Raw genomic sequence first — 57671 nt, 5'->3', positions numbered from 1 at the left:
TGGGTGCGCAAGATCCAGATGGAATGGGTGCACCGGCTGCTACAGGAACCGCGACGGCTCGCAAAACGCTATCTCATCGGCAATCCCGTATTTCTGTGGCGCGTTGCCAAAGGCTGGATGAAGGGAGAACCCCGGTGAAAACCGCAATCGTCACAGCCAGTTGGGATCAGGATTTCGAGCGCTGCAAGCTGCTTTGTGAAACCATAGACAAATATGTCAGCGGTTTCACGAAGCACTATATCCTTGTCGACAGCAAGGACGTTGCCCTGTTCCGCAAACTCGAAAGCACTCAACGCGTCATCATCGATGAACGCGATCTGCTGCCCTCATGGCTCCACGCCTTCTGGGACCCAACCTATCTGTGGCGCAGGCGCGTTTGGCTCTCACTCAGAACCAAGCCGCTGCGCGGCTGGCATGTGCAACAGCTGCGCCGCATCGCACTTGCCGGTGCCGTGGAGGAAGATGGATTTCTCTATACGGATTCCGACACGGCTTTTCTGCGTCCCTTCGATTGCGGCACACTCTGGCACCACGAAAAGCTCCGGCTTTTCGTGCGCCCCAATGCGCTTGCAAACCCGGAATGGCCGGAGCATCCAGTCTGGGCGGCCAATGCGGCAAAGCTGCTCGGCATCAGGAAAGGAAAAAGCGGGCTGAACGACTATATCGGCCAGCTCGTCTCATGGCGGCGCGATAGCGTGATTTCCATGTGCGAAAGGATCGAAGCCCATACCGGACAACATTGGGTGGCAGCCCTTGGCAATATACGTCGTTTCTCCGAGTGCTTCATCTATGGTCGCTATGTCGATGACGTCCTGCACGGCTCCGGTCACTACAGCGACACCCATGATCTGTGCCGGATGCAATGGTTCGCACCACCACCGAGCGAAGAGGAATTTCGCACCTTCATCGCGGAAATGGAACCGCATCAGGTCGCCATAGGCATGCAGTCCTTCCTCGGCCTTTCGGTCGATGAGATTCGGCGGATTATCGGAGCCTAAATCTCAAACACGTTTTGCCGGCAAACGAATGCTCGTATAGGTGAAAACCAGCGACAGCAGATAGAGCCCGGCGAATACGACGTTGAGGCCGAGAATCCAGTCGTGATTATCGGCATAATTCACGAGCAGAAGCCAGACGAAGAATGCCTTGGCAGCGGTCATCAGCACCATGCTCAATGTCCTCAGACCGGACTGGCCGCGCGCATAGAGAATTTCGGTCTGATACTCGATGAGGTTGCGAAAACCCGGTACGAGCAACACCAGCGGCAGCAGCCCGACAATCGGGGCAACGCTTGAACCGAGTGCGTTCGGGAAGATTTGCAGGAACACGACCATAGCGCCAAGACCTGCCACCGAGACGGCAAAGACTGCAAATTCCAGCCCGGCGCGGATGCGCAAAGAGGACAACATGTCCGGCGTACGCATAAGCTTTTGCACCAGCATCATGTTGAAGGACCGCACAGGCAAAGCTGTCAGATCGACAAGCCGCATGATGATCGCATAAAGACCCGCCGTCGCAGGCCCGCCAACGGTCAGCACAAGAAGCTTGTCGAGCTCGGCCTGAATATAGAACAGCAGTTCGGCCCCCATGACTGCAATCGCATCCGAAAGCCGCCGCATATAGAGAACCGGTTTGAAGCGGAGCCGGATAGACGGATAGAATTTCAGCGCCGTCAGCAGCGCAACGCCATTGGCCGCCGCATACCACCACGCCCAATGGGCGATGTCATGAACACTCGCCAGCCACATGAACAGGACAGCCGCCACAGCGCGCGTGGCTGTTCCGAAAATCACCAGCCCCGCCGATATGCCGAACCGGCGCAGGCCATTGTTGACGATGATGATGATTTCCGTCGAACGCCAGAGCAAGGCTTCCGCAAATACCACCACGGCAAAAGGCAGAAATGAAATGTCGCGGCTGAAAAAGACGAAATAGACCAGCCAGGACGCCAGTGCGAACAGTGGCAGGGAAACCAGAAGAGCGACAAGAAAACCCGCCGTATAGATGCCGAGCAGGCGCGGCTTCACTGTCGATATGCGATAAAGCGGCGAACTGAAGCCCAGAGAAACGATGCGTGACAGAACCACGCCTGTGCCCGACGCAGTGGCAAATATGCCGAAATCACCGGTCGGCAGTGTGTTTGCAAGCGCAATGAAATAGACAAGCGAGACGACCAGCCTGCCAGCGGATCCGGAAAACAGGGACAGGTAATCGCGCACCATTCCGGCGTTATTGCCTGACAGTTTCCGGAGCGCTTTCGCTATCAACAGGGAGCCTCGCCTATCATAGTCTGGTGCATGTGCCTGTTCGTTGGAACGGAGGCATAATCGGGGTTTAGCTAAAAAGACTTAAACTCTTCTTTGCAAGCTCAAAGAGTAAACAAGCAAAAGCTAAAGTTGCAGATTCAAGGAATTGGCACTTCACCTCGACATTATTTTAACGTTTTGTTTTCTATAAAAAATTACATTCGGCCTTGAGGTGCGAGCCAATCGGATTCCCGTTTGGCATGCGGAAGCCTTGGCTTATGGATTTCAAAGCAGCCGTTGGCGCCGGAAACGGTTGAGACGGCTTACAGACACGGACGATTTCGGCAATGAGCGATCACGAGGAGCGCAGAAAGGCGGGAGTTGAGAAACCTCTTCTCGCATTCTCCGACGCTCGCCCCGCTGGTCGTTTTGACAGCGAAACCGCACCACCCTGGACACCACCGGCGACGCCGGATGAACGCGCCGCGTTCTTTCGCCAGCACGATCATGCTGCGCAGGAAACACCAGAACCGGCGGAACCTGTTCTCGAAGAGGAACTGGATGATGCCGATGTCGCCGAGCTGCAAAAGCGCGTCGCGCTGATCGAGGCGGAACTGGAACGCAAGGTTCAGGAACGCGAGCGCCGCAAAGTCACAGTCGAAACTCCCGTTCCAACGCCAGAGCCGACCCGCGCGCCGGCCCCGGAGCCGATCAAGCGCCAGCGCCCTGTCATTGACGGACCGGCACCTGATGCGGAATGGAAACCACTGATCGATCCGCGCATCGCTATCGACGTGCTGCGGGGATCGCGCAAGCTACTGCTTGTCAGCACACTACTGGGTGGTGTGGTCGCCGCGCTCTATGCATTGTCCTTGCCGCAGATGTATGTCGCATCGACGGATATTCTGGTCGATCCGCGCAATATCAAGACCGTTGGAGACGAACTGACGCCAGGTCAGCTCCCGACCGATGCGTCACTTGCCGTTGCGGAAAGCCAGGCACGCATCATCGATTCCAGCAGTGTGCTGCTGAAAGTGATCGACAGGACCGAACTGACAAAAGACCCCGAATTCAACGGCACTCTGGTTCCGACCGGCATTGCCGGGCTGTTTGCACAGATCAGGGATATGCTGTCGCCCAAAAAGGCAAGCGACAGCCAGACACTGCAAACCCGCGTCCTGTACAATCTGCACAAGAGCATCGCCATCGGTCGCGACGCCAAGACCTTCATCTATTCAATCTCGGTGAAAACGCGTGATCCGCAGAAATCGGCATCGCTTGCGAACACGATCAGTTCCGTGTTCCAGAGCGAGCTTGCATCCGTGCAATCCGATGCTGCACGGCGCACCTCGGACGAACTGTCGAACCGTCTTGCCGATATGCGCGCCAATGTCGAACAGGCGGAGCGCGCAGCAGCTGATTTCCGCGCCTCACGCGATCTCGTCAATGTCGACGGCAAGCTGATCAGCGATAACGACCTGACCCGGCTCAACGACCAGTTGACCAACCAGCGCGCTGAAACAATGCGGCTTCAGGCCCGTGTGCAGGTACTGAACAGCGCCACATCCGACAGTGTTGTATCCGGTACCTTGCCGGAAGATCTGCGTTCCAACACGCTGACCGCGCTGCGCGCGCAATATGCGCAGGCGCGCCAGACGGCAAGCGGCCTGTCCACCCAGCTTGGGCCGCGCCATCCGGCACTCATTCAGGCACAGTCGCAGGCAGGCACGGTCCTGAACGACATCGATGCCGAATTGCGACGCATCCGCTCCTCGTTGCAGGTCGAGGTCGCCCGGTCCACGCTGCAGGAAAAGGACCTCACTGCCCGCCTGGCGCAGCTAAAATCGCAACAGGCGAACAATAGCGGCGATCTGGTGAAGTTGCGTGAGCTTGAGCGCGAAGCCACAGCACGGCGCTCGGTCTACGAAGCCTTCCTCCTGCGCTCGCGCGAGACGAACGAACAGGAAGGTCTGAATACGGCCAATGTCAGGGTTTTGTCGGAAGCTCGCCCGCCGCTCGATCCCGCAGGCACATCGCGCAAGCTGATCGTCATTGCCGGGCTGATTGCAGGCTTCCTTGCAGGCCTTGCAATCACAGCCGTCCGCAACTTCGGACGGCTGCTGCGTCTATCTTAGAGCGCGTTTCGATCTGATTGGATCAGATCGGCGCTCTATCTCTTTGTTTTGACGCGCATCTTTTCCGAAAACCGTTTCACACTTTTCGGGATGCGCCCTAATTCACGCGGACTGCCGCAAAGAGGTCTCAACGCGCGGCACCTTGCGCCCGCTGGCACGCAGAATGCCGTGCGCCCCGTCAAGATGGCCGGGCTTCAGCTCCAACGCCAGAAAGCGACGCTTTTCATAAGGGCCGGGCATGGCAAGCTCGCCGGTCTTTTCAGCGGTGAAGCCGAAACGCTCGTAGTATTCCGGATCGCCGACAAGGATGATCGCGCCATGGCCGCGGTCTTTTGCTTCATCGATCGCACGACGCATCAACGCCGAACCGATACCGCAACCGGCAGCGAACGGATCGACCGCCAGCGGGCCGAGCAGCAAGGCAGGCACCGGAAAGCCGAAAACATCGAGACCGGCATGGACATTCCATAGCCGCACAGTACCTGCAAGCAATCCGTCTTCGCCAAGCGCGGCAAAAGCCAGACCGTCCGCAGGCAGGCGACCGCGACGCAGCTTTTCCGATGACTTCCGGCGACGGCCTTCACCCATCGCGCGATCCAGCAGCGATTCACGCGCAAGCACGTGCTCCAGCGTTTCGCCCGCTATTGTGAAAGCCGGAGCGACGATGGTTGCAGTATGTTCCTGAATTTCCAGAGTTACATTCATGACATCTATCCCCGCAAAGCGGCAGCAGCACACCCCACCCAGCGCCTTGCAGCACTGGGCGGATTGAGAGGATCATTCGGGACTTTTGAAGATATGATCTAATCCGAAAATCGGTTCCCACTTTTCGGGATCATACCAAGTCTGAATGATCAGATGACGTAGGATCGGAGCGGTTCGAAGCCGTTGAACGCCACCGCCGAATAGGTGGTGGTGTATGCGCCCGTGCCTTCGATGAGGATTTCATCACCGATGGTCAGCGAGACCGGCAGCGGGTACGGCGTCTTTTCATAAAGTACGTCCGCGCTGTCGCAGGTCGGGCCAGCCAGCACGCATGGTTCGGTTTCGCTGCCGTCATGCGGGGTCACGATCTGATAGCGGATCGCCTCGTCCATGGTTTCGGCGAGACCGCCGAACTTGCCGATGTCGAGATAGACCCAGCGCACATTGTCGTTGTCTGCCTTGCGCGAGACCAGAACCACTTCGGTCTTGATCACGCCTGCATTGCCGACCATGCCGCGACCCGGTTCGATGATGGTTTCCGGGATACGGTTGCCGAAATGCTTGGACAGCGCATCGAAGATCGCCATGCCGTAGGCCTGAGCAGTCGGCACGTCCTTGAGGTAACGGGTCGGGAACCCGCCGCCCATATTGACCATGCGCAGGACAATGCCTTCGTCAGCCAGGGTGCGGAACACCGATGCTGCATCGCCAAGCGCGCGGTCCCATGCAGAGAGGTCCGTCTGCTGCGAGCCGACGTGGAACGATACACCGTAGGAATCGAGACCGAGCGACTTTGCATGGCGCAGAACGTCGATGGCCATCGCAGGCACGCAACCGAACTTGCGCGACAGCGGCCACTCAGCACCTTCACCATCCGTCAGCACGCGGCAGAACACGCGGCTGCCGGGAGCGGCGCGAGCAACCTTCTCGACTTCTTCAACGCAGTCGACCGCATAAAGGCGAATGCCCAGCTCGAAGGCGCGCGCAATATCGCGCTCCTTCTTGATGGTGTTGCCATAGGAGATGCGGGTTGGCGTTGCGCCGGCTTCCAGAGCCATTTCGATTTCAGCAACCGACGCAGTATCGAAGCACGAGCCGAGCGAAGCGAGCAGGCGCAGGATTTCCGGCGCAGGATTTGCCTTCACCGCGTAGAAGATGCGCGAATAGGGCAAAGCCTTCTCGAAGCTCTGATAGTTGTCGCGCACGACGTCGGTGTCGACGACGAGGCAAGGACCGTCCGGACGGCGGGTGTTGAGGAAGTCGATGATACGCTGCGTTGCCATGGTCGTTCTCCCGCACGGCTTGATCTTGCCGTATTCTGGTGCGTAACCCCGAAAAGTTTCAGACTTTTCGGAAAGGATTACGCAGAAAAGGACTTAGAGAATTTCGCAGGTCCTCTTTGGACCAAGAGAAACTCTAAGGACAAAGTGTGCATGAACGCATCCGCCGTGAGGCCAGCCTTTGGAGGTGCTGATGTCACGCGAAAACTCATGCGGCGATGGAACAACGCTAAACCCGCGTTACTCCGCTTTGTCTGCCTTGGATTGGAATTGGAGAACCGCATCCGCACTTCTGGCAATGAAGGTGTGCCTCTTCAGTAATTTCGGCTTTTGGACAGCCGAAAGACACTAGAAAGGCCCGCACCGTCGTTGCTTCAAGATGTCCTCGATCTGGCGGTTGGCCAACAGATCGACTGGAGCGGTTAGGTCCAGGTACCGTACCGAATTCCTCACCATTCGAGGATCGGCGGACACCCACAGGCACGTGCGACTTTGGGCAAGCGCGATATAAGCGCAAAGTCGTGTCCATTCAATGACAAAAATTCCTCCGGACGAATTTATTTTGGCAGGATCGCGTTGAACGGCACGCTTGCCATTGTTCAATATAAGTGAAACATTCGCAGCTCAGACCTGCCTCGAAAGAGCGTAAATAGACCGTTAATTGCTGCATGTTGTGAACAATGGCCAGTTTCGATCCCTTCAACGCCATCATTGCAAAACCCGAAAAGTCACCCGTTCACACAACGGACGGACCGCTTAAAGGTGAACGGCTGGCCGTAAAAGACATTTATGACGTCGCCGGAATGGCGACCGGATGCGGGAATCCGCAGATCGAGGCCGAATCACCTCGCGCCGAAAGATCGGCTCCGGTGGTGGAGAAGCTCCTCGCCGCCGGTGCCGAATTTGTCGGCAAGGCGCAGACCGACGAGCTTGCCTTCTCCCTGATGGGCCAGAATTCGCATTTCCCCTATCCGATCAATCCGGCAGCACCGGACCGCGTTACCGGCGGCTCATCATCCGGTTCGGCAGCAGCAGTGGCGGGCAAACTCGCCGATATTGCGCTCGGCTCCGATACGGGCGGCTCCATTCGGGCACCTGCAAGCTTTTGCGGTCTCGTCGGCCTGCGCACCACCCATGGCCGCATTCCGCTCGAAGGCATCATGCCGCTTGCGCCTTCGCTCGATACGATTGGATGGTTTGCACGCGATATCGACCTTTACGACCGGGTTGGCGATATCCTGCTTGGCGACGATACTGAAGAATTCAGGCTGACGCAGCTTCTCTATATGCCGGTTCTGGAACAGCTTCTGCTCGGTCAGCAGGAAACAGACGCCTATCGCACCATGTTCGCCCAAGTGCGACCGCACTTCTCGGGTCTCAAGGCGGCGAGCCAGCCGACGCTCTCGATAGACGAACTCTATCTGGTCTTCCGCCACATACAAGGCGCGGAAGCCTGGGCGACACACGGCGGCTGGATTTCCTCCGGCGATCGCAAGCTCGGCCCCGGCGTCGCGGACCGTTTTGCCTTCGGTGCGGAAATCGCCGCTGATCTCGTTGCCAGCCAGCGTATGCGCCGGGCACAATTCACGCAGGAACTCGAACAGATCGTCGGCAATGATGCCGTGCTGGCGCTACCGACCGTACCGGGTGCAGCTCCGCTGGCAAAAGAGCCTTTCGAGACATTGCAGGCCTATCGCGAACAGGCTTTGCGCCTGCTTTGCCTTTCGGTACTTTCCGGCCTGCCGCAGATCACATTACCTTTGGGACAGGTGCAGGGCGCACCTTTCGGGATTTCCTTCATCGGACCACGCGGCAGCGACCGGGCGCTGATCGGGCTGGCCAAAAACATCATCGGGAAGCGGGGCTAGACCATGGACACACTCACACGTATGCGCGCCTTCATCGACGTGGTCGAGGCGGAAGGCTTTTCCGCCGCTGCGCGAAAAATCGGACGTTCCAAGGCGCTTCTTTCCAAATATGTGCGGGAATTGGAGGACGAACTCGGCGCACGCCTTCTCAACCGTACCACGCGGCAATTTTCGCTGACCGAAGCCGGTCACACCTATTATCACCGAGCGGTGGAGATCATTCGCGAGATCGACGCGCTGCAGGATGCTGTCAGCGAAACCAGTTCTGACGCGCGCGGGCGTATCAAACTGTCGGCCCCGCGCACTTTTGCCGATGCCGTCATTGGGCAGTCGCTGATCGACTTTTGCCTCGCCCATCCGGACATTGTGCTCGATGTGCGGCTGGATGACCGTTTTGTCGATCTTGTGGAGGAAGGCTTCGATCTTGCGATCCGCATCACGCGTTTGCAGGATTCTTCCCTCATTGCCAAGCGCCTGTCGCCATTCCATTCCATCCTGTGCGGCGCGCCCGAACTCATCTCCCGCGTCGGCAAGCCCGAACGTCCGGAAGATCTGGCCGATCGGCCTTGCATCATCGACACCAATGCACGCTCGCGCAACAATTGGCATTTCCGCAATACGGATGGCTCGATGATGACAGTTCCCGTCAACGGTCCCATCGAGGTGAACAGCCCCGTCGCCACCAAGAATGCAGCACTCGCCGGGCTTGGCTTCTGCATGCTGCCCGCCTTCATCGCCGAAGAAGAAATCGAGCGCGGCAGGCTGGTTGCGTGTCTGGATGAATTCATCGTGAAGGATGGCGGCATCTATGCCGTCTATCCACATCGGCGCTATCTGCCGGCAAAAATCCGGGCATTGGTCGATTTTCTGACCCAATGGTTCAAGGAGCGGGAATAGAATGCATCCTGAAAAGTGTGAAACGGTTTTCGGGACTAAGATATACGATAAAGCAAATAGAACGTCGCACTTTCGCCGCCTTCGGGCATAAGCGTGGGAAAACTCTAACGGAAAGTTTTATGCTGGTTTCGTCGTCTTGGCTCAAAAGCAGGTTCGTTCGGTCTGCCGCAGCTGCACTGCTGGCCGGTCTCGTGCCGACGGCTGCGCTCGCTCACCCGCATGTCTTTGCCGACGCACGACTGGAACTGACCATAGCCCCCGATGGCACAGTGCAACAGCTTGCGCATGTCTGGCGTTTCGATGACGTTTTCTCCTCCACCGTCCTGATGGAATTCGACAAGAATGGCGATCTGCAGCTCGACAAGAATGAATTGATCGACCTCGGCCATGTCATCAACGGCTCGATTGCCGAGTTCAAATATTTCCAGACTGTTCTGGACGATGGCAAGGACGTGAAAATGGCGAGGCCGACCGACCTCGCAGCAGATTTCACCGACAATCGCCTGCTCATCATCTTTACGAGCAAGCCTGAAAAGCCGTTGAAACTCGCCCCCGGCCACAAGGTCAGCTTCGGCGTCTACGACCCGACTTTCTATACTGCCATCGATTACATGAACGACAGCGATCTGGTTGTGAAAGGCCTGCCCGCAGGCTGCACCTCCAAGGTCGTGCGCCCCAATCCGGATGAAGCGCTCGCCCAGAATCAGGCGACACTGACCGATGCCTTCTTCAACGATCCGGCAGGCACGGACATGTCGAAAATATTCGCGACCCGTCTTGAGATAGACTGCGAACCGAAAGGGAAAACAGGCTGATGAGAAAACCGGCTACCTTCATTCTAACTCTTTGCCTTACGATGATCGTTGCGCAGGCCTATGCGCAGTCATCGCTCGGTATCGGTGCGAATGAGGTGGCGATGAAGCCAACCGGGCCTTTCGCGCACATCATTCTCTGGATGAACGAACAGCAGCGCTCGTTTTATCTCGCCATGACCAATGCGTTGAAAGCCATGCGTGAAGATCCTTGGCAGGCTTCGGTTCTGGTCGGACTTTCCTTCGTCTATGGCATTTTTCATGCGGCAGGGCCCGGCCACGGCAAGGCAGTCATCTCGTCCTACATGATCGCCAACGAAACGGCGCTGCGGCGCGGCATCTTCCTGTCGTTCATTTCGTCGCTTTTGCAGGCGATTATGGCCATCGCCGTGGTCGGTCTGGCATGGTTCCTGCTGCGTGGCACCGGCATTTCCATGAATCAGACCGCGCGCTACATGGAAATTGCAAGTTTTGCGCTGGTCCTGTTTTTCGGCCTTTGGCTTCTGGCGCGCAAACTACCGCTACTTTTCAAGAAGCAAGACGATGCAAGCCCCAGCCCGGCCTCGTCGCTTTTTGCCGCAGCACCCGAACCGGCAATGGCTTCCGGTCCGGCATGGCAGGGCAGTATTTCGCAGACCACGCGCGCGGCGGCTGCCACCAGCACAGTAAAGCTCAATTACAAACCCGCAACCGCTGCTGCATCGGATCATATCTTCATTGGCGAGGGCGATGTGTGCGCCGCGTGCGGCAACGCCCATATTGCCGATCCGTCGACGCTCGGCGACGACTTCAACTGGAAAACGGCGTGGTCGGCGATTTTCTCGGTGGGCCTGCGTCCCTGTTCGGGTGCGCTGATCGTGCTGACGTTTGCGCTTTTGAATGGCCTGATGGTCGGCGGACTGCTTTCAGTCTTCGCCATGGCGTTCGGCACATTCATCACCGTGGCTGTTCTTGCCACGCTGGCTGTCACAGCAAAAAACACGGCCTTGCGATTTGCAGGCAGCAATGCCATGTCCGGACGGCTGAAGGCGGCAATCGAAGTTGCCGCCGCCCTGTTCATCGCGCTGACAGGTGCGCTTTTGCTCAGCGCTTCGCTGGTTGGTTAATCCTTGTTCTGGCGGCGCGAGCGCAGCCAAAAAATGGCGAAGAAGCCCAGAACGAAAACTATCGGGAAGATAATCGCCGCGATTTGCGAGCGCTCGCCCAGCGCCAGCATGATGCTGGGCACGAAATAGGCAAGCACCCCGAAGCCGATCAGGATGATGGCGGCAGCAATTGCCGGATTACTCTTCTTGCGCTCAGCCAAGATCACGAAACTCCTCCAGCTTCTTCTTCTGCTGACCGTCACTATCAAAGTTTTCCGGCGCAAGCCATGCCTGATAGGCTTTCTTCAAGGCAGGCCATTCGCTGTCGAGAATGGAAAACCATGCCGTATCGCGGTTCTTGCCTTTCGCCACCATATGCTGGCGGAAGATTCCCTCGAACGAAAAGCCGAAGCGCTCCGCAGCCCGCTTGGACGGCAGATTGTCGTTGTTGCACTTCCATTCGTAGCGACGATAGCCAAGCTCGTCGAAAATATACTGCATGAACAGAAATTGTGCTTCGGTGGCGGCAGGCTTGCGCGAAATCAGTGGTCCCCAATAGATGTTGCCGATTTCAATCGCGCCGTGAGCGGAATCGATGCGCATCAGGGTCTGGCGTCCGGCAACCTTGCCGCTTGCCTTGTCGATGACGGCGAAAAACTGCGGGTCTTCGCTTTTCGCCACCTTTTCCAGCCAGGGCTCGAATTCCTCGCGGGTTGCGGGCGGAAACTCGAACAGCCACGTAAAGCGCTGATCCGCATCGGTGACCGAAGAAGCGGCGAAAAGTTCGTCCCCATGCTTCTTCGGGTCCAGCGGCTCCAGCCGCACATAACGACCTTCAAGCACTTTGCGTTCCGGCTTGGGGCGCGGCGTCCAGTTCTGCAAATCAGTCATGCCTATTCTCCCATTCGGCCGAGACAGGAGCATAAAACAAGCGGGGCGAAAACCGGATTATTGTCCCCGCGTCATTTTTCCCGAATAGCCGCCCGATCAACGGAAACCGCCTTCACCAGCGCAACCACATGGTCACCTGTTTGAAGGGCCAGTTCATCTACAGAACGCCGCGTCAGCCGCGCACCAAGACGACGTCCCTGAAAGTCCAGCGAAACATAGGCATTCGGGCCATCATCCGCCGTAACGGCAGTGACGGTCACCGGCAGCACATTGCGGATGCTGATCGCTTCCGGCACCTTACGTGCGATGGAGACGTCGCGCGCACGCACGCGCAGCCGCACACGCATATTCTGTTCCAGCCCCGCATCGCTGAGCTGGAACGACGCGCCGCCGAGATCGATTTCCGCCAATTTGTAGCGCTCGTCATAAGACGAAACCATCCCTTCCAGCAACACGCCGCCGCCCTCGCCCTCGGCGTCGATCAGCGGAAACACATCCGCCGCCGCACCACTTGCCGTCACCCGGCCAGCGGAAAGAAGCACGATTTCGTCGGCAAGCCGCGCAACCTCATCGATTTCATGGCTCACATAGACAATCGGCACATGGCTTTCATCGCGAAGACGCTCGATAAAGGGCAGAATTTCCTGCCGGCGCGCATGGTCGAGTGAAGAAAGCGGCTCGTCCAGCAAAAGAAGTGCGGGATCAGACAACAGCGCGCGACCGATAGCGACACGCTGGCGTTCGCCGCCGGAAAGCGTCGATGGCCGCCTGTCGAGAAGATCATCAATGCCGAGCAGCGCCACCACCTCGTCAAAGCTCCGTGTCGCCTGCCTGTGCCCGGCCCAACGCGCATAAGTCAGGTTCCGCTTCACGCTCATATGCGGAAACAACCGCGCTTCCTGAAACACATAGCCGATGCGGCGCTTTTCCGGTGGTAGATTTACGCCCTTTTCGGCATCGAACAGCGTGAAGTCACCCACGGCAATGCGTCCGCTCTCCGGACGGAGTGTTCCGGCAATCATTTTCAGAAGCGTCGTCTTGCCGGCGCCCGAATGGCCAAACAATGCAGTCACGCCCCAGTCGGCGGCGAAATCGGCCTCGACAGGAAACCTGCCATTGCGCCCTTTGATCGAGACAGCAAGCCCGCTCATTTTGTCGCTCCCGCAAGCCTGCGCTGCAACCACTCGGAAAGGACCACGGCGGCAATTGAGATAGCTGCAGATATGGCAATCAGACGGAATGCTTCGGCATCACCCGTTGGCGTCTGCATCAGGGCATAGATGGCAAGCGAAAGGGTCTGCGTTTCGCCGGGAATGTTGGATACGAATGTGATCGTAGCACCGAATTCACCCAGCGCCTTGGCAAAACCAAGCACTGCGCCTGCAAGCACACCGGGTAGCAAGGGCGGCAGAATGACCGTGAAGAAAGCCGTGAAGCGGCTGGCGCCAAGCGTGCGCGCCGCTTCCTCAAGTCCGCGATCCAGCCCCTCTATCGAAAGCCGGATCGGCCGGACGAGCAACGGAAACGCCATGACACCGGCGGCAAGGGCGGCGCCCGTCCAGCGAAAGGCAAAGGAAAGACCGAACAATTCCTGCAAAGGCGCTCCCAGAGCACCCCGCGCGCCAAACAGGATCAAAAGCAGATAGCCCGTCACCACCGGCGGCAGGACCAGCGGCATGGTGACGATAGCCTGCGCCAGAGACTTGCCCGGAAAATTGAACCGGGCAAGAATCCAGGCGACGATAAAGGCAACTGGCAGCGCAACAATGATGGCTATTCCGGCAACCCGGAGCGACAGAGACACAATCTGCCAGACATTACTCTCAATCATCTTTGGCCATCATTATTCAGCAGCCTCCGCAGCTCCCACGAAGCCCTTGTCCTTGATGATCGCCTGACCGGCATCGCTTTCAAGGAAAGCCAAGAAAGCCTTGGCGGCATCGGTTTCGTTCTTCGCAACAAGTGCCGCCGGGTAAAGGATCGGGGCGTGGCTGCTAGCAGGGAAGCGATAGGCTTCGACCAGTTCCGGTGCCGCGGCACGGTCCGACGCGTAGACGATGGCCGCCTTCACTTCCGCGCGGCTGACATATTGCAGCGCAACGCGAACATTCTCGGCAAATACGCCATTCTTCTCGACGTCTTTCCAAATGTTGAGCTTTTCAAGCGCTGCCTTGCCGTATTTGCCCGCCGGGACATTTGACGGATCACCCATGGCAAAACGACCGGCGCTCAAAAGCTCCTTGGCGTCACCCTTCGGCGTGTCTTTCTGCGTTGCAATCACCAGCGCATTGCCGGCGATCACCTTGCGTGAAGCCTTGTCGATGGCATCGGCCTTTTCGACATAATCCATCCAGTCGAGATCGGCGGAAATAAAAATCTGCGCCGGAGCGCCCTGCTCGATCTGCTTGGCCAGAACCGACGAAGATGCAAACGACGCGACCACTTCGGTACCGTCCTTGGCCTTCATCTGTTTGGCTGCTTCTTCGATAACGTCTTTCATGCTGGCGGCAGCGAAAACAGTCACCTTCTCGGCAGCATGGGCAACCGAGGCGGCACCCGCAGCAACGGTGATGAGAAATGCGGCGATCAGTTTCTTCATGAGTATCCTCCATATTGCCTGCGACGACAGGCAAACCATCATCCGCCGGAAAACCGGCGCTGTTTCTGTATGAGCATTGGAGATTTCCTATGCCCCGACTTGCGATGATGGGTGTGATGGAGGCAAACGCGACCCGGATGCCGTCAAACCCTTGATGCACGGGCGTCCATGCAAAAGCCGCCCAAATTCCGTAACGAATTCAGATCGTTCCGGAACCAGAGCCACCATAATGGGATGAAATCTGTTTGACCAGCCCTGTGGGGATGCATGCGGCAATAGATCATTGCCGCAAAATGGCGTCAGCTGCCGATATGTTTGTGCGCCCCGCGCATTTCGGCGAGCTTCACCTGCTTCTGGCGTTCTGCGTAGCGGGCGCGATCTTCCGGCGTGCGCTCGTCATAGCAACCGGCACAGGAAACGCCTTCCTCGAAAAACTGTGAAAGCTTGTCCTCCGGCGAAATCGGACGGCGGCAAGCGCGGCACAACTCGACATCACTTTCAGCAAGGCCATGGCCCACGGCCACGCGCTCGTCGAACACGAAGCACTCGCCGTTCCACATGCTGTCTTCACGCGGAACTTCCTCAAGATATTTCAGGATACCGCCCTTTAGATGAAAGACATCGTCGAAGCCCAGCCCCTTGACGAAGGCCGTTGCCTTTTCGCAGCGAATACCGCCTGTGCAGAACATGGCGATCTTCTTGCCTTCCAGCTTGTCGCGGTTCTGCTCGACCCATTCGGGGAACTCGCGAAAAGTCTTGGTCTGCGGATCGAGCGCCCCTTCGAATGTGCCGATGGCATATTCATAATCGTTGCGCGTATCGACCACGACGGTGTTCTCATCGGCGATGAGTGCGTTCCAGTCCTGCGGCGCGATATAGGTGCCGACGCTTTTCAGCGGATCGATACCATCGACACCCATGGTGACGATCTCACGCTTCAGCCGCACCTTCATGCGATGGAACGGCATTTCGGTCGCATGGGAATATTTGAGCTCCGGGTCAGCCAGACCGGGGATAGCCGTGATGTGCTGCACCAGCTTTTCAATTGCCTGGGGTGTGCCTGCAACCGTCCCATTGATGCCTTCCGCCGCCAGAAGCAGCGTTCCCTTGATGCCATTCGAACAGCAAAGCTTGGCAAGCGGCTCGCGCAGGCTTTCATATTGCGGGAGCGGCGCAAAGCAATAAAGGGCGGCAACGGTGAAAGGCAAATTGCTCATCGGTTCTATCTTCTTTGAAAACTATCCCGCAACTAATCCCCACAAACGGCGAATTCAAGTCAACTTTATCCTCATGCGACCAAGACGCCCCAAAATCCGCCTCGAAGACCACTTTTCGAGGAGAGAGATATGTTCGACAGCCAGACAATTGCAGCCCTGACGACAATGGCAGATGAGACGGAGATTAACCCGGCGGCTTTGCTGGCAATTGCGGAAGTGGAAAGCGGCGGGAAGGCGCTATTCGATATCAGCGGAGGCAAAGAACCGGCCATCCGGTTCGAGGGCCATTATTTCGACCGCAGGCTGTCCGGTCGTCTGCGTGACTACGCGAGGAGCAACAGCCTGTCCGCACCGGTCGCAGGCCAGATACGCAATCCGAAATCGCAAGCTGCGCGCTGGCTTCTGCTTGAACGTGCGATGGGCTTGAGCAAAAAGGCAGCGCTTGAATCCACCTCCTGGGGGCTGGGGCAGGTTATGGGTGCGCATTGGGAATGGCTTGGTTATGCCACCGTCGATGAACTTGTGGCGGAAGCACGCGGATCGATTGCCGGGCAGGCGCGGCTGATGCTGCGCTTCATCGAAAAGGCAGAGCTTCTCGACGTGCTGAAGGCCCGTAACTGGCGCGAGTTCGCCCGACGCTATAACGGTCCGGCTTTCGCCCGCAACGAATATGACAAACGCATGGCCGAAGCCTATCAGCGCTGGCAAAAGCGGCTTGAGAACTTTAAAAGAGCCGCGTGATCAAGCCTTCTTCAATGGTGGACAAACCGACGAAGGAGATTTAAATCGATTTATCCACTCAAACAGCCGAGCAAGCCGATGTCCCAGAAAACCGATCTTCTCGTCCCCATCATGACAGGCCAGCCGGTCATTCCGGTTCTGTTGATCGACAAGGTGGAACATGCTGTTCCGCTGGCACGCGCGCTTGCCAAAGGCGGATTGCCCGCCATCGAAATCACCCTGCGCACGGCTGCGGCACTCGATGCCATCCGCGCGGTCGCATCGGAAGTGCCGGAAGCAATCGTCGGTGCCGGGACGATCCTCAATGCCAAACAATATGAGGATGCAGCGAAGGCTGGTTCGCGCTTCATCGTCAGCCCCGGCGCAACGAAATACATCGTCGCTGCCGCCAATGACAGCGACGTGCCACTTCTGCCCGCCGCCATTACACCGAGCGAAATGCTGGCGCTCCGCGAAGAGGGCTATACCCATCTGAAATTCTTCCCCGCTGAACAGGCTGGCGGCGCATCGTTCCTGAAGGCGCTGTCCTCTCCGCTGGCCGGAACCTTCTTCTGCCCGACAGGCGGCATCAGCCTTGCAAACGCCAGGAATTACCTGTCGCTGCCGAACGTCGTCTGCGTCGGCGGCTCCTGGGTTGCACCGAAAGAACTCGTCGAGGCTGGCGACTGGGATGCAATCACCGACCTTGCAAGTGAAGCAGCTGATCTGAAAAGCTGAGTAAGCTCATATGGCATGTAAAAAGGGGCCTCGAAGGCCCCTTTTCTTTTGGTTTGTCATCGTTTGGATGGCGATCAGTTGGTTTCCGTGAACTTGGCCACCGTCAGGAAGGTAACGGCATTGCCGCTGAACTGGTTGGCGCGTTCGGTCGGCAGATTGCCACGCTGGAAACCTGCCGTGTAGACCATGGCCGGTGCGGAGCGCATCGCATCGTTGCGGAGAACCGGATTGGTCACCGGTATGGTGCTCGACACCGATTCCGTCGACATGGCGACTTCCGAAGTTGGCATTACCGCAGGCTGGACAACTGCACGCGGTTTGGACTGGGCCTTGGCTACATAACGCCCGCCCTTCGCGGTGGTACGAACACCAGTTTCTGCTGCCTTGCCAATCGCTGCGACCTGTTTATGGACTGCCGCAGAAGCAGTGGCTGTCGGCTTTGCCGGTGCCGTGCGGGCAACCGACGCTGTCTGCACAGCTGCTGGAGCCTGTTTTGGCGCAGCGTCTGCAACCGGCTTGCTGTCGTAATAATCGTCAGAAGGCGGTGCGATCAGTTCGCCGATCTCATCCCTCTTGGAAAGCAGGGCAAGCTGCGTGTTGGCACGCGGCGCTTCCTTCGGCAGCGGGAACGCTGCCGTTTCGCCCGGCTGCGGCACAGCCGCATTGCCTGCATCGGCAAGCTGCGTCGGTTCGGCCTGCTGGCTATTGACCAGCGCGGCAATCGCATCCTGACCGTTTGTGGCAGTGTTTTCACCCGGACGCGTCGGACGCGCTGACGGCACCACTGCAGCTGCAAGCTGCATATTATCCGTTTCAAGCTGCGGGCGAGCCGACGGGATTGGCACAAAACCATTCATCAGCGGCGAAGGCGTGCCAGCATCGGCAACCTGAACCGTATTCGCATCCACGGCGGCACGGGCGGCAGCTGCCGCATCGGCGGCAGGTTCGGCTGCGGCGAGTGCAACGGCATCCTGTGGCGCCATTGCGGGTTTGCGAGCCGGGATAGGAACGTTTAGTGCGGCGACCGGGACTTCGGCTGCGGCCTGTGCCTGTGCATCAAGGCCCGTTTCCGGACGCGGTGCCTGTACCGGAAGCGGAGCATCGCGGGCAGGCAGAGCAGCAACCATAGTTTCACGCGGCTGCTGGACCGGCTCTTCCGGAACCGCTGCCGGAGTCTGACGCGCAGGCGCTGCACGAGCTGGCCGTGCCGTGGCCGGCGGGGCGCTCACATCACCAGTGTCTTCTTCTTCGTCGGCACCGCCGCCAAACAGCGCACCGAACAGGCTCTTGCTGCGACGCGGCGCGGAATTGCTGGCCATCAAGATCTCGCCGCCACCGGCCTTGCGCTTCTCGATCATGGCCAATGCCTGCTCATAGCCCGGCAACGGCTTGCCGTCTGCGGGAAGGTGAGCGGTCTTGCCATCCGGGAAGAGTGCGAGCAGTTCGCGGCGGCTCATGCGCGGCCAGGAGCGAACATTGCCAACATCCATGTGGACGAATGGCGAGCCGGAACGCGGATAATAACCGACGCCACCGATCTGATAGCGCATGCCGATGCCGCGCAATTTTGCCAGAGGTACGCCAGGAATATAGAAGTCCATCGCTCGGCCGAGCATATGCTGGCTCTTCTTGGCAACGCCGGTCTTCGCGGAACGCGAGCGCAGCATGGCATTGGTGGCCGGTGAACGATAAGCGGAAACGACGGTGATATACTGGCTCGATCCAGTGGAGCGATAGACCTGCCAGACCAGATCGAACAGGCGCGGGTCCATCTTGGTCGGCTCGTTGCGGCGCCAGTCTCGCAGGAAAACGTTCAGCTTCTTCAAACCCTGGGCGTCAAAGCGACCGTTTCTCTTGAAGACGATTTCCGCTTTTTCACCGGTGTGAACGTAATAAAGCTTGAGAGAGCGGGTTTCAGCCGAAGCCTGCGAAGGAGACAGCGCCATGAGAACCGCAGCAGCGGCAAGGGCAGACGGAACGGACATAGATGCCTTCATCCCGGTCCAAACCTTCGCAAAGCGCGCTTTAATGGTCGATATGCTGTTCATCGAATCGTATCGCCTTACCGTTTTTCCGCCCCAGAAGCATTCTCCAGGCATCCCTCGGGACTTTCTTTGTGGTGCCACAAAAAGCCTGCGTCCCAGTTCCGCTCGAGCTCCGATTGTCGGATTTAATGGTTAATGGACGCTTAGTGAACAACAAATGAGGAAACACCATGGCAAAAAAGCCACACACGCGCATCTATTTTTGTCATGGTTAAAAAATTATTAACAGTCTTTAATCGGCAACAGTACCTGCCAAGCGTGACAGCCAATCTATTATAAACGACTAAAATTCAATTGGTTACGCAGAGTTTCATCAACTGGCAGCACGGTTGAAAGGGGTCGTTTCCCCCTCCTCATCGGCACCCGGCCCCTTGCCGGAAATCGACGTCACATCGATGCCATATTCCTTCAGCTTCCGGTAAAGTGTGGTTCTTCCAATGCCCAAACGACGAGCAACTTCACTGATTTGCCCGTCATAATGAGCAATCGCGAACCGGATCATTTCTTCTTCGGCTGCGGCAAGCGTGCGTACCTCGCCTGCCCCATCGATCCCGCTGAACAAGCCCGACTGACCACTCACCGTCGGATCGTGATCGACAAGGTTGAACCGAACCGATTGCTGCACTACCCTTGCAGCCTCTGCCCCCGCACCGATCTGTGCGAAATCAGCTGCCGTCAGTTCGCCAGTCTCGCAGAGAAGGACGGCACGATAAACGGCATTTTTCAGCTCCCGCACATTGCCGGGCCAATGATAGGTCTTCAGCTTTTCCAGCGCATGGGTGGTGATGCCGGTGATATGCCCCATCCGTTCTTCGCTGACATAGCGCATCATGAACTGATGCAGCAGGATCGGAATATCTTCCAGACGGTTGCGCAACGACGGCATAGCAATGGCAAAGGAGCCGAGCAGATGGTAAAGCCCTGCATGGAAGCGCCCCATATGGACAAGATCGGCCAGAGGGCGGCTGTTCGATGCCATGATGCGGGCGTTGGACAACGTGCGCTCGCCTCCGCCGCCGGCCTCAAACTGGCCGGACTGCATGGCGGCAAAAAGCTTGATTTGCGTGTGGCGTGGCAGCGCACCTACCTCATCCAGAAAGAGCGTCCCACCATCGGCTTCCACGAGTTTTCCGAGGCTGCGGATGACATCATCCTCGCGGCGGTCGCGCCGTGCAGTCGAAACGCCGAAGAAAACTTCGTCGGCATTGTCGACGGTCAAGGTGCGGCAATCAACGGTCACGAAAGGGCCACGCCAGCGGGCACCGCCGCTGCAAATAGCGCGCGCCAGTGTTTCCTTGCCGCTGCCGGGCTCTCCTTCGATCAGAAGCGGTGCATCCAGCGCCGAGGCCCTACGTGCCAGAATGCTGACCCGCTCCATTTCCGGGCTTTTGATCGCCATGTCGGAAAGTGTCAGATGAGCTTTCAGGGATGAGCGGGCGCGGCGGATTTCCTGCGTCAGCGCATCGATCTTCAGAACATTGGAAACCGAAACCTGCACACGCTCGAAGGCGACCGGCTTGGTCACAAAATCGACCGCGCCCATTTTCATTGCCTGCAGAACCGGCTGGAGATCATCATTCTGAACGAGAACAATCACGGGAACATTATTTCCAGCTTCGCGCATCCGGCGCAAAACGGTCAGGCCATCCATGTCCGGCATCGATAGATCAAGCAGCATCAGGACGATGTCCTTACGCTGGCTTACGAAACCGAGTGCGCTTGCTCCACCGTCAGCAAGAATGGTCCGATAGCCCATGCGCATGACTATCGCTTCAAGATTGCGCCGATGAATCGGATCGTCATCCGCTATGAGTATGCGCGTGGCCATTAACAGCTATCATCAACCTATGGAGTTCCCACGCCCAAAATACTTAAACAGTTTAAATGTCTCATATTCCAGGCGCGTTATTTGGAGGCAAGCCTTCGTCGAATGCAAGGTACTAAATGTACCTAAGCGTCCCATTCACAAAAATTGTATCCTGAATCCACTTCCTGATTCAGGTATTTGCTTTTCTGCAATCTACCACGGGACAGGCCATCACAAAATTTCGAGGCGCTTTTCCCACCTCTTGGCGATCCTGGCAAGACATGCGAGAAGAGGCCTAGTAGAGCGGTTCCGGTTAACGCGGAATCGTGGAACCGCTCTATCTCTTTGTTTGTACGCATTATCCGACGAAAAACCGTTTCGCACTTTTTCTGGAAATGCTCTTGGAGAATGTTCATGACCCGCTTTTCAGAATCCGTTTCCTTCAACAAGGTTTTGCACGCACCGGCCAGTGATGCGGTTGCTGCCGAAACGACTGACCTCGGCAACCTGCCGGAATGGAATCTGGGCGATCTTTATCCGTCTGCGGACAGCGCAGAACTGAAAAACGATATCGAAAAGGCGATGAAGGACGCTGCAGCCTTCGAGGAACGCTGGAAAGGCAAGCTCGGCGACGAAGCAGCCAAGACCAATGGCGGAAATTTTGTCGATGCAATCAAGGAATTCGAGGCTCTGGACGAACTGATGGGCCGTATCGGCTCCTTCGCAGGCCTCTACTATTATGGCGACACATCTGACCCGAAGCGCATGAAGCTTTTCGGTGATGTGCAGCAAAAGCTGACCGACGCCAGCACCCATCTCATTTTCTTCGGCCTTGAACTGAACCGCATCGATGATGCAGTTCTCGAAAAGGCGATGAGCGATAACGAAGCCATTGGCCATTATCGCCCATGGCTGACCGATCTGCGCATGGACAAGCCATATCAGCTCGATGACAAGCTGGAGCAGCTCTTCCATGAAAAGTCGATTACCGGCTACAGCGCCTGGAACCGGCTGTTCGATGAAACGATGTCAGGGCTTCGCTTTGAAATCGATGGCAAGGAACTCAGCATCGAGCCGACGCTGAACATGCTTCAGGACGCCGATGGGGCCGTGCGTAAAAAAGCCTCCGATGCACTGGCAAAGACTTTTGCCGCCAATCTGCGCACATTCACGCTGATCACCAACACGCTCGCCAAGGACAAGGAAATCTCCGATCGCTGGCGCGGTTTTCAGGATATTGCCGACAGCCGCCACCTTGCCAACCGCGTCGAGCGGGAAGTGGTGGACGCGCTGGCCAAGGCGGTGGAAGACGCCTATCCACGCCTTTCGCACCGTTATTATGCCCTGAAAGCCAAATGGCTCGGCCTCGAAAAGCTTGAAAACTGGGATCGCAACGCGCCGCTGCCGGAAACGCCGCAGGCGCTTATCTCGTGGGATGAAGCGCGTGAAACGGTGCTGTCCGCCTATGGCAATTTCGCGCCGGAAATGGCCGCAATCGCCAAGGATTTCTTCGACAAGAACTGGATTGACGCGCCGGTGCGCCCCGGCAAGGCGCCGGGCGCTTTCGCGCATCCGACCGTGCCGTCTGCGCATCCTTATGTGCTGCTCAACTATATGGGCAAGCCGCGCGATGTGATGACGCTTGCCCATGAGCTTGGTCACGGCGTGCATCAGATTCTGGCTGGCGGTCAGGGCGCGCTGATGGCCTCAACCCCGCTGACGCTCGCCGAAACCGCCTCGGTCTTCGGCGAAATGCTGACCTTCCGCTCGCTTTTGGAGCGGACGAAGGACAAGCGCGAACGCAAGGCCATGCTGGCCCAGAAGGCTGAAGACATGATCAATACGGTCGTGCGCCAGATAGCCTTCTACCAGTTCGAACGTCGCGTCCACACCGAGCGCCGCGAAGGCGAACTGACCGCAGAACGCATCGGCGAAATCTGGATGGATGTGCAGCGCGAAAGCCTTGGCGATGCCGTCAATCTCAATCCGGGTTACGAGACCTTCTGGACCTATATCCCCCACTTCATCCATTCACCGTTCTATGTCTATGCCTATGCTTTCGGCGATTGTCTGGTGAACTCGCTTTATGCGGTCTACCAGAACTCGGAAAAGGGCTTCCAGCAGAAATATTTCGACATGCTGAAGGCTGGCGGCACCAAGCACCACAAGGAATTGCTTGCGCCGTTCGGTCTGGATGCAAGCGATCCGGATTTCTGGAGCAAGGGCCTGTCGGTGATCGAAGGCATCATCGACGAGCTTGAAGCCATGGAAGACTGAGCACTTGCGTGACTCACCAAAGCAATAAGCCGCTTATCCTGTTCCGGGATGACAAGGCGGGCCGCGATGTGCTTTTCACGGCCCCCTCATCGATCATTCGCGCCGACACACCTGATGAATTTGAACCCGCATGGGATGCGATGCAGGCGGCCCATAATGCCGGAAAATGGCTTGCGGGTTATCTATCCTATGAAGCCGGCTATCTTCTCGAACCCAAGCTGAAGCCGTTGCTGCCAGAGGGACGCAATGCCCCGCTTCTCTGCTTCGGGGTGTTCGATGGCCCTTCCGACCAATCGATGCACGGCCGCGGCGAAGACAATGCCACCTTTCTGCGCGATCCGGTCGCGCAATGGTCGTTTGACGACTATGCGCCCCGCTTCGAACGCTTGCATCAGCACTTGCGCGAAGGCGATTGCTATCAGGGCAACCTCACATTTCCGATCCATGCGGAATGGGGCGGCGATCCGCTGATCCTGTTCAACATGCTCGCAAAACGTCAGCCGGTTCGCTACGCGACCTATTGCGATCTTGGTGGACCGATTGTCCTGTCGCGCTCGCCGGAACTTTTCTTTGAAGTCGACGGCGACGGGTGGATTGAAACCCATCCGATGAAAGGCACCATGCCCCGCGGTGCCACGCCTGAAGAAGACAAGCAGAACCGCCAGTTTCTGCTGAACGATCCGAAGAATCAGGCCGAAAACCGTATGATCGTTGATCTGCTTCGCAACGATATTTCGCTTGTCAGCGAAGTGGGATCGCTCGACGTGCCGGAACTCTTCCGCATCGAAACCTATCCCACCGTCCACCAGATGATCAGCCGCGTGCGGGCCAGACTGAAAGAAAACCTGCCGCTGCGCACGCTCTTTGCAGCCCTTTTCCCGTGCGGCTCGATCACCGGCGCACCAAAGATCAGCGCCATGGAAATCCTGCGTAAACTGGAGGCCGGGCCGCGCGACGTTTATTGCGGCTCGCTCGGCTGGATCGAGCCAAGCGGGCGGATGCGTTTCAACGTTGCCATTCGCACGATCTCGCTTCTCGATGAAAATCGTGCGATCTTCAACGTCGGGGGTGGCGTGGTCTTCGATTCCACGGCGCAAGCGGAGTACGAGGAATGTCTTCTGAAAGCACGGTTCGCGGCACTGTCGAGCCACACGGGGCGCAGGCTGTGATCATGGAGCCGGATTATCAGCTGATCGAAACCATGCGCTGGGAGCCGCTCTCGGGCGTTTTACGCTTCGATTTGCATATGGCGCGCCTCGAAAATTCCGCCCGTGAACTCGGTTTTTCCTGCAATATGGAAGCTGTCCGGCAGAAGGTTTCAGAAAGCGGAACCGGTGAGCAGGCCCTGAAGGTGCGGCTGACACTTGCGCCCGATGGCGTGACCACTGTCTCGACCATGCCTTTTGAACCACTCTCCTGCCAGACGATCTGGCGAATCGCGATTGCCCGCACGCACCTTGATCACAATGATACTCTGTTGCGCCACAAGACGACGCGACGGCAGGCCTATATCGCAGCACGCGAAGAGTATTCAACGGCAGAGATCGACGAAGTCATCCTGCTCAATGATCGCGGCGAAGTCTGTGAGGGAACCATTACGTCGATATTTCTCGATGTAGGCGGCACGACCTGCACGACGCCCGCCCTGTCATGCGGCCTCCTCGACGGGGTTCTGCGCCGTGAATTGCTGAACAACAATGTTGTCGAAGAGGGTATCGTTACCGTCGAAACGCTCAAAAATGCGCGCAACATTCTCGTCGGCAATTCGCTGCGCGGCATGATCCGGGCACAGCTGATCGAGGCTTAAAAAGCCAATCCGCATTAAACATGTATTGATGTCATAGGCTTGTGACGTTTCTTTCTTTCTATGAAGTTGTGTTATCGTTCCCGCGCATAAGCTAAATCGGGCTAAGGATAACCCAACACCGCAATTCTGCGGCACCTCAGAGGAAGAAAATGGCGAAAGCGAAATGGCAAGTCTATGGCGAGATAACCGGCCCCGTCATCATGATCGGCTTTGGGTCGATCGGGCGCGGTACCCTGCCGCTGATTGAACGTCATTTCAAATTCGACAAGTCGCGCATGGTCGTTATCGATCCGAGCGAAGCCAATCGCAAAATCCTCGATGACAAGGGCATCCGCTTCATCAAGGAAGCAATCACCAAGGACAATTACAAGAAGGTTCTTGGACCTCTCTTGAAAGAAACGGAAGGCCAGCCTTTCATCGTCAATCTTTCGGTCGATACCGGATCACTCGATCTGATGCGTTACGCCCGAGAGCATGGCGCGCTTTATATCGACACCGTGGTGGAACCCTGGCTCGGCTTCTATTTCGATGAAGAAGCTGACAATGCCTCGCGCACCAATTATGCGCTGCGCGAAACGGTGCGCGCTGAAAAGCGCAAGAATCCCGGTGGCACGACCGCGGTTTCCTGCTGCGGCGCCAATCCGGGCATGGTCTCGTGGTTCGTCAAGAAAGCGCTCGTCGATCTTGCGACTGAACTGAAGCTCGATTTCACCGAACCGGCAGCGGATGATCGCCACGGCTGGGCGAAACTGATGAAAAAAGCCGGCGTCAGGGGTATCCACATCGCCGAACGCGATACTCAACGCGCAAAAGAGCCGAAACCTTTCAACACATTCTGGAATACATGGTCCGTCGAAGGGTTCATCGCCGAAGGCCTGCAACCGGCAGAGCTTGGCTGGGGCAGCCATGAAAAATGGATGCCCAAGAATGCCCGCAAGCAGAAGAAGGGCAACAAGGCCGCAATTTTCCTTGAACAGCCGGGCGGCAATACCCGTATTCGTACCTGGTGTCCGACGCTCGGCGCGCAATATGGCTTGCTCGTCACCCACAATGAAGCGATCTCCATCGCCGATTTTTTCACGCTGCGCGACAAGAAGGGCAAGCTTGATTTCCGCCTGACCTGTCACTACGCCTATCACCCGAGCAATGACGCCATTCTGGCCCTTGACGAAATGTTCGGCGCGAGCGGCAAGGCGCAACCCGTGCAGCACGTTCTGGAAGAGCATGAAATTCTGGACGGCAGCGATGAACTTGGCGTGCTGCTCTATGGCCACGACAAGAATGCCTATTGGTACGGCTCGCAGTTGACCGTAGAGGAAGCGCGCAAACTTGCGCCTTATCAGAACGCGACTGGCCTGCAGGTTTCCTCAGCCGTTCTGGCGGGCATGGTCTGGGCGCTGGAAAATCCGCGCAGCGGCATCGTCGAGACCGACGAGATGGATTACCGCCGTTGCCTTGAAGTCCAGATGCAATATCTGGGTCCGTTGAACGGCTATTACACTGACTGGACACCGCTGGAAGGTCGCGGCCATCTGTTCAAGGAAGACCTCGATACCAAGGATCCGTGGCAATTCCGGAATATTCTGGTTCGCTAATCAAGCTGGCCCGGCTTCGACCGGGCCATTCCATGAGGAATATGTGCGTTTATCGATATTTGCCCGCAATACGATAAAGCTGGCTGTAAGCCGGTTTCCTGATCTGATGGCTCTGATCTGCGGACTTCTGGTCTTGCCCTGGATTCTAGGTGTGCCGGGGCATCCCAGCCAGACGGTGCAGTTTGGATGGACGATCGGGCTAATCTCGATTGTCCTCTATCTCGCTCTCTACCAGTTAACGAAATCCATTGCCTCCATGGTCTCGTTCAAGAACAATACTGCGCTCAAGCACTATCTTCGTCGCGCACTTTCAGCGTCGTCGGTGATCGTCGCCGTCATGATGTTTATATCGGCAATGCTGATTTTCGGGTCGTGACAGCGAAACGGAAAGATCGGGCACAGCCTTCCACTCTGCGCGGCGATCTTGCATCATTGTCAACAAATCGACAAACGGAGGCCCATTCCTCACAATGAGGGCTTGTTTTCGTGCAAGTTTCAATACATCAAACTAACCATCCCCGAGCGGTTCCAATCGGCACGGAATCGTTGAAGCCGCTCTAAATACTTGGTTTTACGCATTTCAGACGCCAGCCATTTCGCAGTTCTGGCCCGAAAATGCTTTAATGGAGAGCATGGATATGAAACGCTTCCGCATCATTGCCCCTCTTGCAGTCATGTCGCTGGCGTTGGCCGCGTGTGAAACGACTGGCCCGGTCGGCGGCAATGTCCCGACCGTATCCCGCGCCCCTGCCGGCATCGAAGGCAGCTGGGTCGATCCAAACGGCATCGTCTCGTCGTTCAACGGCGGCATTTTCGAGACCCGCTCCACTGACACAAACGAAAAGCTTGCCGAAGGCAACTACCGTTACCAGTCGCCGCAGCTTGTCGAGATCGACATGCGTTCCATCGTGCGCGGCACATCGTCAAAAGTGAACTGCGCACTTGTTTCTCCGACGCAGCTCAACTGCACGTCGTCGTCGGGTTCGCGCTTCTCCCTGACACGGCGCGCGGCAGCATAAGCACCCGATATCTTGCGTAAGTTTCAAATATTTACGGCGCGAAAAACATTCGCGCCGATAGAATTGCGCCAGCGGCAATTGTCAGGATTGTAATTTGTCTTTTTTTCTCTAGTTTTCCGGCTGAACAGGAGTCGGAAGATGAGTGAGATGGATAAAGTGCAGGAGAAGCCCAGCCAGACAACCAAAACTGAGGTGCAGGCAAAACTGCCCAAGGTCGGTGTTCTGCTGGTCAATCTCGGCACACCGGATGGCACGAGTTACGGCCCGATGCGCCGCTATCTGGCCGAGTTTCTCTCGGATCGCCGCGTCATCGAATGGCCGCGTCTTATCTGGTATCCGATCCTTTACGGCATCGTTCTCAACACTCGCCCGAAGCGTTCCGGCAAGCTTTACGACCGCATCTGGAACCGCGAGAAAAACGAATCTCCGCTGCGGACCTATACGCGCGCGCAGGGCGAGAAGCTTGCCACGGCGCTTGCCGACTATCCGAATGTGGTCGTGGACTGGGCAATGCGCTATGGCCAGCCCTCCATTGAAAGCGTGACCGACCGCCTGCTGCAGCAAGGTTGCGAGCGGATCGTCATGTTCCCCCTCTATCCGCAATATTCGGCAACGACGACAGCGACGGTGAACGACAAGTTCTTCGAAGCGCTCATGAAAAAGCGCTTCCAGCCAGCGGTGCGCATCGTCCCGTCTTACGAGACGGAACCCGTTTACATCGAAGCACTGGCCCGCTCCATCGAGAAGCATCTGGAAACACTTTCCTTCAAGCCGGAAGTGGTCCTCGCATCCTATCATGGCATTCCGAAAAGCTATTCGGACAAGGGCGACCCCTACCGCCAGCAATGTCTTGAAACATCGCGCTTGCTGCAGGCCCGGCTGGGCCTTGATGACAGCCAGTTTCGCTCCACATTCCAGTCGCGCTTCGGCCCGGAAGAATGGCTCCAGCCTTATACCGACGAAACGGTGGAAGAACTGGCCAAGCACGGGGTCAAGTCGATGGCCGTTCTCAATCCGGGTTTCGTGGCCGACTGTCTGGAAACAGTGGACGAGATCGGCAATGAGGCTGCTGAAGAATTTCTGGAAAACGGCGGCGAGAGTTTCAGCCATATTCCGTGTCTCAACGACAGCGAAGACGGCATGAAGGTCATCGAGACACTGGTGCGCCGCGAATTGCAGGGATGGGTGTAAGGCAATAGGCGATTAGGGCAGTATGTTTGCCGCGCTAAAGCATCTATTGTCATATTGCCCTACTGCCTTAATGCCTTAAAAGGGAAACAATCAATGACCGGTTTCGATATCACGCTGCTCATTCTGGCCGCACTGGTTCTGGCAACGCTGTTTGCCGGTATCAAGACCGTGCCGCAGGGGTTCAACTACACAGTCGAGCGGTTCGGACGCTATACGCGCACCCTCAATCCCGGCCTCAATCTGATCGTGCCATTTTTTGACCGCATCGGCGCGCGCCTCAACATGATGGAGCAGGTGCTTGATGTGCCGACGCAGGAGGTCATCACCCGTGACAACGCCATTGTCGGCGTTGACGGCGTGGCTTTCTATCAGGTGCTGAACGCAGCACAGGCAGCCTATCAGGTCGCGAACCTGCAATATGCGATCCTCAATCTCACCATGACCAACATCCGTACCGTCATGGGTTCGATGGATCTCGACGAGCTGTTGTCGAACCGCGATGCGATCAATGATCGTCTGTTACGGGTCGTCGACGAAGCTGCCCATCCGTGGGGCCTCAAAATGACCCGCGTGGAAATCAAGGATATCAATCCGCCGGAAGATATCGTCACCTCGATGGCGCGCCAGATGAAGGCAGAGCGTGACAAGCGCGCGCAGGTTCTTGAAGCCGAGGGCGACCGCAACGCGCAGATTTTGCGCGCCGAGGGTCAGAAGCAGTCACAGATTCTCGAAGCTGAAGGCAAGCTGGAAGCGGCCAAGCGCGAGGCAGAGGCACGCGAGCGCCTCGCGGAAGCCGAAGCGAAAGCCACCACCATGGTTTCCGATGCCGTTGCCAACGGCAATGTGCAGGCGCTTAACTACTTCGTTGCGCAGAAATATACGGAAGCTCTCAGCAATATTGCCAGCGCCAAGAACCAAAAGGTCGTGCTGATGCCGCTTGAGGCGAGTGCCCTTATCGGCTCGCTCGGCGGCATTGGTGCAATTGCCAAGGAAGTCTTTGGTGATGGCAGCAGGCCGGTAGACCCGGCACCGCAGCCGCCGACCCCTTCCCGCCCGCGCAGCGTTCCGTCCGCAGGGCGCTAAAGCTGCTCAAAAAAGAAGAGAGGGCGCCATGATAATTGAATATCTGTCCGGTCTCGGCATATGGAACTGGCTTGTTTTCGGGCTGATCCTGCTCATTCTGGAAATCTCGGCACCCGGCTTCTTCTTCATCTGGTTCGGGCTTGCAGCACTTGTAACCGGTGCGCTCGCCTTTCTCTTGTCTTCGACGACAGGGTTTGGCTGGCAGTTTCAGACGGTTGTGTTTCTGGTTCTGGCCGTCATTTTCGTGCTGGTGGGGCGTCGCTTTTTTGGCTCACGCAGCACCGATGCCGACGAGCCCTTACTCAATCGTCGCGGCGAGCAGCTGGTCGGCCAGCGCGCGACATTGACCGAACCGATCATCAATGGTCGCGGGCGTATCCGTATCAACGATACGATGTGGCGCGTGAAAGGCCCTGATCTGCCAACCGGAACAGAAGTCCGCGTTGTGGCTTTTGATCCGGTCTCGCTGGAGATTGAAGTGGCAGAATAAGGCAGTAGGGCAATATATCTGCCCTACAAAACATAATGCCTCAATGCCCTATCAAGCAGCGCCGATCCGCAGCAGGTCGTGGAAATGCACGAGCCCGATCGGGCGCCCGGCCTCGGTGACGATCAGTGCGCCGATGTGATTTTCATTGATGGTGTTGAGTGCCGCCGTCGCCAGCATGTTCTGGTCGACCGTCTTGGGCTTGCGTGTCATGACGTCGTCAACTGCCAAAGCCGCAAGGTTTCGGCTCAGATTGCGCGATATATCGCCGTCTGTGACGATGCCTGCCAGATCACCACCACCGTCGACAACCACAACACACCCAAAACTCTTCTGCGCCAGAACCTTCATCGCGTCCGGCAGAGAGGTGCCCACTTCCACCAGCGGGAGGCGTTCGCCGCGATGCATGATATCGCGGATATGGATAAGACTTGCCCCCAACGAACCACCGGGATGAAATGTCTTGAAGTCACTCGGGGTGAAGCCGCGCGCTTCCAGAAGTGCTATTGCCAGCGCATCACCGATGGCAAGCTGCATCATGGTTGAGGTCGTGGGCGCCAGACCATGCGGGCAGGCCTCGGCAGTTTTCGGCAAGAGCAGCACGACATCCGCAGCACGACCAAGCGCAGAATCCTCACGTGAGGTAATCGCGATCAATGGAATGCGGAAGCGCTGCGAATAATTGACGATCCCCTTCAATTCTGCCGTTTCACCCGACCATGAGATGGCCAAAATAACATCGTCGCGGTCGATCATGCCGAGATCGCCGTGATTGGCTTCCGCCGAATGAACGAAGAATGCCGAAGTACCGGTCGAGGCAAAAGTAGCAGCGAGCTTGGAGCCGATATGACCGCTCTTGCCGACGCCCGTAACGACCAGACGTCCGCGCGAGGCGACGATACGCTTCACCGCTTCGACAAAGGGGCCGGAAAGGCCGTCATTCAGCGCTTCTTCAAGCGCTGCGAGGCCCGCATTTTCGGTCTTTATGGTGCGCAGCGCCGAAGCAATAGTCGCTTCCGCATCTGCCGGAGGGATGATCTGATCGAGCTTTTCCATGGCGGCAAGGGTTAACTTTTTCACAGTCGGTTGTCCAAACATTTGTGCAGCGAGCATCGCCATGAATTCAGCCGCAGCAACCAAGAATTAACCATGTGCCTTTACCGTTCATCTACCACGTTGCGACGGTTTGAAAACACGACATGCTATTTGCCAAGACCCCTTCTGGCGGTTCGACGCCCATTGCCCGCAGGCTGCAATGCCTGTTTTTGTCGGGCGTGGCGATAGCAATCTGGCATGGTTCTGCATTTGCTCAGGAAGCCTATCTGCGCGGAAGCGTTGCCGAGGACGTGCTTTCAGCCTCCTCGCCGGAAACGCTCGCAAATCGCGGGCTTGCCGCGCCCGGATATGATGACGGCGCCAGCGAGACGACCGACGACAGTTATACCCCGCCTGAAAACACGACAGCGGCAGACCCGACCACCACAACACAAACCGCTCCGACCGTTCCCGTGCCGCAGGACCGTCAGCCGCTTCGACCCGACAATATTCGTGTTGGCTCGGTCGATACCGACGCAAGCGACGAAACGGGCCGGGCACAGCGCGAAAATCTCCGGCAATCGCCCGAGCAGGGCCGAAGCTTCACGCAGGAAACCGACCCGTTCGCGCCGGTCGGCATTCGCACCGGTTCGTTCATCCTGCGACCGTCGCTGGAACAGGGTATCCGTGTCACGACCAACGGCGACAACAGCGCAAGCGGTTCCAGCGCCGTTCTCAACGAAACCACGTTGCGGCTCAATGCACAGTCGGACTGGGCGCGCCATCAGGCAACACTCGATGCTTCGGGCACATGGGCCAAGTCCATTTCGGGCGAAGACGTTTCCGAACCGCAGGTCGATATTCAGGGCAAACTGCGTTTCGATCTCGGTGACCAGACGACCGTCAACACTGGCGCAGGCTATCGGCTGCGCCGCGAAAGCGCGTCAAGCCCGAACGGGGTCGTCGGCGCATTGCAACGGCCTCTGGTTCACACACTCAATGGAAGCCTCGGCGTCGAACGAGACATGGGGCTGATCTTCGGCAGCGCAACCGGACGGGTCGAGCACAATATTTATGGCGATGCGGAATTGTCCTCCGGCGGCACGGTCAGCCAGAAGGATCGCGACAACACCTATGCCAGCATTACGCTGCGCGGCGGCTTCAGCCTGTCCCCGGCAATCAAGCCCTTCACTGAAGTTGAGCTGGGCAAGCGCATCTTCGACGAGAAGGTAGACAGCAACGGCTATGAACGCAGCGGATCACAATTTGCCCTGCGCGGCGGTATGATGCTGGATATGGGCGAGAAGCTGAACGGCGAATTCGCCGCCGGTTACATGCGCGCCAACAGCGATGATTCTCGTCTTGGCGACATCAGCGGACCGTCGATCAATGCAGCGCTCAACTGGTCACCGCTGCGCGGAACCGATGTGAGCCTCTATGCGCAGACAATGGTCGATACTTCGACCACGCCCGGCATTGCAGGGTCGCTCCTGCATTTTGCCAGCCTCGATGTGACGCACCGCATACGTTCAGACCTGAGCCTCAACGGCAGGCTCGACGCGAATATCCGGCAGAACAAGGATGGCACCGGAACCGATTACACGATCGGTGCGCAGATCGGGGCAACCTACTGGATCAACCGGTTTGTCGGGCTGGATGCGCGCCTGCGTCACGAATTCCTGACAAGCAAGATTTCCGATCGCGAATATACCGCCGACAGCGTCTATCTCGGCGTGAAGGTGCAGCGCTAGAGCATGTCTCCCGAAAGTGGGATCCGGTTTCGGGATAAAGACATGATTAAAAACAAACAGATAGAGCATTTCCAATGATTCAATTAAAACAGGAAATGCTCTAGTGTGGAGATAAAACGGCATCCCTTTCGGGATGCCGTTTTATCGTGAGTTTAAGCGAGCCAGAACAGAATACACGCCATGCCGAAGCCCAGAAGCCCGATAAGGGTTTCCAGAACCGTCCAGGTTTTCAGCGTTGTCTTGACGTCCATATTGAAGAAACGACCGACGAGCCAGAAACCGGAATCGTTGACGTGGGAGAGCATGACCGACCCTGCAGCAAGGGCGATCACCACCGCGGCGGTCTCAAGCCCGTGATATCCGGCAGCCTGAACGGCAGGCTGGATAAGCCCGGCAGCCGTTATCAGCGCTACCGTTGCCGACCCCTGTGCTACGCGCAAAATCGTTGCGATCAGGAAGCCTGCCACGATGACAGGCAGTCCTGTATCGGCGAACGCATTTGACAAGGCGTCACCAATGCCGGAAGCACGCAGAACACCGCCAAACATGCCGCCTGCGCCCGTAATCAGGATGATGGAACACACCGGACCGAGCGCCGAATCGAGAATGCGTTCGACGCTGGCTGCATCTCTGCCGCGCCGTGGCCCAAGCACATAGGATGCCACCAGCACTGAAATCAGGAGAGCAACCGGCGTCGATCCGATCATTCGCGCCAGCTGATACCAGTTTGCATCAGCACTGACCCAGCCTTGCGCGCGGGCAAAATCGAGCCCCGTATTGATGAAGATCAGAACCAGCGGCAGCAGAAGCAGCAACATGACCAAGCCGGAACTCGGGGGATTGACAGCTTCTTCTCCGTTTTTCCCGGCATCAAAACTATCGGGGATCGGAAGTACGATCTTCTTGCCGATCCATGCACCAAAAAGGTGCCCGGCAATGAACCAGACAGGTATGACGACCACGATCCCGACGAGGATGAGAAGCCCCACATCTGCACCCAGAAGCTCGGATGCGGCCACCGGGCCCGGATGCGGCGGCACAAAAACATGCATCACCGAAAAGGCCGCTGCGACCGGAATACCGTAGAGAAGCAAGCTTCCTTTCAGGCGCCGTGCGACGGTGAAGACCACGGGAAGCATCACGACCAATCCCGCATCGAAGAAGATGGGGAAGCCGAAGATGAGCGACGCGATGCCAAGCGCCATGGGCGCGCGCTTTTCGCCGAACCGTCGGATGAGATCGTCGGCAAGCGCCTGGGCGCCACCGGATATTTCAAGCAACCGGCCCAGCATTGCGCCAAGACCGACCAGAAGTGCCACCCCGCCAAGGGTTGACCCGAAGGCGGAAGTGATTGTCGTCAGAATATTGCCTGCCGGGATGCCGGTCGCGAGCGCCGTCAAGAGGCTGACGATTATAAGCGCTACGAAGGCATGGACACGAAACCGGATGATGAGCAAAAGCAATAATAGAACAGCGCCCACCGCTATCGAGATGAGCGCGCCTGCACCCATCGTCTGCTGGAATTCCTGCATGCTTTATTCCTTATGAGGGGGGAGGAACCTGTTGGACCGATTGCACCCAAAAGATGTTTCACACTTTTTTGGGTACGTACTAGGCCAAAAGCCTATTGTCATTGTCAAAAAAAGCAAGTTTCACGGAAATAATACCCGCGACCATAAAAAAACGCCCCCTTTGCAGGGGGCGTGACCAGAGATTTGACTGGTTATATCAGGCTGGTTTGATGGTGTTCAGCAGATTGCCGATCGAGCTTTCGACCGAAGGCCGAATGTCGTTGCGCCACAACGCGAAGGCAACGTTGGCTTCGATGAAACCAGCCTTGGAGCCGCAGTCGAATGTCAGGCCCTGATAATCGAAGCCGAAGAATTTCTGTGCGTCGGCAAGCTTCAGCATGGCATCCGTCAACTGGATTTCGTTGCCAGCGCCCTTTTCCTGCTTGCTCAGAAGTTCGAAGATTTCCGGCTGCAGGATATAGCGACCATTGATGTAAAGATTGGAAGGCGCCGTGCCCTTGGCAGGTTTTTCAACCATCTGCGTGATTTCGAAACCGCTGCCGATGGCTTCGCCCTTGCCGACGATACCGTATTTATGCGCTTCTTCCGGGTCGCATTCCTGCACGGCGATGACGTTGCCGCCGGTCTTTTCGTAAAGCTCAACCATCTCCTTCAGGCAGCCCTTCTTCGACTGCATGACCATATCTGGCAGCAGGAGAGCAAAGGGCTCATCACCGACGAGCTCACGAGCGCACCAGACTGCATGGCCAAGACCGAGCGGCACCTGCTGGCGGGTGAAGCTTGTCGTTCCCGGCTGCGGCTGGATATCCTGAAGATGCTCCAGTTCCGCCTTCTTGCCGCGCTCTGCGAGCGTGGAATAAAGCTCAACCTGCGCATCGAAATAGTCTTCGATGACCGCCTTGTTGCGCCCGGTGACGAAAATCAGATGTTCGATACCAGCTTCGCGCGCCTCATCGACCACATACTGAATGACGGGCTTGTCGACGACCGTCAGCATTTCTTTGGGGATGGATTTGGTGGCGGGCAGGAAGCGGGTGCCAAGACCTGCAACAGGGAACACGGCCTTGCGAATTTTTCGGATCGAACTCATTCCTCTCCTCGATTTCACTATTTCAGATTTACTATCAAAGCATTGAAACGACTGAATTTCAAATAAGGCCTTTTCATTAAAGAACGACGAAATTGCGTGACCCATCCCATCACATTCAATGACCCGACCTTAATGTTGCTTGATTCAAAAATTTTTCGAAACTTTAGCGAATTTTAAAGCAAGGCCGCGATGGTAAACCAATTGCTAACCGACAGGTTCTAAATTGAACGTTCAACGGTTCGATCCGGAATTTTCTGCTGGCTCAAATTCAACACAGGATGGTATTAATTGAATAATGCAATCCGGAACGGGCAGAATCCAGGTCGAAGGGAAACGCGCCGGTATCGGCTAAATTTGATTGCAGAAGGGAAACACAGAATGCTGCGATTTCCATTCACGGTGGGCCAGACGATGAAGCTGAAAGCAGCTGCAACGGTTGCGATAGCTGTGCTCGCCTCAACGCTGACGACCGGTTCCGCACTGGCTGATGCGAAATTTCGCCAATGGGTCGCCAGTTTTCGCCCTGTCGCCATAAATGCAGGTGTTTCGCCTTCCACGTTCGACCGCGCATTTCGCGGCGTGGATGCGCCAGACCCGGTCGTGCTGCAGAAGGCCCGCTATCAGCCCGAATTCACCGAACCGGTCTGGAACTACGTCGATAACCGCGTAAACGAACATTCCGTTTCAGTCGGCCAGAACATGGCGCGCAAATGGGGTCCGTGGCTCCAGCGCATCGAACAGCGTTTCTCGGTCGATCGCAATATCCTGCTCGCCATCTGGTCGATGGAAAGCAATTACGGCGAAATTCTCAAGCGTGATGACGTTATGCGCGATGCCGTCCGTTCGCTGGCAACGCTTGCCTATGCAGACCAGCGTCGCGCCAAATATGGCCGCACACAGCTGATTGCTGCAATGAAGATTCTCCAGACCGGCGATATTGACCGCGGCCATCTTTCCGGTTCCTGGGCCGGCGCGCTCGGCCACACACAATTCATCCCGACGAGCTATCAGGCCTATGCCGTCGATATGGATGGCAATGGCAAGCGTGACATCTGGAATTCGATCCCCGATGCGCTGGGTACAGCGGCCAACCTCCTGCATCGCAATGGCTGGCAGCCGGGCCGTAGCTGGGGTTACGAAGTAGCCTTGCCACAAGGACGCAAGTTCCCTTCCGGCTCACTCTCGATTGCCGAATGGCAGAAGATCGGTCTCGTTCGTGCCAACGGACGCGCCTTCCCCGATCCGAGCGAAAAAGCAACGCTGAAAGTGCCGGATGGTCGTCAGGGGCCCGCCTTCCTGATGACAAAGAATTTCTTCGTCTTGAAGCGCTATAACAACGCCGACAAATACGCACTTGCTGTCGGCCTGCTTGCCGATCGCATCGGCGGCTATCAGGGACTTCGTCAGGACTGGAATCGCCCATTCACGCCGATTACCATGGACGAGAGGCAGGAATTGCAAACGCATCTGAAAGCGCTCGGCTATTATGACGGCAATATTGATGGCAAGATCGGCTCCACTTCGCGGGCGGCCATCGAAGCCTTCCAGCAGCGCAACGGACTTCAGCCGGACGGTCATCCGAGCAAAGAAGTTCTGTCGGTCCTGCGCCGTCGCTAGACTGTCGGGTAAATTATCGAATGGGGCGCGCTTCTGATCAAGTGCGCCCCATTTTGTTTTTCCAAGCAGCCAAGCTAATATAAAGGCCATGAAGGCAAGACTGATGCGCCAAAATCGGATTGGGAGACGAATGGTGAACGCTGCTGGTGTCCTGCTGGCAGTCGCAGCTCTGCTGTTCTCAGGCATCATCACGGCTTCTGCACAGGAACGTCCGCGCACGCTTTTCGATCTCTTGTTCGGCTCGCGGCAGGCACAGCCACAGCGCCAATATCAGCAGCCCACTCCACAACGCGCCCGGCCAAAGGCGAAGCGGCCCAAGACCACCTCTCCCGCTTCACGACCGACGCCGCCACCGGCTGCGACCCCGGCAGTCGAGTTCGTCGAGAAAAAGCCAGATGCCAAAAAGGTTCTTGTTGTCGGTGATTTCATCGGCAACGGTCTGGCCGAAGGCCTTGATGTTGCTTTCGCGTTGGACCCCGATCTTCAGGTTGTAACCCGGATAAATGGCTCCTCCGGCTTTGTGCGCAACGATCATTTCGACTGGCCCGACAACATCGGAAAGATACTGGACGAGGAGAAACCGGCTGCTGTCGTCGTGATGATCGGTTCTAACGACAGACAGGCAATCACCGAGAAAGGCGTAAGTCTGCCAGCCCGATCTCCGGAATGGAATGAAGAATATCAAAAGCGCGTCGCCGCCTTCATCAAGGTGATCAACGACAAGCATTTTCCTCTGGTGTGGATAGGGCAGCCACCCTTTCGCCCGAAAGGCATGTCGCAAGATATGCTGGCGCTCAATGAAATCTATCGCACTGCCACTGAAAAGGCGGGCGGAAAATTTGCCGATGTCTGGGATGGTTTTGTCGATGAGGATGGTAATTTCACCCAGACCGGCTTCGACATTAACGGTCAGACCGCGCGCCTGCGCGGCAATGACGGCATCAACATAACTTCGGCAGGCAAGCGCAAGCTCGCCTTCTATGCGGAAAAGCCGCTTCGCGCCTATCTCGGCGGCGCAAAGGAAGAAGATCAGCCCCTGCCCGCAGCAGGCACGCATGACCCGTCCAAGCCGGTTGATCGCGTGGCACCGGTCAGCATTCGGGACGTTGATAAGGACGATAGCGGTGTTCTACTTGGTGGCAACATCGCAGCGCGTCCGCAAGCCACACGGCCAGCCCGGACTGAGAGCAAACCTTCACCCGGACGAGCGGACGACTTTTCCTGGCCACAGAAGAGCTCAAATCCCTAAATTATTGCCGTTCCTCAATAGGATTGAGCTATCAGCTGATTGATAGCCCGCGCCTTTCTCTATCCGATATGATTCTAATTGCTACATTCTGCGCTGTTCACAGGAGCGTTCGCATCGTCTATCAGAAGGCGCCGTCAGCCTGAAAGGGCTGGACAGGAAGGGCGCTTTTCCTCGCGCGAGCGGGAGTAGTTTCCAGCGTCCGCCAGAAACAAGAGGCGTTTGAATGAATATCGCATCAAAGCCTTCTGTCGATCCACATCGGGAGGAGGAACCCCATCTTGCACGCAATCTGTCCAACCGACACCTGCAGCTGATCGCCATTGGCGGCGCTATCGGCACCGGCCTTTTCATGGGTTCGGGCAAGACCATTTCGCTGGCAGGCCCTTCGATCCTGCTGGTTTATGCCGTGATCGGCTTCATGTTGTTCTTCGTCATGCGCGCATTGGGCGAAATCCTGCTGTCCAATCTCGAATATCGCTCCTTTGCGGATTTCGCAGGCGATTACCTCGGGCCGTGGGCACAGTTCTTCACCGGCTGGACCTATTGGCTTTGCTGGATTGTGACCGGTGTGGCCGACGTGGTTGCCGTTTCGGGCTACGTCTCGTTCTGGTTCCCGGAACTGGCGCTCTGGATACCGGCGCTCGGACTGATCTTCACGCTTCTGGCGCTCAATCTGCCGACCGTGCGCAATTTCGGTGAAATCGAATTCTGGTTTGCCCTCATCAAGATCGTCGCCATTGTCGGGCTGATCATCGCAGGCGTGTATATGCTCTCGACCGGCTTTACGCTTCCGAATGGAAGTCAGGCATCGGTCGCCCATCTTTGGAACCATGGCGGGTTCTTCCCCAATGGCTTCCTCGGCTTCGTTGCCGGTTTCCAGATCGCGGTTTTCGCCTTCGTCGGTATCGAACTGGTCGGCACCGCCGCCGCTGAAACCAAGGACCCGGAGCGCAATCTGCCCAAGGCAATCAATTCCATCCCGATCCGCGTGGTACTGTTCTATCTCGGTGCGCTGTTCGTCATCATCACCGTCATTCCGTGGGATCAGGTCGATCCGAATTCAAGCCCGTTCGTCGCCATGTTCTCGCTCGCCGGTCTCGGCATCGCAGCCCATGTCGTGAATTTCGTCGTGCTGACTTCGGCAACGTCGAGCGCAAATTCCGGCATCTACTCGACCTCGCGCATGATCTACGGCCTTGCCACTTCCAAACTCGCACCGAAGGCGCTCGGCAAGCTGAACAAGCGGAAAGTACCGGTCAATTCGCTGTTCTTCTCATGCGTTTTCCTGCTTGCGGGCGTGGTTCTGCTTTATGCTGGCCAGAGCATTATCGAAGCCTTCACCATCGTCACGACGATTTCGGCGCTGCTCTTCATCTTCATCTGGTCGGTCATTCTGGCGTCATATCTGCAATACCGTCGCAAGCGCCCCGACCTGCATGAAAAGTCCACTTTCAAAATGCCCGGCGGACGCGCAGCCGTCGTGATGGTCTTCGCCTTCTTCGCCTTCATTCTCTGGGCGCTGGCGCAAGAGCCGGACACCGCAGCCGCACTGAAAGTCACCCCGCTTTGGTTCGTGCTTCTCGCCATCGCCTATCTGGTGATGAAGTCGCGACGCAGCCAAGGCTAAAAACAAAAAGCCCGCCAATCTGGCGGGCTTTTCATTTCTTTGGGTCTCTCTTAGCGCGGTAGAACCGAACTCCCCATCAGATCAGCATCGATGGCGTGTGCAGCCTGACGGCCTTCGCGGATCGCCCAGACGACCAGTGACTGTCCACGGCGCGCATCACCGGCTGCATAGAGCTTGTCGACATTGGTGCGGTAGTCACGCTCATTGGCCTTGACCGATTTGGAGCCGCGACGGTCGGTCACGATGTCGAGCTTTTCGCCCAGTTCCTTGACCACACTGTCTTCTGCCGGTCCGGCAAAACCGATTGCGATGAAGGCCAGATCGGCCTTGATGAAGAATTCCGTTCCGGCAATCGGCTTGCGCTTTTCATCAACCTGACAGCACTTCACATGGGTGAGGCGGCCGTCTTCGCCGATGAACTCCAGCGTTGCCACCTGAAACTCGCGGGAAGCACCTTCCGCTTGGCTGGAAGAGGTACGCATCTTGGTCGCCCAATAAGGCCAGACGCTGAGCTTGTCTTCCTTTTCCGGCGGCTGCGGACGAATATCAAGCTGCGTGACATTGACCGCACCCTGACGGAACGCCGTGCCCACGCAGTCCGAGGCGGTATCGCCACCGCCGACCACAACGACATGCTTGCCGCCTGCCAGGATCGGAGCCGAAGTCCAGGCAACGGATTCGATATTTTCGCGCCCGACGCGACGGTTCTGCTGAACCAGATAAGGCATGGCATCATGCACGCCTTCAAAATCTGCACCCGGAATACCCGCCGGGCGCGGCGTTTCCGAGCCACCGCTGTAAAGCACCGCATCATAGGTATCGAGGAGACCGCGCAGCGGCTTGTCGACGCCGATGTTCACACCGCACAGGAAGCGAACGCCCTCGCCTTCCATCTGCGCGACGCGGCGGTCGATGAGGTGCTTTTCCATCTTGAAATCTGGAATACCGTAACGCAACAGACCGCCGGGGCGGCTTTCGCGCTCATAAACATCAACCATGTGACCAGCACGGGCCAGCTGCTGAGCAGCGGCAAGGCCAGCCGGTCCAGAACCGATGATGGCGACCGACTTGCCCGTCTTGTTGGCGGCTGGTTGTGGCACGATATGGCCGAGCTCATAGGCCTTGTCGCCCAATGCCTGCTCGACCGTCTTGATCGCAACCGGCGTATCCTCGAGGTTCAGCGTGCAGGCTTCCTCGCAAGGCGCCGGGCAGACGCGACCGGTAAACTCCGGGAAGTTGTTGGTCAGATGCAGGTTACGGATCGCCTGATCCCAATTGTTGTTATAGACGAGATCGTTCCAGTCCGGGATCTGGTTGTGTACCGGGCAGCCCGTCGGGCCATGGCAGAACGGAATGCCGCAATCCATGCAGCGCGCCGCCTGCTTCTGCACTTCGCCATCCGTCATCGGAATGGTGAACTCGCGGAAGTGGCGGATACGATCCGACGCTGGCTGGTACTTCGCTACCAGCCGGTCGATTTCAAGAAAGCCAGTTACCTTACCCATTCTCTTACTCCCCTCGGCCTGCGACCAGCGCATGGTCGGCTTTGCCGGAAGTTGCCCTGTCCGCCGCATCATCTTCCAATGCGCTGGCATACAAGGACGTTGTTATCTCTCACATGGCGAAGGGTGCCCGACCTGAAGGCCGGGCTCCACTTTTCAGGATCATGTCCTATTCAGCAGCAACACCGATCCGCATACGCTCCATATCTTCCAGAGCACGGCGGTATTCGACCGGCATGACTTTCACGAATTTGGGACGATAGCTCTCCCAATTGTCGAGAATATCTTTCGCCCGCGTCGAGCCGGTGTAATGCAGATGATTGGCGATCAGCTGCACCAGACGTTCCTCGTCATGATGGGTCATGTTGGCCGAAACGTCCACACGGCCCTTGTGCATGAGGTCGCCGCCATGGTGATGCAGCTTTTCGAGGATGTCGTCCTCTTCCGGAACCGGTTCCAGTTCGACCATCGCCATGTTGCAGCGCTGGGCGAAATCGCCTTCCTCGTCAAGCACGTAGGCGACGCCGCCCGACATGCCCGCCGCAAAGTTGCGACCCGTCTGACCGATAACCACGACGACACCGCCGGTCATATATTCGCAACCGTGGTCGCCCACGCCTTCGACAACCGTGACCGCGCCGGAGTTGCGGACGGCGAAACGCTCGCCTGCAACACCGCGGAAGTAGCACTCACCTTCAAGCGCACCGTAGAGCACGGTATTGCCGACGATGATGGAGTCTTCGGCAACGATGCGCGTGTCTTCCGGCGGGCGGATGACGATACGACCACCCGAAAGTCCCTTGCCGACATAGTCATTACCATCGCCGATCAGTTCGAACGAGACGCCGCGCGCCAGGAACGCACCGAAAGACTGGCCAGCCGTACCGCGCAAGGTAACGGCGATGGTGTCTTCCGGCAGGCCCTTGTGACGGAAACGCTTGGCAACCTCACCGGAAAGCATCGCACCGGCAGAACGGTCGACATTCTTGATATCGATGTCGATCTTGACCGGCTGGCGGTCTTCAAGTGCGGGCATAGCCTCGGCAATCAGCTTGCGATCAAGGACATCCTCAATCGGGTGATGCTGACGCTCGGTCCAGTAGATCTCGTGCTTCTCGGCTTCAGGCTTGTAGAAGATGCGGCTGAAATCGAGACCCTTGGCTTTCCAATGGTCGATCATGGCCTGCTTTTCCAGAAACTCGGTCTCGCCGATAATCTGTTCCAGCTTGGTGAAGCCCATCTCTGCCAGCAAGGCACGCACTTCTTCCGCCAGATAGAAGAAGAAGTTGATGACGTGTTCCGGCGTGCCCTTGAAGCGCTTGCGCAGAACCGGGTCCTGCGTTGCCACGCCCACCGGGCAGGTGTTCAGATGACACTTGCGCATCATGATGCAACCGGCAGCAATCAGCGGAGCGGTCGAGAAACCGAACTCATCCGCACCGAGCAGCGCGCCAATAATGACGTCGCGACCGGTGCGCAAGCCGCCATCGACCTGCAATGCCACGCGGGAGCGAAGCCCGTTCAGCACCAGCGTCTGGTGGGTTTCGGCGAGGCCAATTTCCCAGGGACTTCCGGCATGTTTCAGCGAGGTAAGCGGCGAGGCGCCCGTACCGCCATCATACCCCGACACGGTGATATGGTCGGCACGCGCCTTGGCAACACCAGCAGCAACCGTGCCCACACCCACTTCCGACACCAGCTTGACCGAGATATCGGCAGCCGGATTGACGTTCTTCAGGTCGTAGATCAGCTGCGCCAGATCCTCGATCGAATAGATGTCATGGTGCGGCGGCGGCGAAATGAGGCCTACCCCCGGCGTCGAGTGACGGGTCTTGGCGATAGTCGCATCGACCTTGTGACCCGGCAACTGTCCGCCTTCGCCGGGCTTTGCACCCTGCGCGACCTTGATCTGGATCAGATCGGAGTTGACGAGATATTCCGTCGTCACACCGAAACGGCCCGATGCCACCTGTTTGATGGCAGAACGTTCAGGGTTCGGCTTACCATCCGGCAGCGGATAGAAGCGATCTGGCTCCTCACCACCCTCGCCGGTGTTCGATTTGCCGCCAATCGCGTTCATGGCGCGCGCCAGCGTTGTGTGGGCTTCTCTGGAGATCGAGCCGAAGGACATCGCACCCGTCGAGAAGCGCTTGACGATTTCCGTCGCCGGTTCGACCTCATCAATGGAAACCGGCTTCAGACCGCGCTCTTCAGCGAAACGAATATTGAACAGGCCGCGAATAGTCTTCGCCTGCGCCGACTTGGAGTCGAGCATGCGCGTATATTCGGTGAAGGTCTCCGGATTGGAGGTGCGCACCGCATGCTGCAGCCTGGCAACTGCATCCGGCGACCACAGGTGAGCCTCGCCGCGCATACGGTAGGCATATTCACCGCCAACTTCCAGCGAGGTCAGGAGAACCGGATCACTGCCGAAAGCGTCGGTGTGGCGACGTACGGTTTCTTCCGCGATTTCATCGAGACCAACGCCTTCAATACTCGTTGCCGTGCCGAAGAAGAACTTGTCGACAAAGCCCGTCTGCAGGCCAACTGCATCAAAAATCTGCGCGCCGCAATAGGACTGATAGGTCGAGATGCCCATCTTGGACATGACCTTGAGGATGCCCTTGCCGATGGACTTGATGTAGCGCTTGACGACTTCATTCTCGTCCACTTCCGGCGGGAACTCGCGACGGCGATGCATGTCGAGCAGCGTGTCGAAGGCGAGGTAAGGATTGATCGCCTCGGCACCGTAGCCAGCGAGGCAGCAGAAATGATGTATTTCGCGCGGCTCGCCCGATTCCACCACCAGACCGACCGAAGTGCGCAGGCCCTTGCGGATCAGGTGATGGTGCACGGCTGCCGTCGCCAGAAGAGCCGGGATCGGAATGCGATCCGGACCAACCTGACGATCCGACAGGATGACAATGTTGTAGCCGCCGTGAACAGCCGCTTCGGCACGGTCACAAAGGCGCTCGATTGCGCCGTGCATACCGGCTGCCCCCTCACCCGTATTGTAGGTGATGTCGAGCGTCTTGGTGTCGAAGCGGTCTTCCGTGTGGCCGATGGAACGAATCTTTTCCAGATCGCCATTGGTCAGGATCGGCTGGCGCACTTCCAGACGCTTGCGGCGTGACGTGCCGACAAGGTCGAAAATATTCGGACGCGGGCCGATGAACGAGACAAGGCTCATCACCAGTTCTTCGCGGATCGGATCGATCGGCGGGTTGGTGACCTGCGCGAAGTTCTGCTTGAAATAGGTGAACAGCATCTTCGACTTGTCGGACATGGCCGAAATCGGCGTATCCGTACCCATCGAACCAATGGCTTCCTGACCGGTCGTGGCCATGGGCGACATCAACAGCTTGGTGTCTTCCTGCGTGTAGCCGAAGCTCTGCTGGCGGTCGAGAAGGCTCACATCCTTGCGCAGCGCACGTGGTTCGACCGGATTGAGGTCTTCCAGAATGAGCTGCGTGTTGGCGAGCCACTGCTTGTAAGGGTGCTTTTGCGCAATCTGGGACTTGATTTCCTCGTCCGAAACAATGCGACCCTCTTCCATATCGATCAGCAGCATGCGGCCCGGCTGGAGACGCCACTTCTTGACGACTTTCTTTTCCTCGACCGGCAGAACACCGGCTTCCGAAGCCAGAATGACGAAATCATCGTCCGTCACGATATAGCGCGCCGGACGCAGGCCGTTGCGGTCGAGCGTCGCGCCAATCTGGCGACCGTCCGTGAAAGCCACCGCTGCCGGACCGTCCCATGGTTCCATCAGTGCTGCATGATATTCATAGAACGCGCGGCGTTCATCCGACATCAACTTGTTGCCTGACCATGCTTCCGGGATCAGCATCATCATCGCATGGGCAAGGCTGTAGCCGCCCTGATGCAGGAATTCGAGCGCATTGTCGAAGCAAGCCGTGTCCGACTGGCCTTCGTAGGAAATCGGCCAGAGCTTGGAAATATCGTTGCCGAACAGTTCCGAGTCCACCGAAGCCTGACGCGCAGCCATCCAGTTGACGTTACCGCGAAGCGTGTTGATTTCACCGTTATGCGCAACCATGCGGTATGGGTGCGCCAGACGCCAGGACGGGAAAGTGTTGGTGGAGAAGCGCTGATGCACCAGCGCCACCGCGCTTTCGAAACGCGGGTCTTTCAGATCCTGATAATAGGCACCAACCTGATAAGCGAGGAACATGCCCTTGTAGACGACCGTACGCGCCGACATGGACACGACATAGAAGCCCTTATCGTCGCCGTCATTTTCCTGATAGATGCGGTTGGAAATGACCTTGCGCAGAACGAACAGACGGCGCTCGAAATCGTCGTCCGTCTCCAGCATCGGATTGCGTCCGATGAAAACCTGAACGTGAAACGGTTCGGTTGTGGCAATATCCGGCGCCTTGGACAGGGACGAATTGTCGACAGGCACTTCGCGCAGGCCGATAAAGGTCTGGCCTTCGGCAGCGATGACTTCCTTGACGATCTCTTCAATATGGGCACGCAATTCTGGATCGCGCGGCATGAACAGATAGCCGACGCCGTAATGACCAGGCTGCGGCAGATCGATGCCCTGGCGCGCCATTTCCTCGCGGAAGAAGCGATCCGGAATCTGCACGAGAATGCCGGCGCCATCGCCCATCAGCGGGTCGGCACCAACCGCACCACGATGGGTGAGGTTTTCCAGCATCTTGAGGCCGTTTTCAACGACCTGATGCGACTTCTTGCCCTTCATATGCGCAATAAAGCCAACGCCGCACGCATCATGTTCGTTGCGCGGATCGTAAAGTCCTTGCGCTGCGGGCAAACCCGCCGCTGTCGTTTTTCGCGTCGTTCGGTTGGGAGCGGTCGTCGCAGCTTTGACCGTTCCGTTCTGTACGTTGTGAGAAACCACATTCGATACAGATGGCGTCAAATGCGTCATCGTCATTCCCTCCGTTTGGCCCTCATCATGAGGTGCGCGATCAGTATATACCGAGATGGTGTGACAACCATCCCGCCGTTGCTTTACGTATAAAGGAAGCCTTATCGACAAGGCGTTGGACGAGGTCCCGGGCGAGCGGCAAAGCCGGTGCGAGGAACGATGTTTAGCGCCTTATTCTCATCAGGCTTGGACAGACGACACTCAGCCCACCAGAAAATGGCGCACTAGAATTCCTCCTGTCGCGGTCGGGGCGCCTGTTACCGCCAGGCTATGTGCCTGCCAGTACGGCGCCTCTTTCTGAAACTTTTCGGAGAGCGTTGTGTCGCTTCCGTCTGCATCAGCGTTTAATTGGACAGCATTGCTGTCCTAATTACGTATGACAGAATTCAAATTGCCTCACAAGATGGAAACGCAATTTTTCTCAGCAGCTTCCGTAATAAAATATCAAAAGCCGTGATTCTACTGGATTTTAATTGCGTTTAATGGCCATTGCGTCAGTTTGGCGCGCTTTTGCCCGCCCCTCGAATGCCTAAAAAATAGGCATGTTGATGACATTTTTCGCGCAAGTCGGACCTTAACCGCTTCTGTCAGACAGGTTATAGAAACATCGACTGTGCGACAGCCCATTCAACCCATCTGGAGGAACACGTGCATTTTGCGTCAGACAATTGGGCAGGCGCCCACCCGAAAATCGCCGAGAGCCTTTCGTTGCATGCTGCAGGTTTTGCGGCAGCCTATGGCGCAAGCGAACTCGACAAGCGCGTCGAGCAGCGCTTCAACGAATTGTTCGAGCGCGAAGTTGCCGTGTACTTTGTCGGAACAGGAACAGCCGCCAACTCGCTGGCGCTGGCCAGCGTCAACCGGCCCGGCGGAGTTTCGCTGGTGCACCGCGAAGCGCATGTGATCGAGGACGAGTGCGGTGCACCTGAATATTTCACCGGCGGCGCACGTCTGCATCCGATTGACGGTGCGCATGGCCGCATCGACCCCGAACTTCTCAAGCGCGAACTGAGGCGGTTCAATCCGGCTTTCGTTCATGCTGGGCAGCCCATGGCCGTCAGCATCACGCAGGCGACCGAAGTTGGTACGCTCTACCAGCCCGAACATATCGCCACCATTTCCAAGATCTGCCGCGATGCCGGTCTGCCACTGCATATGGACGGCGCACGCTTTGCCAATGCGCTTGTTTCGCTGGACATGACACCAGCCGAAATGACCTGGAAACAGGGCGTGGACATCGTTTCCTTCGGAGGTACGAAAAACGGCTGCTGGTGCGCCGAAGCATTGGTCTTCATGGACCCGGCCCGCGCCAAGGACCTACCGTTCATCCGCAAACGCGCGGCACAGCTCTTTTCCAAGACACGCTTTGTGGCAGCGCAATTCGATGCTTACCTGCGAGACGATCTCTGGCTGGAACTGGCACGTCACTCCAATGCACTCGCCGCGCGCCTCGCCGGTCATATCAATGCGTCGAGCCAGATGCGCCTTGCCTGGAAACCGGAAGCCAATGAGGTCTTCGCCATCATGAAACAGTCGGTCTATGATCGTCTGCGCAATGCCGGAGCGATTTTCTACGACTGGAACCCCCCGCATTCGGAAGTGAACCGCATCAGCGACGGCGAAATTTTCGCCCGCTTTGTGACGAGCTTCGCCAACACGGAAGAAGATGTCGACCGGTTCGCTGACTTGATCGCCTGACGCTCTTTCGTATCTGTCAAAATGAAAAAGGCGGCGCTTCAAGCACCGCCTTTTCTTATTCATTCTCAACCAAGCTTAATGCGCGGTTTTCGCCTCGATCTGCTGAGCGCTGTCGGAGCCAGCCTTGGCAACTTCGATCTTGCGCGGTTTCATCTGTTCTGGAATCTCGCGCTTGAGATCGATGTGCAGGAGACCGTTCTTGAGGCTCGCACCGGCGACTTCAACGAAGTCGGCAAGCTGGAAACGGCGCTCGAAAGCACGTGAGGCGATACCACGATAGAGAACTTCACCGATATCGGAAGCATTTTCATCCGCCTTCTGACCCTTGATCGTCAGCAGGTTGCGATGCGCTTCGATTTCGAGTTCACTTTCGGAAAAGCCCGCGACCGCCATGGTGATGCGATAGGTGTTCTCACCCGTGCGCTCGATATTATACGGCGGATAGGACTGGTTACCTTCCGGCGAAGCGAGCGTATCAAGCATGGAGAAGAGCCGATCGAAACCGACCGTGGAACGATAGAGCGGGGAAAAATCTACGTGACGCATGTATTAGCCCTCCTTTAGAGCGACATGATGCTTGTTTCAGCATGATCTGTTCCGAAGAGCGCTGAGCGCATTCGGGACCATACACGGCGGCGAAACTCCCTTATGGCGAATTCCTTGATGCCGGCGGCCCCTTCCAGGCGACCGCAAAACTCATTTGGGAACGGTTCTTTTTCATTTCAAGGCCGCGTGCGCGCGAAGCTTGCGAAACACGGGCTGTCACGCCGCGTAATAACTCCTGATCAATAGGGGCCTACATTTTGGGGGATTCGCCGCACAATGAACCCAAAATGAACATCATCTTTGGCGAGCGTTCAGCCGCTTGGGGCTAATGTCCCACCATGCCTGCTGCAAAGCGGGTTCATTAAAGGATCACGGTTATGAGAAAAGCTGTTCTCGCTTTTGCCGCACTTGCCACCGTCGCGACAGGGATTGCGACACCCACCCTTGCAGCCGATAGCGGCCTGCGCGTTCAGATTCAATATTACGATGATGACGGCTATCGTCCGCCGCGTCCATATCCGGGTCCACGCCCTGATTGGGATGGTGGCCCGGATCGCCGCCCGGGCTGGGGCGACGATTATGGTCGTCGCGACATCATGGGACCGCGTCGTATCGCACGCTCGCTGGAACGCCGCGGCTATGATGTCGGCGACATGCGCCTTAACCGCGACACCTATTTCGTGCGCGCCACAAGGCCGAACGGCCGCCGCGTCATCGTCATGGTCGATGCCTATTCAGGCCGCATTGTTGGTGAACGCCGCCCTGGCGGATACTGAGCGCCTTCTTCAAATTTTCTCTACAGACCAGCTGGTGTAACGTCCCTTGCATCGGCTGTTCTTTGAGCCGGAAGTTCGTTCTCGAACTTCCGGTTACTTTTTATCATCAATTGCCCCATTATGCTGGAGCCACATATCCCAATCTGAAGCAGAAAGGTTCGCAATCGGATGTCGGAACTACTTTTCGAAACCGATGCGAATCCTATACCGCACGGGATCAAGGCTGGCCTGCTTGAAGCGAAGGGCGGCAAGACCCTGCGCTATGCCATTCTGAAAGCCGACGCGAAACCGATACGGGGAACAGTGGTCCTGCTTCAGGGACGCAACGAGTTTATCGAAAAATACTTCGAAACCATGACCGATCTGACCGCGCGCGGCTTCACGGTCGTAACATTCGACTGGCGCGGACAAGGCGGCTCGCACCGGTTGCTGAAGGACCGCCAGCGCGGCTATGTCCGCAGTTTCGAAGATTATTCCGACGATCTCGACCTTATCCTCGACCAGATCGCCTTGCCCGACTGTCCCCCGCCCTTCTACATTCTCGGCCATTCCGCCGGTGCGCTTGTGGCGCTTTCTTCGATGGGCAGACTGACATCGCGCATCAGTCGCATGGTGCTGTGTGCGCCCTTCATGGGGCTTGATGGGCAACGGCTCAGCGATGACAATGTACGCCGCATCGCCTCCGCCTTTCGATGGCTCGGCCTCGGCCAAGTTTACGCATCCGGCGGACGCAGACTGGCTTCGCGTCCCTTTGCAGGCAATCCGCTGACCAGCGACCCGGCACGCTTCATGCGTAATATGGAAATTCCACGCCTTCACCCGGATCTTGCGCTTGGCGGTCCGACCGCCCGGTGGCTCTGGAGCGCTCTCGAAACGTCTCGGCGCATCAATCAGCCGGATTTCTATAATGGACCCACAGTACCGGTCCTCATCGTTGCCGCTGGCGCAGACCGCGTGGTTTCCACATCGGTGATCGAGCGTTTTGTCGCCCGCACGCGCAATGTCTCACTGACCACAATTACCGGCGCACGTCATGAGATGCTTCAGGAAGCCGACTTTTATCGTGAGCAGCTCTGGGCCGCCTTCGATGCCTTCATTCCGGGCTCGTCAGAGGTCGAAACCATGCCGGAGACCATTGAGCCCCTAGCCTCCGGTATTTAGAGCGATTTCGCCTGCGGTAGAAGCATTGAAATCGCTCTAAATGTTTGTTTTTACGCATTATCCGACGCAAAATCGCTTCGCACTTTTGCTGGAAATGCTCTTATCAGCTATTCAGCAGATCAAGCGCTGCCCTGTGCAGTTCAGGAGAAGCTGCGGCGACAACATCGCCGCCCTTTTCCGCCGGACTGCCATCACGTTGCGTCACCACACCGCCAGCCTGCTCAATCAGCGGAATGAGAGCGACAATGTCATAGGGCTGGAGACCCGCTTCAACGACAATGTCGGCAAAACCGCTTGCGAGCATTGCGAAGGCATAGCAATCAACTCCATAGCGGGACAGACGCACCGCGCTTTCCAGCCGATCAAATCCCTTGCGGCTTTCACCCTTGAAAAGAGCAGGCGTCGTCGTAAACATCGTGGCATCGGCCAAGGTTGCATTCTTGCGCACCGACAGACGGCGAGGCGCGTCTTCGCCGCCATTACGCGCGAGATAAGCACCATTACCATCGCTGTAGAACAACTCGCCGGTGAAGGGCTGCGACATCATTCCCGCCGTGGCATCGCCATCGACAGTCAGTCCCAAAAGCGTGCCCCAGACCGGCAGGCCAGAAATGAAAGCACGGGTCCCATCAATGGGATCGATGACCCAGACATGGCTGCGGTCAATATTCTCCGGCCCGTATTCTTCCCCAAGAATACCATGGTCGGGAAAAACGCTGCCAATAACCGCACGAATCGCACGCTCCGCCGCCCTGTCCGCTTCGGTCACCGGATCGAAACCAACGCTATATTTGTTGTCGATTTCCGTCAGCTGACGAAAACGCGGAAGCGTCTGAGCAGCTGCCGCTGCAGCCACTTCGGAAAAAAATGCCTTATCGATCAGCAACCCCGAACTCCTGTTTCCAACACATGGCGCATACTTATGCAAACCATGCTAATTTTGCCTACATAATGAGCATAATTAAATTAGCCCAAAAAATATGCGCATTTTCTTGACGTTACCGCCATTCGGACGTAACTTAAATCCCAGACAGGTTTTCCTGTCGATGCCTTTCGGGGCATTTCCTCCCTAGTCTTTGACCGCGCTCGTATCGTTCGGGCGCGGTTCTTTTTATCTGCGAGAGGCGCTCGTCGGAACGGATTATTCTGCGGCCAGAGGTGGCGCGATAAAGAGATCGTCCGGCAGGGATGTCAGGTCGCTCAGAAACCCATGCAGATCGGCACAGAGCGTTTCGAAACCGGCAAGCTTATGCAGGTTCTGCTCGTTCACATAAAGACTGCGATTGATTTCAATCTGCAGGGCATGACACGCCATAGCAGGCCGCCCGTAATGCTCCGTGATGAACCCGCCCGCATAGGGCTTGTTGTGCGCAACAGTGTAGCCCAGATCCTGCAGCAGATCGATGGCAGCCTGCGTCAGCCTTTCGCTGCACGAGCGACCGAAACGATCACCAACGATGAAATCCGGACGCGATCCGACTTCGCCGGGCCGTGCGCCGCCGGGCATCGAATGGCAGTCAATCAGAACCGCATAACCGAAACGCTGACGGGTGGACTGAAGCAGTGTATCAAGCGTCTGGTGGTAAGGCTTGTAGAGGTCTTCGATACGGTAAAATGCTTCGGCGAGTGGAATGCGCCCCGGATAAATCAGCTGCCCCTCACCGACCAGACGCGGCACCGTTCCAAGCCCGCCTGCAACGCGCGCCGACTGGCTATTGACGAAAGGCGGCAATGGCTCGGCGAACATGCGCGGATCCAGTTCATAGGCTTCGCGATTCACATCGAGAAACGCACGCGGAAAATGCGCCTTGAGCAAGGGCGCACCGAGCCGCATGGCGGAAGCAAAAAGCTCATCGACATAACAGTCTTCCGAATGACGTATGCTCAAGGCGTCGAGACGCGACGCTTCGACGAAAGAATGCGGGTAATAGCGTCCGCTATGCGGTGAATTGAAGACGAACGGAATGCGCTGTTCCGCCGGAGCGCATATCTCGAAGGGCGGTATCAGACTAAAATCGCGCTCCAAACTCATTCTTCACCCGTTTTCGGCCGGAACATCCAGGCCATTCGACGACGATCCACGTCAGTATTATAACAAATTACGTCAGACGGCCCATGCGTGCAAACGGCTGGCAGCCGAATCTTCCGGCCTTTGCATGGCGTGCATATGCGACAATCCTGTCACACTGAACAGCTTGTTGCCAAATACGCGCCATAACAATTAACATTCGCGCGAGCATTCATTCCATATTTACCAAAGAAGCGTTTTCTACGGTGGATATTGAGTCGTTAAGGGTCAGCTTTTGGGCGATGAACACGACACAGAATTCGGACGGAACAATGAAGAGAATCCTTCTAGCTGAAGATGACAATGATATGCGCCGCTTCCTCGTCAAGGCGTTGGAAAAAGCCGGTTATCACGTGACGCACTTCGACAACGGCGCGAGTGCCTATGAAAGATTGCAGGAAGAGCCTTTCTCCCTTCTGCTGACCGATATTGTCATGCCGGAAATGGACGGCATCGAACTGGCGCGGCGCGCGACAGAAATCGACCCGGATCTGAAGATCATGTTCATTACGGGCTTCGCCGCTGTCGCCCTCAACCCCGATTCGGACGCGCCGCGCGACGCAAAGGTGCTTTCCAAGCCGTTCCACCTGCGTGACCTGGTGAACGAAATAGAAAAAATGCTGATCGCCGCCTGAGGCGATCCCACTGATTTGCGGCCCTTTGTTTTGTCATCAACAAAAAGACGAAAAAACTTCATAAAAGGGCATTGACGGGCGCAACGCGATATGGTGTATGCGCCACATCGAATGGGCGTGTAGCTCAGCGGGAGAGCACTACGTTGACATCGTAGGGGTCACAGGTTCAATCCCTGTCACGCCCACCATTCGATCTTCTTGGAATTATTGCGATAACTTGGCTCGACAGAGCGCTGGTTCCAGAACAGGTTTCAGTCTGGCAACTTAAAAAAGCATGACTGCGCGACGGTGCTTGTATCGGCAAATGCCGATTGCTCAGAGTTTCCTGACATTCATTCTAAAGATCAAAAAAATCTCATCGCCACGTTCGCATAAGACGCCCCGATTCATAGAAAACCGCATCGTTTTTCCGCCCCTCTGAGTATCAATCTGCTTCGGACGGGATGCGCCTGCGATCAGTACGATAACGCCGCTCATTACCTAAGAACCCAGGCCTATTCGTTCGCCAGAGCGTGTCTGTGCAATCACAGACATATCCTGTTGGCTACCGATAACTGCTTCGATCTGATTCTTGTCCATGAGGCTGAACGCAGTTGCCCAGGCATCGGCTCGCGCCGCATCGCGGGCCACGACAGTCACCCGGCGATAAAGTGCCGCTGAAAAGCCAGTTTTTGGGTTGAGCAAATGGTTAAACCGTCCGGACTCATCGAACTGAAAGCCCGTGAAGCTGGATGTCGCGAGCGCCTGATTGCGGATATCAACATACTCTTCGGCAGCAGCTCCGGCTTCCAGATCGGCGATGCCAATGCACCATGCCGTGCCGTCAGCTCTTGAACCAAGAGCGCGATACTCCCCCATATCGACCAGTGCATATTCGACTCCTGCCCTTTGCAACAATGCCGTCACGCGGTCGGTGACATAGCCCTGCGCAATACCATTTAAAGTCAGAGACATAGATGGCTTGGAGAATGCAATGCGGTTATCATCGAACAGAACATAACCGAACCCTACCTTCGCCAGCGCTTCATCCCAAAGCTGTCGCGATGGTCCGTCGGGAGAAGGATGTTCTTGCGAGAAATGCTTTTTCAGACAGTTCCAAAGAGGCTGTACGGTCGGATCGAAAAGGCCATCACTGGCCTGCCAGCATTCATGGCAGATACGCAGAACCTCAACCAGATCAGGCGAAGGCGATGCCAGCGCCCCATCGCGATTAAGTTGGGCAAGTTCTGAATCTTCGCGATAGAGGCTGAAGATGTTCTCCAGCCTTTTGGCCTCTTGAGCCGCTTCGCGCAGCAACCGTTCAGCGGTCGAACGATCCGGATGATAGAGTATGATCTTGGCAGGTGCCCCCATCGCCTGACTACGCCAGATGACGGGCTCCGGAAGGTCGAGTGAAACTGCGTGTTTTGGAATGGCCCAGAACACTACTCCAGCCGCACCACCCGCAAGTACAAGCCGACGGCTGATACGCTGACCACCTTCAATGCGCATGGCTTTCGGCTCCAAGATCGGAGGGCCGCACCGACTGACCGCCGAGAACGTAATCCTCCGGTATTTCGGTAAAAGTGCTAATACGGCCGCCCTTTTCCGCAACGAACTTCTCCGCTGCTTCTCGTGTCGAAAACGGTACGGCCTCCTGTGCCCCCATTCCACCTACAGCAGCGCTTTCAATCACGAAAAAGGCTTTGCGCGCATCGACCCAGTTTTCCGCTCCCGGCTCTTCCCAGCTTGGCGCTTTCGCCATATCTGAAACGTAGATCGCCGCGATCCCTTTTGGCTCCTCAGGCAGCATCGTAAAAGCGAGCGTATCACGGGCGGAAGAGAACCATACTGCCTCGTTTGTCGGCTCTAGAATGATTTGCCCCTTGGGGCCGGGGTGCTCCAGAACATTCATTCCGCAATATCGGCCCATTGCGCTTTCCGTCAGCGCGAAAGGAGCCATCACGGCATCATTCTTTTCATCCGGAGAACACCCTGCAAGCAGAACCAGAAACAGGGGGGCAAGAAACAGAGCGTGTTTCATAATTCTTTCCTCGAGAAAACCAGCATGGAAAGGGACAGCGGCAGCATGACCCAAAGGCCGAGCGCTAGCGTCAGAGCTGGAGCAGAGAGCGTAGCGTTACCGGCTATTCCGCCCATGCCAGTTAAAGATCCGGCCTGTCCGAGACCGAAATTGAGAAGCCGGTAGGAATCGGCTGGATTGAGAAGAAGCAGACCGTTGAGTACCCCACCGCCAACAATACGGCCTTGATCGAAAACCAGCAGAGCAAGAAGTGCTGCGTCATAGATCAGCACGAAAAACAGCCAGACGCCGATGGCGATACCTGCTGCCGTGCTCCGCTCCCGCACCAGCGTACTTGCGAGAAAGCCGATGGCGATGAACACGGCTCCCAGCAGGACCGACGAGATAATGAGTTTGAACAGCGACAGCCAGCTTCCCGCATCCACGCCGGACCCGGTCACGATCAGCGCCACAGCCGCCGCGCCGTACCCGAACAATGTCGCAAAGGACAGAATAGCAAGCTGACCAACGAATTTTCCAAGAACCAGCTGAAATCGGCTTATCGGATAGCTCAGAAGCAGCAGCATCGTGCCGCGTTCCATTTCACCGACGATTGCATCATGCGAAATGAGAAGGGCAATAAGAGGGATGAGGAAGATTGTCAGGCTGGAGAGACTGACGATCACAACGTCCAGCTTGCTCGCGGCAACCGAACTGCCGGTGGGTGCGCTGCCGAGAAAAGTCATGCTTAGGGCCAGTGCCGCAAGCAATAGCGTGGTCGCCAGAACCCAGCGATTGCGCAAGCCTTCCTGAATTTCCTTGGAAGCGATTATGAGAATATTGTTCATTCCGCTGCCTCCGCGAGGGCCTCTTCCCCGGCATTGAGGAAGTGGGCGTAAAGTTCGTCCAGCGTCGGCGGAACGAGATCAAGTTCTGTGAGATTGTCGTTCATGGCCACGATTTCACGGACAAGAGCCATCTTACCTTCCGTCGGAGCTTCCGTTTCGAAGATATCCGGGCCGAGACGATGCCAGCGCAATGCAGTATTGGCGGTTGTCGAAGGCAGCCGGGAAACGTCTGGCGTCTGCACCCGTATGCGAAGCGGTAATTGTGAAATCCGGCGCAACGCATCGATGGAGCCATCGGCAATAATCTTGCCTTTGTTCGCGATGATGACGCGCCCGACTTTGGTTTCCAGTTCGGTCAGGGCATGGGACGACATGAGGATTGTCGTGCCTTTGCTCCGCAATTCTTCAAGGACTTCATAGAAGCTCTGACGCAAGGCGGGATCGAGACCGGTCGTCGGCTCGTCAAGCAACAGAACGGACGGTTGCCCGAGCAATGCCTGAGCAAGCCCCAGTCGCTGGCGCATCCCCTTCGAATAGGTGCCAACCCGCCTGTTCGCAGCATGGGCGAGGCCGACGCGCTCCAGCAGCTCTACATTTTGGGCAACCGGCATTCTCTTGAGCCGCGCATAGAAACCGAGCGTTTCGGCTCCTGTCAGCGCCAGATTGAAAGAGACGTGCTCAGGCAGATAGCCAAGCCGCAATCTGGCGGCAAAGGCACCGGTCGCCGGATCTTCGCCCAACACGCGAACCGCGCCCTTGGTCGGGCGGATCAGCCCGAGCATGAGCTTTATCATCGTCGTTTTTCCAGCACCATTATGGCCGACCAGCGCAATGCTTTCTCCAGCGTGGAGGCTGAAACTTGCATCGCTGATGGCGTCGAACCCGCCATAGGACTTTGTGACCTGATCAAGAATGACAGTCTCAGTCATTTGGTTTTCCTTTCGCCGGATCGGCCGGATGCGGCGGCTTCATAAGGGGATAGCTATCGACAACACCGCCCGGCAAAAGCGCCGGGAACTGGGTCTGTGCCCAGCGGATTGTCTCGATTGCCGGACTATTGATGAGAATTTTTGCCTGTGGCGCAGTCCACAAAACCTTGTCGATCAGAT

General features: G+C 57.0%; 50 protein-coding genes and 1 tRNA gene (2 of these 51 running past the window's edge). 27 read left to right on the top strand and 24 right to left on the bottom strand.

Annotated features, from left to right (window positions below):
• Both KWJ32_RS12110 and KWJ32_RS12105 read left to right on the top strand, forming a co-directional pair.
• Nucleotides 1–138: the 3' portion of a WecB/TagA/CpsF family glycosyltransferase gene (locus KWJ32_RS12110; protein WP_114048172.1), read on the top strand. 621 nt of this gene lie to the left of the window's left edge; only the last 138 of its 759 coding nucleotides appear in the window; its start codon lies beyond the left edge, outside the window; the stop codon is at nt 136–138.
• The gene (locus KWJ32_RS12105) at nt 135–998 is read left to right on the top strand and encodes a DUF6492 family protein (protein ID WP_192800005.1); all 864 of its coding nucleotides are present in this window, start codon (nt 135–137) and stop codon (nt 996–998) included. Before KWJ32_RS12110 ends, KWJ32_RS12105 begins: the two co-directional genes overlap by 4 nt.
• A 3-nt stretch (nt 999–1001) precedes the next feature.
• Here KWJ32_RS12105 and KWJ32_RS12100 read toward each other — a convergent pair whose 3' ends face one another.
• The gene (locus KWJ32_RS12100) at nt 1002–2267 is read right to left on the bottom strand and encodes a lipopolysaccharide biosynthesis protein (protein ID WP_151691221.1); all 1266 of its coding nucleotides are present in this window, start codon (nt 2265–2267) and stop codon (nt 1002–1004) included.
• 326 nt (nt 2268–2593) lie between these two features.
• Here KWJ32_RS12100 and KWJ32_RS12095 point away from each other — a divergent pair, with 326 nt between their 5' ends.
• Complete coding sequence (locus tag KWJ32_RS12095; protein ID WP_094515863.1) at nt 2594–4381, top strand: GumC family protein; 1788 nt, start codon at nt 2594–2596, stop codon at nt 4379–4381.
• Between the two features lie 102 nt (nt 4382–4483).
• On the opposite strand, the gene KWJ32_RS12090 is transcribed toward KWJ32_RS12095, so the two are convergent.
• Nucleotides 4484–5086: an N-acetyltransferase gene (locus KWJ32_RS12090; protein ID WP_094515862.1), complete on the bottom strand. Its 603-nt coding sequence runs from the start codon at nt 5084–5086 to the stop codon at nt 4484–4486.
• 149 nt (nt 5087–5235) lie between these two features.
• Entirely contained in the window at nt 5236–6369 is a 1134-nt protein-coding gene (gene odc2 / locus KWJ32_RS12085) for an ornithine/lysine decarboxylase (protein WP_010660694.1), read from the bottom strand.
• A 677-nt stretch (nt 6370–7046) separates the two neighbouring features.
• On the opposite strand from odc2, the gene KWJ32_RS12080 reads away from it, so the two are divergent.
• The 4 genes from KWJ32_RS12080 (at nt 7047) to KWJ32_RS12065 (ending at nt 11049) form a co-directional block, all read left to right on the top strand.
• Nucleotides 7047–8234: an amidase gene (locus KWJ32_RS12080; RefSeq protein ID WP_151691220.1), complete on the top strand. Its 1188-nt coding sequence runs from the start codon at nt 7047–7049 to the stop codon at nt 8232–8234.
• 3 nt (nt 8235–8237) lie between these two features.
• Nucleotides 8238–9131: a LysR family transcriptional regulator gene (locus KWJ32_RS12075; protein WP_010660692.1), complete on the top strand. Its 894-nt coding sequence runs from the start codon at nt 8238–8240 to the stop codon at nt 9129–9131.
• Nucleotides 9132–9250: 119 nt separating this feature from the next.
• Nucleotides 9251–9946 (top strand): DUF1007 family protein, encoded by a 696-nt coding sequence (locus tag KWJ32_RS12070; protein WP_010660691.1) that lies wholly within the window; start codon nt 9251–9253, stop codon nt 9944–9946.
• Nucleotides 9946–11049 carry a nickel/cobalt transporter gene (locus KWJ32_RS12065; RefSeq protein WP_012093540.1) on the top strand — a complete coding sequence of 368 codons (1104 nt, stop codon included), beginning with the start codon at nt 9946–9948 and terminating at the stop codon, nt 11047–11049. Before KWJ32_RS12070 ends, KWJ32_RS12065 begins: the two co-directional genes overlap by 1 nt.
• Here the strand turns inward: KWJ32_RS12065 and KWJ32_RS12060 are convergent.
• The 6 genes from KWJ32_RS12060 to KWJ32_RS12035 all read right to left on the bottom strand — a co-directional run bounded on the left by KWJ32_RS12060 (nt 11046) and on the right by KWJ32_RS12035 (nt 15735).
• The gene (locus KWJ32_RS12060; RefSeq protein ID WP_010660689.1) at nt 11046–11255 is read right to left on the bottom strand and encodes a hypothetical protein; all 210 of its coding nucleotides are present in this window, start codon (nt 11253–11255) and stop codon (nt 11046–11048) included. The two genes, KWJ32_RS12065 and KWJ32_RS12060, sit on opposite strands and share 4 nt — an antisense overlap.
• Nucleotides 11242–11919 carry a GNAT family protein gene (locus tag KWJ32_RS12055; RefSeq protein WP_012093541.1) on the bottom strand — a complete coding sequence of 226 codons (678 nt, stop codon included), beginning with the start codon at nt 11917–11919 and terminating at the stop codon, nt 11242–11244. Before KWJ32_RS12055 ends, KWJ32_RS12060 begins: the two co-directional genes overlap by 14 nt.
• A 71-nt stretch (nt 11920–11990) precedes the next feature.
• On the bottom strand, nt 11991–13070 hold the full coding sequence (gene modC, locus KWJ32_RS12050) for a molybdenum ABC transporter ATP-binding protein (protein ID WP_012093542.1): 1080 nt from the start codon (nt 13068–13070) through the stop codon (nt 11991–11993).
• Nucleotides 13067–13750, bottom strand: a complete 684-nt coding sequence (modB, locus tag KWJ32_RS12045) for a molybdate ABC transporter permease subunit (RefSeq protein ID WP_012093544.1) — start codon at nt 13748–13750, stop codon at nt 13067–13069. The genes modC and modB overlap by 4 nt, the downstream gene beginning before the upstream one ends.
• 12 nt (nt 13751–13762) lie before the next feature.
• Nucleotides 13763–14518 carry a molybdate ABC transporter substrate-binding protein gene (gene modA, locus KWJ32_RS12040; RefSeq protein WP_012093545.1) on the bottom strand — a complete coding sequence of 252 codons (756 nt, stop codon included), beginning with the start codon at nt 14516–14518 and terminating at the stop codon, nt 13763–13765.
• 299 nt (nt 14519–14817) lie between these two features.
• Nucleotides 14818–15735: a rhodanese-related sulfurtransferase gene (locus KWJ32_RS12035; RefSeq protein WP_012093546.1), complete on the bottom strand. Its 918-nt coding sequence runs from the start codon at nt 15733–15735 to the stop codon at nt 14818–14820.
• A gap of 129 nt (nt 15736–15864) precedes the next feature.
• On the opposite strand from KWJ32_RS12035, the gene KWJ32_RS12030 reads away from it, so the two are divergent.
• Together KWJ32_RS12030 and KWJ32_RS12025 are read left to right on the top strand one after the other, a co-directional pair.
• Complete coding sequence (locus KWJ32_RS12030) at nt 15865–16476, top strand: N-acetylmuramidase family protein (protein ID WP_040128560.1); 612 nt, start codon at nt 15865–15867, stop codon at nt 16474–16476.
• Nucleotides 16477–16554: 78 nt separating this feature from the next.
• Nucleotides 16555–17193, top strand: coding sequence for a 2-dehydro-3-deoxy-phosphogluconate aldolase (locus tag KWJ32_RS12025; RefSeq protein WP_012093548.1), 639 nt, complete (start codon nt 16555–16557; stop codon nt 17191–17193).
• 74 nt (nt 17194–17267) lie between these two features.
• Here the strand turns inward: KWJ32_RS12025 and KWJ32_RS12020 are convergent, their stop codons facing one another.
• Together KWJ32_RS12020 and KWJ32_RS12015 are read right to left on the bottom strand one after the other, a co-directional pair.
• The gene (locus KWJ32_RS12020; protein WP_040128558.1) at nt 17268–19241 is read right to left on the bottom strand and encodes a DUF882 domain-containing protein; all 1974 of its coding nucleotides are present in this window, start codon (nt 19239–19241) and stop codon (nt 17268–17270) included.
• Between the two features lie 310 nt (nt 19242–19551).
• Complete coding sequence (locus KWJ32_RS12015) at nt 19552–21066, bottom strand: sigma-54 dependent transcriptional regulator (RefSeq protein WP_151691218.1); 1515 nt, start codon at nt 21064–21066, stop codon at nt 19552–19554.
• 393 nt (nt 21067–21459) lie between these two features.
• On the opposite strand from KWJ32_RS12015, the gene KWJ32_RS12010 reads away from it, so the two are divergent.
• The 9 genes from KWJ32_RS12010 to KWJ32_RS11970 all read left to right on the top strand — a co-directional run bounded on the left by KWJ32_RS12010 (nt 21460) and on the right by KWJ32_RS11970 (nt 30507).
• Nucleotides 21460–23322, top strand: a complete 1863-nt coding sequence (locus KWJ32_RS12010; RefSeq protein WP_151691217.1) for a M3 family oligoendopeptidase — start codon at nt 21460–21462, stop codon at nt 23320–23322.
• An 8-nt stretch (nt 23323–23330) separates the two neighbouring features.
• Complete coding sequence (locus KWJ32_RS12005; protein WP_151691216.1) at nt 23331–24491, top strand: aminodeoxychorismate synthase component I; 1161 nt, start codon at nt 23331–23333, stop codon at nt 24489–24491.
• On the top strand, nt 24434–25129 hold the full coding sequence (locus KWJ32_RS12000; protein ID WP_040128554.1) for an aminotransferase class IV family protein: 696 nt from the start codon (nt 24434–24436) through the stop codon (nt 25127–25129). Before KWJ32_RS12005 ends, KWJ32_RS12000 begins: the two co-directional genes overlap by 58 nt.
• 149 nt (nt 25130–25278) lie before the next feature.
• Nucleotides 25279–26724 carry a homospermidine synthase gene (locus KWJ32_RS11995; protein ID WP_012093556.1) on the top strand — a complete coding sequence of 482 codons (1446 nt, stop codon included), beginning with the start codon at nt 25279–25281 and terminating at the stop codon, nt 26722–26724.
• A 43-nt stretch (nt 26725–26767) separates the two neighbouring features.
• Nucleotides 26768–27100: a hypothetical protein gene (locus KWJ32_RS11990; RefSeq protein WP_012093557.1), complete on the top strand. Its 333-nt coding sequence runs from the start codon at nt 26768–26770 to the stop codon at nt 27098–27100.
• 262 nt (nt 27101–27362) lie between these two features.
• Nucleotides 27363–27743, top strand: a complete 381-nt coding sequence (gene omp10 / locus KWJ32_RS11985) for an outer membrane lipoprotein Omp10 (RefSeq protein WP_010660674.1) — start codon at nt 27363–27365, stop codon at nt 27741–27743.
• Nucleotides 27744–27881: 138 nt separating this feature from the next.
• Nucleotides 27882–28934, top strand: coding sequence for a ferrochelatase (hemH, locus tag KWJ32_RS11980; protein WP_012093558.1), 1053 nt, complete (start codon nt 27882–27884; stop codon nt 28932–28934).
• A gap of 93 nt (nt 28935–29027) precedes the next feature.
• Nucleotides 29028–30017, top strand: coding sequence for an SPFH domain-containing protein (locus tag KWJ32_RS11975; RefSeq protein WP_010660672.1), 990 nt, complete (start codon nt 29028–29030; stop codon nt 30015–30017).
• 28 nt (nt 30018–30045) lie between these two features.
• Nucleotides 30046–30507: an NfeD family protein gene (locus tag KWJ32_RS11970; protein ID WP_012093559.1), complete on the top strand. Its 462-nt coding sequence runs from the start codon at nt 30046–30048 to the stop codon at nt 30505–30507.
• A gap of 51 nt (nt 30508–30558) precedes the next feature.
• Here KWJ32_RS11970 and KWJ32_RS11965 read toward each other — a convergent pair whose 3' ends face one another.
• The gene (locus KWJ32_RS11965; RefSeq protein WP_029929782.1) at nt 30559–31560 is read right to left on the bottom strand and encodes a KpsF/GutQ family sugar-phosphate isomerase; all 1002 of its coding nucleotides are present in this window, start codon (nt 31558–31560) and stop codon (nt 30559–30561) included.
• A 143-nt stretch (nt 31561–31703) separates the two neighbouring features.
• Here KWJ32_RS11965 and KWJ32_RS11960 point away from each other — a divergent pair, with 143 nt between their 5' ends.
• Nucleotides 31704–33290 carry an outer membrane beta-barrel protein gene (locus tag KWJ32_RS11960; RefSeq protein WP_012093561.1) on the top strand — a complete coding sequence of 529 codons (1587 nt, stop codon included), beginning with the start codon at nt 31704–31706 and terminating at the stop codon, nt 33288–33290.
• A 152-nt stretch (nt 33291–33442) separates the two neighbouring features.
• Here the strand turns inward: KWJ32_RS11960 and KWJ32_RS11955 are convergent, their stop codons facing one another.
• Both KWJ32_RS11955 and galU read right to left on the bottom strand, forming a co-directional pair.
• Nucleotides 33443–34822 carry a gluconate:H+ symporter gene (locus tag KWJ32_RS11955; RefSeq protein WP_010660668.1) on the bottom strand — a complete coding sequence of 460 codons (1380 nt, stop codon included), beginning with the start codon at nt 34820–34822 and terminating at the stop codon, nt 33443–33445.
• Between the two features lie 196 nt (nt 34823–35018).
• Entirely contained in the window at nt 35019–35912 is an 894-nt protein-coding gene (gene galU / locus KWJ32_RS11950; RefSeq protein ID WP_012093562.1) for a UTP--glucose-1-phosphate uridylyltransferase GalU, read from the bottom strand.
• Between the two features lie 378 nt (nt 35913–36290).
• On the opposite strand from galU, the gene KWJ32_RS11945 reads away from it, so the two are divergent.
• The 3 genes from KWJ32_RS11945 to cycA all read left to right on the top strand — a co-directional run bounded on the left by KWJ32_RS11945 (nt 36291) and on the right by cycA (nt 40405).
• Nucleotides 36291–37529: a lytic murein transglycosylase gene (locus tag KWJ32_RS11945; RefSeq protein WP_012093563.1), complete on the top strand. Its 1239-nt coding sequence runs from the start codon at nt 36291–36293 to the stop codon at nt 37527–37529.
• A 130-nt stretch (nt 37530–37659) separates the two neighbouring features.
• Entirely contained in the window at nt 37660–38778 is a 1119-nt protein-coding gene (locus tag KWJ32_RS11940) for a DUF459 domain-containing protein (RefSeq protein ID WP_012093564.1), read from the top strand.
• Nucleotides 38779–39001: 223 nt separating this feature from the next.
• Nucleotides 39002–40405, top strand: coding sequence for a D-serine/D-alanine/glycine transporter (cycA, locus tag KWJ32_RS11935; protein WP_012093565.1), 1404 nt, complete (start codon nt 39002–39004; stop codon nt 40403–40405).
• A gap of 50 nt (nt 40406–40455) precedes the next feature.
• Here the strand turns inward: cycA and KWJ32_RS11930 are convergent, their stop codons facing one another.
• Nucleotides 40456–41910, bottom strand: a complete 1455-nt coding sequence (locus tag KWJ32_RS11930; protein WP_256885988.1) for a glutamate synthase subunit beta — start codon at nt 41908–41910, stop codon at nt 40456–40458.
• Nucleotides 41911–42076: 166 nt separating this feature from the next.
• Nucleotides 42077–46828, bottom strand: coding sequence for a glutamate synthase large subunit (gltB, locus tag KWJ32_RS11925; RefSeq protein ID WP_012093567.1), 4752 nt, complete (start codon nt 46826–46828; stop codon nt 42077–42079).
• A 648-nt stretch (nt 46829–47476) separates the two neighbouring features.
• Between gltB and KWJ32_RS11920 the strand changes: the two genes are divergently transcribed.
• Nucleotides 47477–48526, top strand: coding sequence for a low specificity L-threonine aldolase (locus KWJ32_RS11920; protein ID WP_012093568.1), 1050 nt, complete (start codon nt 47477–47479; stop codon nt 48524–48526).
• 75 nt (nt 48527–48601) lie between these two features.
• On the opposite strand, the gene KWJ32_RS11915 is transcribed toward KWJ32_RS11920, so the two are convergent.
• The gene (locus tag KWJ32_RS11915; protein WP_010660660.1) at nt 48602–49072 is read right to left on the bottom strand and encodes an Hsp20 family protein; all 471 of its coding nucleotides are present in this window, start codon (nt 49070–49072) and stop codon (nt 48602–48604) included.
• A 377-nt stretch (nt 49073–49449) separates the two neighbouring features.
• Between KWJ32_RS11915 and KWJ32_RS11910 the strand changes: the two genes are divergently transcribed.
• Both KWJ32_RS11910 and KWJ32_RS11905 read left to right on the top strand, forming a co-directional pair.
• A complete protein-coding gene (locus tag KWJ32_RS11910) occupies nt 49450–49848 on the top strand; it encodes a hypothetical protein (RefSeq protein WP_010660659.1) in 399 nt (132 codons plus the stop codon).
• Nucleotides 49849–50016: 168 nt separating this feature from the next.
• Nucleotides 50017–51009, top strand: a complete 993-nt coding sequence (locus KWJ32_RS11905; RefSeq protein WP_012093569.1) for an alpha/beta hydrolase — start codon at nt 50017–50019, stop codon at nt 51007–51009.
• Between the two features lie 103 nt (nt 51010–51112).
• Here the strand turns inward: KWJ32_RS11905 and hisN are convergent, their stop codons facing one another.
• A complete protein-coding gene (gene hisN, locus KWJ32_RS11900; RefSeq protein WP_012093570.1) occupies nt 51113–51895 on the bottom strand; it encodes a histidinol-phosphatase in 783 nt (260 codons plus the stop codon).
• Nucleotides 51896–52150: 255 nt separating this feature from the next.
• Nucleotides 52151–53041, bottom strand: coding sequence for an N-formylglutamate amidohydrolase (locus tag KWJ32_RS11895; protein WP_012093571.1), 891 nt, complete (start codon nt 53039–53041; stop codon nt 52151–52153).
• Between the two features lie 308 nt (nt 53042–53349).
• Between KWJ32_RS11895 and KWJ32_RS11890 the strand changes: the two genes are divergently transcribed.
• The gene (locus KWJ32_RS11890) at nt 53350–53712 is read left to right on the top strand and encodes a response regulator (RefSeq protein ID WP_002966536.1); all 363 of its coding nucleotides are present in this window, start codon (nt 53350–53352) and stop codon (nt 53710–53712) included.
• Nucleotides 53713–53825: 113 nt separating this feature from the next.
• Nucleotides 53826–53900, top strand: a tRNA-Val gene (locus KWJ32_RS11885).
• Nucleotides 53901–54192: 292 nt separating this feature from the next.
• Here the strand turns inward: KWJ32_RS11885 and KWJ32_RS11880 are convergent.
• The 5 genes in view from KWJ32_RS11880 to KWJ32_RS11860 are tightly spaced (each overlapping or abutting the next) and all read right to left on the bottom strand, a layout consistent with a single transcriptional unit that may run on beyond the window.
• Nucleotides 54193–55203, bottom strand: a complete 1011-nt coding sequence (locus KWJ32_RS11880) for an FAD:protein FMN transferase (RefSeq protein WP_256885985.1) — start codon at nt 55201–55203, stop codon at nt 54193–54195.
• Nucleotides 55193–55735: a nitrous oxide reductase accessory protein NosL gene (locus KWJ32_RS11875; RefSeq protein WP_012093626.1), complete on the bottom strand. Its 543-nt coding sequence runs from the start codon at nt 55733–55735 to the stop codon at nt 55193–55195. The genes KWJ32_RS11880 and KWJ32_RS11875 overlap by 11 nt, the downstream gene beginning before the upstream one ends.
• Nucleotides 55732–56562: an ABC transporter permease subunit gene (locus tag KWJ32_RS11870; protein ID WP_012093627.1), complete on the bottom strand. Its 831-nt coding sequence runs from the start codon at nt 56560–56562 to the stop codon at nt 55732–55734. The genes KWJ32_RS11875 and KWJ32_RS11870 overlap by 4 nt, the downstream gene beginning before the upstream one ends.
• Complete coding sequence (locus KWJ32_RS11865; protein WP_012093628.1) at nt 56559–57491, bottom strand: ABC transporter ATP-binding protein; 933 nt, start codon at nt 57489–57491, stop codon at nt 56559–56561. Before KWJ32_RS11865 ends, KWJ32_RS11870 begins: the two co-directional genes overlap by 4 nt.
• Nucleotides 57484–57671, bottom strand: the final stretch of a protein-coding gene (locus tag KWJ32_RS11860; protein ID WP_012093629.1) for a nitrous oxide reductase family maturation protein NosD. It continues 1201 nt past the right edge of the window; the window shows 188 of its 1389 coding nt (coding positions 1202–1389); its start codon lies beyond the right edge, outside the window — the gene reads right to left on this strand; it ends in the stop codon at nt 57484–57486. The genes KWJ32_RS11865 and KWJ32_RS11860 overlap by 8 nt, the downstream gene beginning before the upstream one ends.

This window comes from Ochrobactrum sp. BTU2, from assembly GCF_024539785.1.
Classification (GTDB): Bacteria; Pseudomonadota; Alphaproteobacteria; order Rhizobiales; family Rhizobiaceae; genus Brucella; species Brucella anthropi.
Note: the sequence above shows the minus strand (reverse complement) of the source record. Positions and strands in the feature narration are given on the sequence as shown.

Excerpts from the sequence above, each read along its gene's own strand:
- modA (WP_012093545.1), bottom strand. The coding sequence starts at position 14,518 with ATGAAGAAACTGATCGCCGCATTTCTCATCACCGTTGCTGCGGGTGCC.
- KWJ32_RS12030 (WP_040128560.1), top strand. The coding sequence starts at position 15,865 with ATGTTCGACAGCCAGACAATTGCAGCCCTGACGACAATGGCAGATGAG.
- KWJ32_RS11995 (WP_012093556.1), top strand. The coding sequence starts at position 25,279 with ATGGCGAAAGCGAAATGGCAAGTCTATGGCGAGATAACCGGCCCCGTC.
- KWJ32_RS11870 (WP_012093627.1), bottom strand. The coding sequence starts at position 56,562 with ATGAACAATATTCTCATAATCGCTTCCAAGGAAATTCAGGAAGGCTTG.
- KWJ32_RS11930 (WP_256885988.1), bottom strand. The coding sequence starts at position 41,910 with ATGGGTAAGGTAACTGGCTTTCTTGAAATCGACCGGCTGGTAGCGAAG.
- KWJ32_RS11955 (WP_010660668.1), bottom strand. The coding sequence starts at position 34,822 with ATGCAGGAATTCCAGCAGACGATGGGTGCAGGCGCGCTCATCTCGATA.
- KWJ32_RS11915 (WP_010660660.1), bottom strand. The coding sequence starts at position 49,072 with ATGCGTCACGTAGATTTTTCCCCGCTCTATCGTTCCACGGTCGGTTTC.
- KWJ32_RS11975 (WP_010660672.1), top strand. The coding sequence starts at position 29,028 with ATGACCGGTTTCGATATCACGCTGCTCATTCTGGCCGCACTGGTTCTG.
- galU (WP_012093562.1), bottom strand. The coding sequence starts at position 35,912 with ATGAGTTCGATCCGAAAAATTCGCAAGGCCGTGTTCCCTGTTGCAGGT.
- KWJ32_RS11970 (WP_012093559.1), top strand. The coding sequence starts at position 30,046 with ATGATAATTGAATATCTGTCCGGTCTCGGCATATGGAACTGGCTTGTT.
- KWJ32_RS12090 (WP_094515862.1), bottom strand. The coding sequence starts at position 5,086 with ATGAATGTAACTCTGGAAATTCAGGAACATACTGCAACCATCGTCGCT.
- odc2 (WP_010660694.1), bottom strand. The coding sequence starts at position 6,369 with ATGGCAACGCAGCGTATCATCGACTTCCTCAACACCCGCCGTCCGGAC.
- KWJ32_RS12075 (WP_010660692.1), top strand. The coding sequence starts at position 8,238 with ATGGACACACTCACACGTATGCGCGCCTTCATCGACGTGGTCGAGGCG.
- modB (WP_012093544.1), bottom strand. The coding sequence starts at position 13,750 with ATGATTGAGAGTAATGTCTGGCAGATTGTGTCTCTGTCGCTCCGGGTT.
- KWJ32_RS11875 (WP_012093626.1), bottom strand. The coding sequence starts at position 55,735 with ATGAAACACGCTCTGTTTCTTGCCCCCCTGTTTCTGGTTCTGCTTGCA.
- omp10 (WP_010660674.1), top strand. The coding sequence starts at position 27,363 with ATGAAACGCTTCCGCATCATTGCCCCTCTTGCAGTCATGTCGCTGGCG.
- KWJ32_RS12095 (WP_094515863.1), top strand. The coding sequence starts at position 2,594 with ATGAGCGATCACGAGGAGCGCAGAAAGGCGGGAGTTGAGAAACCTCTT.
- KWJ32_RS12025 (WP_012093548.1), top strand. The coding sequence starts at position 16,555 with ATGTCCCAGAAAACCGATCTTCTCGTCCCCATCATGACAGGCCAGCCG.
- KWJ32_RS11910 (WP_010660659.1), top strand. The coding sequence starts at position 49,450 with ATGAGAAAAGCTGTTCTCGCTTTTGCCGCACTTGCCACCGTCGCGACA.
- KWJ32_RS12015 (WP_151691218.1), bottom strand. The coding sequence starts at position 21,066 with ATGGCCACGCGCATACTCATAGCGGATGACGATCCGATTCATCGGCGC.
- KWJ32_RS11945 (WP_012093563.1), top strand. The coding sequence starts at position 36,291 with ATGCTGCGATTTCCATTCACGGTGGGCCAGACGATGAAGCTGAAAGCA.
- KWJ32_RS12065 (WP_012093540.1), top strand. The coding sequence starts at position 9,946 with ATGAGAAAACCGGCTACCTTCATTCTAACTCTTTGCCTTACGATGATC.
- KWJ32_RS12035 (WP_012093546.1), bottom strand. The coding sequence starts at position 15,735 with ATGAGCAATTTGCCTTTCACCGTTGCCGCCCTTTATTGCTTTGCGCCG.
- KWJ32_RS12010 (WP_151691217.1), top strand. The coding sequence starts at position 21,460 with ATGACCCGCTTTTCAGAATCCGTTTCCTTCAACAAGGTTTTGCACGCA.
- KWJ32_RS12020 (WP_040128558.1), bottom strand. The coding sequence starts at position 19,241 with ATGAACAGCATATCGACCATTAAAGCGCGCTTTGCGAAGGTTTGGACC.
- KWJ32_RS11940 (WP_012093564.1), top strand. The coding sequence starts at position 37,660 with ATGGTGAACGCTGCTGGTGTCCTGCTGGCAGTCGCAGCTCTGCTGTTC.
- KWJ32_RS12070 (WP_010660691.1), top strand. The coding sequence starts at position 9,251 with ATGCTGGTTTCGTCGTCTTGGCTCAAAAGCAGGTTCGTTCGGTCTGCC.
- KWJ32_RS12080 (WP_151691220.1), top strand. The coding sequence starts at position 7,047 with ATGGCCAGTTTCGATCCCTTCAACGCCATCATTGCAAAACCCGAAAAG.
- KWJ32_RS11865 (WP_012093628.1), bottom strand. The coding sequence starts at position 57,491 with ATGACTGAGACTGTCATTCTTGATCAGGTCACAAAGTCCTATGGCGGG.
- KWJ32_RS11890 (WP_002966536.1), top strand. The coding sequence starts at position 53,350 with ATGAAGAGAATCCTTCTAGCTGAAGATGACAATGATATGCGCCGCTTC.
- hemH (WP_012093558.1), top strand. The coding sequence starts at position 27,882 with ATGAGTGAGATGGATAAAGTGCAGGAGAAGCCCAGCCAGACAACCAAA.
- modC (WP_012093542.1), bottom strand. The coding sequence starts at position 13,070 with ATGAGCGGGCTTGCTGTCTCGATCAAAGGGCGCAATGGCAGGTTTCCT.
- gltB (WP_012093567.1), bottom strand. The coding sequence starts at position 46,828 with ATGACGCATTTGACGCCATCTGTATCGAATGTGGTTTCTCACAACGTA.
- KWJ32_RS11965 (WP_029929782.1), bottom strand. The coding sequence starts at position 31,560 with ATGGAAAAGCTCGATCAGATCATCCCTCCGGCAGATGCGGAAGCGACT.
- cycA (WP_012093565.1), top strand. The coding sequence starts at position 39,002 with ATGAATATCGCATCAAAGCCTTCTGTCGATCCACATCGGGAGGAGGAA.
- KWJ32_RS11960 (WP_012093561.1), top strand. The coding sequence starts at position 31,704 with ATGCTATTTGCCAAGACCCCTTCTGGCGGTTCGACGCCCATTGCCCGC.
- KWJ32_RS12055 (WP_012093541.1), bottom strand. The coding sequence starts at position 11,919 with ATGACTGATTTGCAGAACTGGACGCCGCGCCCCAAGCCGGAACGCAAA.
- KWJ32_RS12000 (WP_040128554.1), top strand. The coding sequence starts at position 24,434 with ATGTCTTCTGAAAGCACGGTTCGCGGCACTGTCGAGCCACACGGGGCG.
- KWJ32_RS11905 (WP_012093569.1), top strand. The coding sequence starts at position 50,017 with ATGTCGGAACTACTTTTCGAAACCGATGCGAATCCTATACCGCACGGG.
- KWJ32_RS11895 (WP_012093571.1), bottom strand. The coding sequence starts at position 53,041 with ATGAGTTTGGAGCGCGATTTTAGTCTGATACCGCCCTTCGAGATATGC.
- KWJ32_RS11880 (WP_256885985.1), bottom strand. The coding sequence starts at position 55,203 with ATGCGCATTGAAGGTGGTCAGCGTATCAGCCGTCGGCTTGTACTTGCG.